Source organism: Pantoea agglomerans NBRC 102470, from assembly GCF_001598475.1.
GTDB lineage: Bacteria > Pseudomonadota > Gammaproteobacteria > Enterobacterales > Enterobacteriaceae > Pantoea > Pantoea agglomerans.
The window spans coordinates 227,422-284,618 of the sequence record NZ_BCZA01000002.1 but is presented as its reverse complement, the minus strand read 5'-3'; the positions used below and the strand labels follow the sequence as shown (position 1 = coordinate 284,618).

The following is a 57,197-nucleotide window of genomic DNA, read 5'->3' as shown; positions in this document are numbered from 1 at the left end:
GTATCGTTCATGTCCATTCAGGCAATAGACGGCGTACTGCAGCAGCTTCAGGCGACCTCACTGCAGGCCAGCAACCGCAGCAGTGAAGCCCCTAATCAGATCGATTTCGGTGCGACTATGAAAGCGGCGCTGGATAAGATCAGCGAGACGCAGACCACCGCCCGCACCCAGGCGCAGGATTTTGAGATGGGGAAACCCGGTATCGCGCTTAATGATGTGATGGTCGATCTGCAGAAATCGTCGATCTCAATGCAGATGGGTATTCAGGTCAGGAACAAGCTGGTGTCGGCGTATAGCGAAATTATGAATATGCAGGTTTAGTGAGCTGATTCCGCTGAACAAGGCACGCCTGCGTGGAAGTGGATTAGGGTAGTGGGTTGCCAGCATCAAGGCCGATCCCTTTGCTGAGTCTATGACCCTGTACTGGCGATAATACAGGTGTCATTGACTATACTGCTCTTTATTACGAGCCGTGCAGCAGGGAACTCACTCTTCGGTGCAGACGACCCGACCCCTCATCACCTATCAGCAGGACGCCAGCCCAATGCTAAAAAAACTTATCCTTATCGCATCGTTAATCAGCTTATCTCTTCCAGCCTTTGCTACCACGCAGTGCGGGCCGTTCTATCTTAAACCTGACAAGAGCGGCTGGTTCTCGGTGAATGGAGAACGCGCAAAAACGCAGAAAGTCACCTTTGCGAAAGAGAAGGGCGATTACGACAACGCGACCGTCAAACTGCTGGTGAAAAACAGCAAAGCGCCGGGGATGGTGGATATGGAGCTGACGAACCGTGAGGGCAAAGGGCTATTAAGAGCTGAAATCGTCCGCACCAGCCAGAGTCAGATCCGCATACGAGGTGCCTATGATTGCGAACCGGCTAAATAGGCTGACCTTCGACTGCCCACTCCTGAACATGGCATAGCCCTGAAGCGGGCGTGATAAAAGCCTTTGAGTAGAAGAGTGCGAAAGATTGTCAGGCAAGCGCTTGCGTTCTGGCTGGCCTGACAACTTATGTCATCTCCTGATCATCCATCCGGCATCCTGCATCACGCACATGGCGACGATGCCTCTAACTCAATGTTTTGCACCGCGCGATCATCCCTGAAACTGCTGTGCTGATATCTGATGCTTTTGGAGCATAGTAAAATGTCGCACTGGTCTGATGAGGGCTGAACTTGGCAATTTCAACCCAGGCCACGGTTTCATCATCCTGCTCAAGATTATATCGCTTCGTGCCATCCGGCAGAGGTTCATCCTGCTCCAGATAGAGTCTTTGATCCTGTGCCGCTACGCTAAGGCAGGATTCAACCTGAAAAGGATGACCGTCGAAATAAGCGGTTTTTGTTGTTGGATGTAATCCAACCCGTCCCATATCTACGCATCCGCCCATCAGACTTATGCTCAGGGCAATAATGATCTTCTTCATTAACTAAACCATCATAGTTATTTTGTTGACCAATAATATCCGGATATTGATCGTATCGCTCATTTTAATCAAAAATCTGCGCTTAATATTGCTGGCGTTACGGACTATATGTAACATTCTGCGCAACGCATTATGATGTAAGCAACGGACAGGAACTCAGTAGCCCGCATCAGGTGACTCATGCTGTCTGCTGGTGTTAACCGTTGTCAGGTGAATGTCAGGTAAATATCACTCTGAATGGTTGCTCATCATATCGTTAGTCTGCTTTGAGGTGGATGCCCGAAAATCATTGCCTGCAGCCTTTGTTAGCCAGTTTATTATAAACATGGATAGTTTTACGCAGTACATTACACACACATCAGGTTCACTAAAAAACGACCCAGTAAAAGGCGTTATACCTCTGTTGTGTTACGCATGTTGAGGTGTCCTGATGAAAATCCTTACTACTTAAGTGCCTCTGAATATTATGATTTATGACTGTTTTTTGTACTACGATGAAGATATCTTGCTTGAGATGCGTCTGAACACGCTTGAGCATGTTGTTGATCGGTTTGTCATTGTGGAATCGCGCTATACCTTTACCGGAAAACGCCGGGAAAAGCTTCATTTTGATATTGAGAAGTTCGATCGTTTCCGCGATAAAATTATTTATATTGTTAACGATATTGCGCCCAGATTTTATCAGGAAGCCTTTAAATCGAATAGTTCTGTGGTTAATGCGGGTGAGACAGATCCCTGGGAAAATGAAGCCACTGCACGTAATCAGATTATGCAGGGGCTGGCCGGCGCGCAGGATGATGATATTGTTATTGTGTCAGACGTCGATGAAATTCCCCGACCCGAGGCGATAAAAGCATTCAGTCATCAGCATCTTTGCACGACGCTGCATCAGCAATATTTCAATTTTAAATTTAATGTCCGGGTTTTAAATGACGACGGCACACCGCGCTGTGCCACCCTGGCGAAAATGGTGACCTGTAAAACGCTGCGAGACTTTTTTATGGGGCAACCGGAATTGCTTCGCAATGTTAAGCGTCGTGGAACACCGATACGCGAGAACTGGTTGCGCTGGAAGTGGCTAAATTTCCGGACGAAAACCATTAAGAACGCAGGGTGGCATTTTTCCTGGGTAATGAGCGATGAGCGCATCAGTGAAAAAATGTCTTCGATTTCTCATACCGAACGTAACTGTCCCGAATTTAATAATCCGGATCACATACGGCGCTGCGTTGAGAACAATATTGATATCTGGAATCGTCCGCGAAGGATGGAGATAGTGCCGGTAACATCCGAACATTTTCCAGCTGGCTGGTTGAAAATCAGTACCAGCTTGCCGATCTCATTAAATCTTAACGCTGACCAGCGCGCCCAGCGGGCGCGCCTCTCGCACATCAGCTTGCCTTGTAAGGATCTTTTTTGTCATCCTGGCTGTCATCATTTTTGCGCGGCACTTCGCCATGATCTTTCGGCGCATCAGTGGCAGGATGATCATCTTCCTCGTAAGCATTACCAGCGTTTGGCGCGGCTTCCGGCAGGCTTTTGCTGACATCACCTTCTTTCTTACGTTCTTCATTCGTATTGTGCTTAAACATAACTCTCTCCTTTTATTCCAGTCTCTTAAGTTTAGACCAGCACTGACATCCCGCATGCGCAGCGGATTAATGAAGAAAAAAAAGCCCGCCAGCGGCGGGCTAATCGGAGTTTCTCTCATACTGAACACGTCATTTTTCGATGTTTGGGTGTGTACAGCAGGTTCATGCTAACCGGGAATCCCTGATGCAGTAATGGACAAACCTGTCATGTCGCTTGCGGCAGGTCACATTCCCGTGGATAAAAAGATCGATAAATAAATTCGATTGAACGGATTAGCAAAAGGCATATAGTGGCCTGCGTTACCAGGAGATAGAAATTATGTTAAGAGACTATTTAAAGATTGAAGCTGAAGATCAGTTAATCGAACAACGCTCGCTGAGCCTGAAAAATCGTGGTCAGGAAGAGGTCACCGAATGGATTATTGTAAATAGCCAGGGAGTTAAAAAAGGCGGCGTAACCCTGTTCGATAAACTCAGTACCCGCCGCTCATGGCCCGTCAATTATCGCATTATGCAGACCGATCTGCAGGGCAAAGTGGTAGTAGATCAACTGACCGATGCCCTGTAACTGTCCGGTTATAAACTCAGCCACTGTTGTACGATGAAAAGTGAACCCGCGCACGGCGGGTTTTTTTATGGCTGGCGGTAGCGTCGCAGTTCCACCAGCGTACCAATCAGCTTCAGGCTGTCCCGGCTGGATTGCAGCTCAGGGAAGTTGATATTGACCGGTGCCAGTTCAAACTGCATGACGCCATTATCACTGCCGCGCTGACGCCAGGTGCGTAGCAGCACGACCTGTTGCTGCAATGCCAGCACGCAGTCGCCGGGCTGAGGTGACTGCGTGGGATCGATGATCACCACATCATTCCGCAGAATCGCGGGCGTCATCGCCTGTTCTTCCACCCGGAAGGCAAAGCTCTGCTGTGAAAGCGCCATGTCGTTGTGCATCAGCAGTTCATGCCGGACGGAACCGGCCTCGCTCAGCCATCGCGGCACGTCGCGCTGTGCAAGCAGTGGGATCTGGTGCAGACCACTCCAGGCGCTTTCGCTGAAAACAGGACCATCCCCATCTATCAGAAAAGCCGGTGCGCAGCCCAGCGCTTCGGCGAGCCGCAGCAGGTTCTCACCGCGCGGCAGCGTCTCCTCTTTTTCCCATTGCGAAATCGCCACATGGGACACTTTTACCTGTTGCGCCAATTGCTTCTGCGTTAACTGCAGCGATTTACGTCGGAGTCGGATGCGGTCACCCAGCGTTTCGTTTTTCATAAGCTTGACTTTTTGGTTGAGAGTGACTTAAGTATACTTAAGCCTGGTATTTAAGCAATCTTAAATTTCATGCGGGGGACGTGGCTAAGCAGCACGCAGTAAGTTCCAGAGACCTTACCGTACAAAGGGGTGTGGCATGGAAAGTAGTCTGATTACCAGTATGGGTGCGTTAGTTCTGGGTGGGGGGGCAGCAGCACTGTTCTGGAAACCGTTATTGGCGGGAATTGCGTCAATCGTAACCAGTAATCGAGCCGGCGGCGAAATTATTACCAGCTACAAAGAGCAGGTGGTGTTGCTGAAAGAGAGCAACCTGCTGATACGGGAGGAGAACGATGAATTACGCGAACGGCACGACAGGAATCTGCGGCGTATCTCGACACTCGAAACCGATCTTCGGTTAATCAAGAATGCGGTAGGGATTTTACTGGCAATGACCGAAACCGATCAGAACGATAAATTTCGTAATGAGATTGATCGGCTTATCTCAACTCTGGAGGATCGCAGTGATGGCCACGATTAATAGCACTAAGGCACCTATGTCTTACCGGCGCAAAGTTATCCTCGGCTGCGTATTGCTGAGCTGTTCGATGATTTGCATCCTGATGACGATCATTTTTCTCTACGTCAGTAACACCGCAAACAAGCGTGTCGAGGAGATTCGGGCGGATTACCGCTTAATTGCGGCGCGGCGTGATGACAGAGTGGAGCTGCTGACCGATCAGGTTGCAGCAATACAGCATAAGCTGGATGCAATACCGGATCGCATAGCCGACAAAACGGTCATAAAAGTCAAAGAGGTCGTCACTGAGAGTGAGGTGCCAGCCGTGAAATCCGGTCATAAACCATAACTTCCGATTATTCTTAATGCGGCTTCGCTATTATCGACTAGTTTTAAATATCCGGGCAACATTTTGTACCTGAATGCAGGCCCGCTGATTGGCCGGTTGATGAACCGCTAAGCCTACTCACTTTGGATAGATGACCAGAAGGAAATTTAGCATGAGCGATTCAACAGAAACCAAGACCAAAACTGAATATCTGCGTGACGTGACTTCTCAGCTAAAAGAGATGCGTCACTATGCTCAGACCAACACCGAAACCCTTTCCAGCCAATGGTTAGCGTTTGATGCGGGTGAGTATAAAGACAAGACCAACGCCGACCGAATCGATGCGTTGCTGAATAAGCAGGGTAAACTGCTGGAAGATCTGGATGCCGCGATTCAGGACATCGAGATTGAAGTTAATCACAGCGAGCAGGAGAGCTAAGTCATCTCCCGCTAACTGATGTGGTGGCCGTTAAGGGATTAATCGGCCACCAGCCACATTTCCGCTTCGTCGAACATCTCTTCAACAATCCGCGCAACCGTCGCTTTATCGTTCTTACTCAAATCAGTATCAATCGCGTTACGTTCCATCGGCTTGACCTTAACTTCAATGTCAGGGAACACCCGATGCACCCGCTTTTCCAGCTCCTCACGAATCATCTCGCGAGCACCCGGTAAACCGGCAACGTTGCGCTTGTCGTAAATCAACTCAACAAACATGATGGCAATCCATTCAGGGCAAAATCGCTGACATATAATACTGTAAATAAAAACAGTAGCAAGGCAGCGCGCCTGATTTCGTGTAAATTTTTATCTCGCATAAACCTCAATCTTCGACTAGCAAAATGCGCACGCATCGCGACATAATGGCGGCTTACTTTTAGGAGGTCCGCGATGCGACAACTGGTAATTGATATTCTGCTAAAACTGGCAAAGATGGACGTCGATGCAAAAGAGTTGACGGCGCAGCTTGAAGCGCAGTCCCTGCTGGTTGCGGCGCTGCTGGTGCAGGCGAAACAGGACAACTCGCTGACTATTTCAGAAACGGTGCAGGATGCCATTGTTACCGCTTCGCAATCTTCGACCGAGTTTCTGCAGTCTGATGTGGATCTGCTGCTGACGCATATTAATCGTCTGCTGGCGGTAGCGAGTTATGTTGAAGTAAAGGGTAAAGCGACGGAAGGTGAAGGGTAGGGGCGGATAAAAAAATTCGCCTCTGGAGGTGGAATTGAGACAACACCTGCAGAGGCAGTGCATCAGCACTATTCGTTAAAGGACAATCACGACCTGAGTCGCACGCCGAAGTTATACACTTTCTCCCGGTTAGTACAATTTTATCTGCAGTGCCGGAACTGGTTGGAGGTGTTTGCAATATACAACTTCAGCGCGGCCCTGATTAAAGCTCGTTTTTGATGCAAAACTCTTCCCAGCTCATCCCCAGCGACTCAGCATGAGATTTGAGATAAGTCTCGATAGCTTCAGCCGCCACCGCTTTATCCGGCTCAGCGAGCTGAATAGAAAAGATCATTCCATCCAGATTCTTCTGCCGCAAAAAGGCCGCATAGATGCGTTCGGCATGCCATTCGCGCAGCTGTCGCAGTGATAGGTTAGCTGCACGGGCGTCGCTCTCCGTTAATTCATCAAGTGCAGACTGAAAGTCGGGATGCGCGGTAAAAAACATCTCGCGCGCCTGGGCATAGTAGGCTTCTGGCGTTTTCATATTCATATTCCTGAAAGTCTGTTGCAGCGCGTCAGTGTAGCGGGTTGTCTTCCGCTTGTCAGGCGTGACAAAGGCGGGGCTTTGCATCAGTTCAGCCTCTGAACTTCCGGTCAAAAACCTGACCGTGGAGCTCACTGCGGGATAAATTCTGGCGCAATCAGGGTCTGCGTGGTGTTTGAACACCCAGATACCTTGCGCAACGCGGTGGAAAAATTATAACGTAGCCGCCATTGATGGGATCTTAGGGATTAAACATGAAAAAGTGGATGCTGATTGCCGCGCTGGCACTGAGTGGCTGTGCACAAATCAACGATTATGAGAATGCGGTGCAAACACCGGCGCCCGCTGAACTGCAGGGAACCTGGCAAACCGTCGGCCCACAGAGCAGCCTGATCAGCGATAAGGCGATAGCCAGTGTGATCATCAATGCGGATGGCAGCACGCTGGACTGCCGTCAGTGGATGCGGGTGATTGCGAAGCCGGGCAAACTGACCCGGTTAAGCGGCGATTATGTCAATGTAACGCGTCAGGTGCGGGTGATGCCGCTGGTCGTGGAGAATGGCGAGCTGAGCTATGACAGGATGACCCTGCGTAAAGTGGCGCGTCCGACCGTTGAGTGTCAGCAGGCGCTGGAAGAGGTGGCGAAACAGCCGAAAGCCGCCGTGATTCAGAACATCGAACCGCAACTGCTGCGCACACCGATTACAGAAAACAACGCGAAGTCATAACAGCCGGACCATAACAAAACCGCCCCGACGGGCAGAGCGCACTTCACGCTTCTGCCTGCCGGGGCGGGTTTAGTTTTGAGTCATTTCTTCGGCAACGACCTTATTCTGCAACCACCCAGACGCTGACACTGCCACCGTTACAGACAAAGACCGCCGTGCCGTGCTCGTCGGCAGTAATGGTCTCTTCCCGATTCCCCAGATGATCGCGCCAGACCTTACCGGCAAAACCTTCACCCATCGGCACGCTTTTCTCACCGGCATCGCCGTTCGACATGATCACCACACAGCCTGGCTGTGTTTCGGTGCCGCTGCGGCTGAAGGCCACGCAGTTTGGGTGATCAAAATAGTCGGTCTGCACACCCCAGCCATACTGCTGGCGCGCCCGGATCAATCCTTCCAGTTCAGGGATTACCGGCATCTCAATTTTGTGCTTCTCGCCGTCGCCGCCTTCATCTTCATAGGTCGCCCCAAACAGGTCGGGATAGAAGATGGTGGGCACACCCTGTTCACGTAACAGGATCAGCGCATAGGCCAGTGGTTTAAACCAGGCTTCTACCGGCGCTTCCAGCGACTGCAGCGGCTGGGTGTCGTGGTTAGCCACGATCGTCACGGCATGCCACGGATCAGCAACCACCAGCGAGTTAGCAAAAATCTGGCTCATGTCGTAGGCGCTGCCCGCGGTTGAGGCCTGGTGGAAGTTCATGTGCAGTGGCGCATCAAACAGCATGGTTTTGCCTTCTACCTGATGCACATACTCCTGCAGCTTCTCCGTTTCAAACGACCAGTATTCCGCGACGATAAACATCGGCTCCTCAGCAACCTCCTGAATATGGTCAATCCACTCTTTGTAGAACCAGGCCGGGATATGTTTTACCGCATCCAGACGAAAGCCGGTGCAGGGCACCTGTTCCATCACCCAGCGCGCCCAGTATTTGAGCTCTTCCCTGACCGCGTTGTTGCGGAAATCGATGTTGGCGCCCATCAGATAGTCGAAATTACCCAGCTCGTTATCAACCTGGTCGTTCCAGCCTTCGGCGGTGTAGTCATTGATGATTTTGAATACGCCGTTTTCGTCCGGATTTTCGATGTGGTCTACGCCGCTAAAGCATTTGTGGTCCCAGACAAATTTCGAAAATTCCCCGGCGCGTGCCGGAAACGTAAATTTCGTCCAGGCCTCGCACCCGACCACTTCGTCGTAGATTTCATCGCGGTTATCGGGATTGACGCGGTTAACGCTGATCGCCTCTTTTTCGTCGGCGCCCATTTTGTGGTTCAGCACCACATCCAGCAGCACCCCAACGTTGTGACTACGCAGGGCTTCTGTTGCCGCCAGTAACTGCTGTTTGTCGCCATATTTGGTGGCAACGCTGCCTTTCTGATCAAATTCACCCAGGTCAAACAGATCGTAGCTGTCGTAACCGACAGAATAGCCTCCCGAATCCCCTTTGTAGCACGGTGGCAACCACGCCATGGTGATACCTATTTCGCTGAGCCAGGCCGCACGATCGGCGACTTCCGGCCACAGTTTGCTGCCATCCGGGTAATACCAATGGAAAAACTGTAATAACGTTGGGTTTTGCATGTACCGCACTCCAGGGGATGATGAAAATCAAGTATGGAGTAAGCGGCAAAAAAGAGACGCCGCGCAGAAAAATAAATCTGGCGGCGTGACAGAGCAGGGGATCAGGAGAGGGTTTCGTGCGGCACCATAACAACGCCGCCTTGATTGCTATAAGCGGACATCACCGATTTCTGGCGACTATTCTGACCCACCAGTGAGGCCAGCTCATCCATCCGCGCCTGCAGCAGACGTTTCACTTCACATTCGTTATCGAGAATACGGCGCAGCACCGGACGTAACTGCTCCTGAGTCTGTGCCGACGGCGACACGGCTTCTGTCGATTGGGCTAAGTTCTGCACCGCACTGACATACTCCATCTCCCTGCTGATCAATTCATCCCATTCGCCTTGTGCTGCATGACGCAGCATTCCCTGGCTGAGATCGAGTAACTGTTGGTAAACGGTAATCAGATGCGGTGCAGTAGTCATTAAACGGCGTCCTGAATCAGGTTAGGTTGAACCACTTCTTTCCACGCGTCAGCAATGTTGCGCAGCAGGCCTTCGACCTCCTCGACTGCTGCAACATCATTGTTCAGGTTGGCATGCAACAGGCGACGCGTCATGTAGTTGTAAAGATCCAGCAGATTGTCTGCCAGCTCATCACCACGGTTTTCAGTCAGGCCCTCTTTCAGGCCGGCTTCGATAATATTGATCGCTTTGGAGATCGAGTTGCCTTTGCCTGCAATATTGCCATCCTGCATAAACAGACGAGCGCGGATTAACGCGCTCAGTGCACCGTCGAACAGCATCACAACCAGCTGCTGCTGGCTGGCGCTCATCACGGCGCTTTCTACGCCAATTTTTGCATAGGCTTTGGTGCCTGTAGCGCTGTACATGGTCACTCCTGTTATTTTTTAGACGAATCGGACGTGTCGAACTGCTGCGTCAGATAGGTGCTGGTCGAGTTGAGTTTACTGATGGCCATATCCAGCTGAGTAAATTGCGTTTTATAGCGTGCGATATCCGCATCAATGCGATCGCTGGTGGTGTTATAGAGGGTGGTTAACCTATTCAGTGTTTTACTCACGCCATCGGTGGCGGACTGAATAATCCCTTTAGTAGCCAGCCAGTCAGTCAGCTTGCTGTCGATTTTAGCGGCGATACCGGTTTTACCGTCACCTACGATCATCGCTTTCACACCTGCAGCATCTTTATCCAGTGCGCTGTTCAGCTTGGTCGAATCCAGTTTTAATGAACCGGTGGTGGGATCGGTGGTGACACCAATCTGACTCAGTGATTTAAAGGTAGATGTGCTCTGCGAATTAGTGAGCATGCTTTTCAGCTGCGTCTCAATCGTCCGTAACGTACTGTCACCCAGCAGGGCACCATTACTGGAGTCCTGTGCATCGCTGTTGGTATCGACTTTGGTGAATTTGGTCAGGGTATTGAACTGATCCAGCAACGTATTGTAGGCATCCACCCAGGCACTGATGGCGCTGGAGGATTTTGAGGTGTCTTTGGTAATCGTCAGCGTCTGATCGCCAACCGTCTGCGCGGTCAGATTTAAGGTAATCCCTTCCAGCGCATCGCTAATCTGATTGCTGCTGTTTTCAATCGCAACATTGTTGACCGTCAGTTTGGCATTCTGCGCAGCGACGCTCTGGGTCATCACGTTGCTGCTGGCGCTGGCGTCAAAGCCCACAATCCCCTGTAGCGTGCTGTCACCAGTGACGGCGATGGTTGCCACCGCATTGTCGCTGCCGGTTTTATTGGCGCTCATTGAGAGGCGGAAGCTGCCGTCTGATACCTTAATGATGCTGGCGGTGACGCCGGCATTGGCGCCGTTGATGGCGTCACGCATGCCGGTCAGCGAGGTCTGATCGCTGGAGAGCGTGATGCTTTTGCTGGTGCCATCTTTTAAGGTAATCGCGATGCTGCGGCTGGCCACGGAGCTGTCGCCCAGCGCGGCGGTGTTGCTACTCTGTACTCCTGAGGTCAGTACCTGCGCCTGTGCCAGCTGCGTGACGTTAATGGCATATTTACCGGCCACGGTGCTGCCAGAAGTGGTCGCGCTGAACGCTGTGGAGCTACTGGCCGCAGTCGTAGCGGTAAACAGGTCAGCACTGTTCAGCTTGGTATTAGCAGCCTGGAAAGTTGTCAGTGAACTTTTCAGGGTGGCGTAAGCACTGAGCTTGGCCGTATAAGCTGTCTGCTGAGTAGAAATAGGTTTGAGTGAAGCTTTTTCAGCGGTGGTCAAACTGTCAAGCATGGTACTGAGTGGCAGGCCGGAACCCACACCGAGGTTGCTTATACTAGCCATATTAATTCCTTTATAAGGTCGACAGAAAATTGATACCTGGGTTATCGGCCTTGAATAAGGAAAGTTTAAGGTTATTTGCCTTAGGGTAATGAGGTAAATAAGCACTATAGAGAAGGGTAATTCAGCGGCTAGAAAATTAATGAATTAAGCCTAAAGAAGTTCGGGCGGGTGGCGATAACTTAAAACGTGACAGGTTGAAGCAGAAAAATTCGCCTGGTACTAAAAAAATTCTAAAGGTTGTTAAACGGCAGACGATAACAACTTTGACGGCGCTGAAGCCGGCGGGTTGAAGCCCACACCTTAACCGAAAGACTTGATTAACAGGAAAATTCATCATGGCCCAAGTCATTAATACCAACAGCCTCTCGCTGATCACTCAGAACAACATCAACAAGAACCAGTCAGCTCTGTCTACTTCAATGGAGCGTCTGTCTTCTGGTTTACGTATCAACAGCGCGAAAGATGACGCTGCTGGTCAGGCAATTGCCAACCGTTTCACCTCTAACATCAAGGGCCTGACTCAGGCTGCTCGTAACGCCAACGACGGTATCTCTGCTGCGCAGACTACTGAAGGCGCACTGTCAGAAATCAACAACAACTTACAGCGTGTTCGTGAACTGACTGTACAGGCTAGCAGCGGTACCAACTCAGCTTCTGACAAATCTTCAATCCAGGACGAAATCAAATCCCGTCTGAGCGAAATCGACCGCGTATCTGGTCAGACTCAGTTCAACGGCGTGAACGTGCTGGCTAAAGATGGCTCAATGAAAATTCAGGTTGGCGCTAACGATGGCGAAACTATCACCATCGACCTGAAGAAAATTGACTCTTCTACGCTGAAACTGAACACTTTCAACGTGAATGGTCCACAGGGTACACCTACTGCTGCTGCAGCTGCTGACTTCCAGAGCGTTTACGGTTCTACCAGTAACGTATCTAAAGCCACTGTTGCTGAAGGCACAGCTGATAGCCTGGCGACTCGCCTGGGTGTTGCAGCCGCTAACGTCACTGTTACTGCAGATAAAGTGTATAAAGATGACAACGGCAACCTGTTCGCTAAAGTTAACGTGAAATCAGCCAGCGATGCAGAAACCAACAGCCTGAAAGCGAACGGTTTTGACATTGCTAACGGTGCAAACCAGGACTTCTACGTTGCAGTTGATGCGAAGGCTGCAGTAACGACTGCTGGTGGCGATACCGCTGCGTTCACACTGGATACGGCTAACATGAGCCTGTCTAACGTGACCTCAGGTTCAACTTCTGATCCACTGAAAAAGCTGGACGAAGCGATTGCCAGCGTTGATAAGTTCCGTTCTTCACTGGGTGCGATTCAGAACCGTCTGAACTCAGCCGTGACTAACCTGAACAACACCACCACTAACCTGTCTGCAGCACAGTCTCGTATTCAGGATGCTGACTACGCAACTGAAGTTTCAAACATGTCTAAAGCGCAGATCGTACAGCAGGCTGGTAACTCAGTGTTGGCTAAAGCTAACCAGGTTCCACAGCAGGTTCTGTCTCTGCTGCAGGGCTAATCACCCAACTTATAAAAGACAAACCCCGCTTCGGCGGGGTTTTTTTATGCCTGCGATTAGCCTGTTTTTGCCCTGTTTCTCTGCCAATCAATCTCCCCGCGTTCCTTTATCCTCACAGTAAGACTCTTTTTTAAATGCCTTTGTTGAGCAGGTAAATAATGAAAAATATTACTGTCGTGGAACCGCTCTTTGTCAGCGCCTTCAAATGTATTGGTAGTGAGTGTCGCGATCACTGCTGTAAGGGCTGGGATATCCACCTGGATAAGCCCACGGTCAATCGCTATTTAAAATCCTCGCTGATTGAAATCAAAACGCTGGCAGTTGAAAACATCACCACCACCCGCAAAAGCTTTGCCAGTTGGGGAACTATGAAGCTTAATGCTTCTGGCAACTGTGCATTTATGGATGAAAATCGCCTGTGCAAAGTGCATTCCCGGCTGGGTGCTGCCGCACTGAGCAACACCTGTGCGACCTATCCCCGAGCGGCGAACACCTTTAAATATGAACAGCAAAAAACGTTGGCGCTCTCCTGTCCGGAGGCGACCCGGCAATTATTAGCCTCACCTGACGCGATGCTGTTCGGGGAGAGCATCAGGCAACAACCTTATGGCAATAAAGCTAAAGATCTCGATCAGCAAAAGAAACTACTGAATCTGATGTGTCTTAACATCATTAAATTCAGCGGCATTCATCTTGATGAAGGGTTTTACGCGCTGGCCAGCTTTCTGCTGGGCGCGGAAAGAGTAAGCCCTGAAGAAGACTGGCTGGTCCAGATGGAGCATCATTTTTCTGATGTACTCAACAACCTGACACAGGGTGAAATCAGGCTACAGCTTGACCAGGTTAAACCTGACTATAACCTGCAATGGTCTTTACTGTTGAGATTGCAAAGCTGGTTCAGCACCATGGCCGATAAGCGCGCCTTTCCTACCCTGAATCACTACGTTAATAAGCTGATTTACATTCAGGCCGAAGGGGCCAAAACCGATGACGTCAGTCAGCCAATGATCCGGCTGGACAACGTCTGGCAGAAGCAGGTTATGCCCTGGCTTGCTGAACGGCCGTGGATAATGAATAACTATATTCAGTACCGCATTTATGATGATTTCTTCCCTAATAACGAAAATCGCAGCCCGTTACTGAGCTTATATCTTCTGACGGCAGAATGGTTCCTGCTTAAATCACTGATTGCGGCCAATGTTGAGTTAGTCGGAACCGTCAGTGAAGAGGATATTATTAATATCATCTACAGCTACCACTCAATAACAAAACATACGCCACAATCGGTGATGGCGTTTCTGGCCGAGATTGATAAGGTCAAGGTCAATGACGATTTGTCGCTGATTTATCTGCTTAAATGATCTGAGGCGATGCAGTTTCGCATCATCGGCATCGCCTGTTTTTCCCTGATAGACAGGTGCGGGCATTAGCTAATCGCTGAAAGAATTGCGGCTGGTGTGCTGGCTTATTTTTATGCCAGCAGCTCCAGGCAATGCAACGCAATTTAACACCCGCTTCCTTCAAACCGGTTTCCTGACCACAACCTTGCAGGCTGCCTGTCTCTCAATCCCAGGCAATCCCCCCAGCCCGTTACAGTTCCCCTCCAGACTGCCGATAACTCCTCACAGAACAACATCATTTTTGATTTTAACTTTGTGGAGTGTCTATGCGCTTCAATTATGACCTGTTACCGGGTGAGCGGCTGACCTTTGAAGAGATCGCCCGGCGTTATGCTCTGCAATACCCTGATGATAAAGAGCTGACGGCGCGCGCCTTGCTGAGTCCGTCAACCGGGCTGCGCACGCTGAAAATCCGCGCGGTGTTCGCGCAGGAAGAGAGCAACAGCCCGCTGGAGGATCTGCTGTTCATCTCCCATGACAACGAACGTAAAAATTACCTGCGTCGCTTTGAGCACTACCTTAAGCAGAATCTCTCCTTCCTCTATTTCCGTCGCAGCGATAGCGAGAAGCGCGACAACCTGTGGAAAGTGATGGGCAGCAGCCAGGTCTTCGCGATGATCGATCCCCAATCCGCCACGGCACAGAATCTGCTTAACAGCCGCGGCTATAAACTGGTGCTGATGCATCAGGATGATGAAGACGCTTACTGGCAGCTTTTCAATCCACAGGCGGATCCCTGTTTTCCGCAGTCGCAGCGCATTCAGTTCATCGTGGTGCTGAGTACGCCACAGCACAAAGTCCCGGCGGCGGTGATGCCGGGAACTGAGGTCGGGCGTCGTGTCAAAGCCCGGGTGCTGCAGCGCGCCAGCCAGGCGGAATTCAGCGCCGGTGTCAAAGCCCGCTACGGCGCCTGTGTGATGACCGGCACCGAGCTGACCGAACGGCATAACTGGCCATGGGTGGAAGCCTGCCATATCGACACGCAGGAAGGGGATGACGGTGTACTGGCAGATAACAGCATCGATAACGGCCTGTTTTTACGCAGTGATTTGCAGCGGCTGTTTATTAACCGACTGATTAGCATTGATGGTGAATCGGGCGAGATTCTGGTGCATCCTGGCGAAGAGGCGCAACAGCATCTGGCGCCCTGGTATCAGGAACTGGAAGGTCGCGTCTGCAGCCTGTGGGCGGCAGTGCCGCCCGCCACCCGGCAACGGCTGCGCGCCCGTCGTTAATCTCCGCTGAAGAGTGCAGAAGGATCTGCACTCTGAGGTAACAAAAATGAAATAGCCTCGTTTTACCCCGCCTATTCAGCCAATCGAAAACGCTACAGAATTGGATAATCATGCCGATAACTTCATTAACGCAGGGTAGTCAACGTGAACGATTTCTATACCGCCGAAGGCGTGATGGACAAGCATTCGCTCTGGCAGCGCTACGTGCCGCTGGTGCGCCATGAAGCGTTGCGTCTGCAGGTTCGCCTGCCGGCCAGTGTTGAGCTTGACGACTTGCTGCAGGCGGGTGGGATAGGGCTGTTAAATGCCGTAGAGCGTTATGACGCGCTCCAGGGTACAGCCTTTACCACCTATGCCGTGCAGCGTATTCGTGGCGCCATGCTCGACGAGCTTCGTAGTCGGGACTGGGCACCGCGCAGTGTGCGTCGTAATGCACGCGAGGTGGCCGGAGCAATGCACAGAGTGGAACAGTCGCTGGGGCGTTCTGCCTCTGAGCAGGAAGTGGCGCAGCAGCTGAATGTTTCCATGGAGGAGTACCGGCAGATCCTGCTGGACACCAACAACAGTCAACTTTTCTCCTACGACGAGTATCGGGAAGAGCACGGCGACAGCGCGGAGCTGGTGACGGAAGGCCATGAAGAGGCTAATCCGCTTCATCAGTTGCTTGAAGGGAGTCTGCGTGAGCGCGTCATTGAAGCGATCGAAGCGTTACCCGATCGTGAAAAGATGGTGCTGACACTGTACTACCAGGAAGAACTGAACCTGAAAGAGATTGGGGCGGTGCTTGATGTGGGTGAATCCCGTGTCAGCCAGCTGCACAGTCAGGCGATTAAACGCCTGCGTGCCCGACTTGCGGGAGCGCGCTAGCAGTATCAGTTCCTGGCGATTCAAAATTATAAAAAACCGGGGACTCAGTAATGGGAGCCAAGACCAAGGCCAGACCGTTAAGTCGTTATCTTAAAGACTATAAACACAGCCAGAGCAACTGTTCACACTGTGGCAAGGTATTAGATCGAATGGCGCTCGTTTTTCGTGGCCAGATCATCAATAAAGAGGCCATCGCTCGGATGGACCAGATGATTGATGAGCAGCTGTGGCTGAAACTTCAGCCCGAACTGACCGCGCTTTGTCGTTTTTGCAGTGATATTTTTTGTAATACCCATCCTAATTACTTCGACATAATGGCGTTTAAACAGTATCTGTTTGAACAGACAGAGATGAGCCCCAGCACGATTCGTGAATATGTGGTGCGGCTGCGTCGTCTGGATGAGATGCTGAAAGCCAGAAATTTCCCGGCCGACAGGCTTCAGGGAAATAGCTGGCATCAGTGTCTGGAAAGCGATCTGCCCGATGCCGGTAATAACAATTACCGCATCGCGCTGCGCAAGTACGATCAGTTCTTAGGCTGGCAGCAGGGTTAACCCTGATCTGCACCGATTGCTCCTCCGCGTGCCTGCGGCACGTTCCCCTTTTGCCCGCCAGCCGGGTAGAAGGGAAGGGGGAGCACGGCGCTTCTTTCTCCTGCAACTTTCACTACGCATCTGTCTCACCGCATCTGCTGACACCTGAATCAGGGTGATCCTTTTCGCATCTTCTGCAACACTGTAAGGATAAATTGAATGCCCGAACGGAGGCAGCATTGTCTTTACATCTGTTACACCAATTCCCGCGTCTTGAACTGCTGGGCGCACCCACGCCGTTAGAACATCTGCCTCGGCTCTCTGACTATCTGGGTCGCGATATTTTCATTAAACGCGATGATTTCACGCCGGTGGCGATGGGCGGCAATAAGCTGCGCAAGCTGGAATTTCTGGCGGCGGACGCGCTGCGTGAAGGCGCCGATGTGCTGCTGACCGCGGGCGCAATCCAGTCCAATCATGTGCGTCAGACGGCGGCAGTCGCGGCCCGGCTTGGCCTGAAGTGCGTGGCATTGCTGGAAAACCCGATTGGCACCCACGCAGAAAACTACCTGAGCAACGGCAACCGTCTGTTACTGGATCTGATGGACGCTGAAGTGATCATGGTGGATGCGCTGAATAACCCTGCGGAACAGCTGGCTGAACAGGCCACGCGTCTGGAAGCCCAGGGTTATCGTCCTTACATCGTGCCGGTCGGCGGCTCAAATGCGCTGGGTGCACTAGGCTATGTAGAGTGCGCGCAGGAGATTGCTCATCAGAGCGAAGGCGTGGTCGATTTCGCCGCCGTGGTCGTGGCCTCGGGCAGTGCCGGCACCCATGCCGGTCTGGCGGTGGGTCTGGAGCATCTGCTGCCGGAGGCCGAGCTGGTGGGCGTCACCGTTTCACGCCAGGTTGAGGCGCAGTTGCCGCTGGTGGAGCGGCTGCGTCAGTCGCTGGCGGAGACGCTGGAAGTGCAGGCTAAGGCACCGATTACCCTGTGGGATGACTACTTTGCGCCGCGCTACGGCGAACCCAATGGTGAAGGCATGGCTGCGGTGAAACTGCTGGCGCGGCTGGAAGGGATCCTGCTGGACCCGGTCTACACCGGCAAGGCGATGGCCGGACTGCTGGATGGCGTCAGCCAGAATCGTTTCCGCCGTGAAGGTCCGCTGCTGTTTATTCATACGGGCGGCGCACCGGCGTTATTTGCTTATCATCCTTCGGTCTGAGACAAGCGAATAAAACAGTTTATACTCCGTGGGTTATCCTACTGGACTGGCAGCGACAAGCCGTGCTGCCCTTATAAGAACACACACACAATACTGTCAATAATGGGGTGAATATGTCCTTTTCTCGTGCAGGTCGTCAGATGATGATGGGCGTCATGGCCGTGGCGCTGATTGCTGGCGTCAACGTTAAAACCTTTGCAGCGGAAAATCTGCTGAACAAAATTAAAGAGCGCGGCACGCTGCTGGTGGGTCTGGAAGGCACCTATCCGCCATTCAGCTTCCAGGATGAAAAGGGCAAGCTGACCGGCTTTGAAGTGGAATTCGCGGAACAGCTGGCACAGCACATGGGCGTCAAGGCGAGCCTGAAACCGACCAAGTGGGACGGCATGCTGGCCTCACTCGACGCGAAGCGCATCGATGTGGTCATCAACCAGGTCACCATCTCTGATGAGCGTAAGAAGAAGTATGACTTCTCCACGCCATACACGGTCTCCGGCATTCAGGCGCTGACCATGAAAGCCAATGCGAACACCATCACCAAACCTGCGGACCTGGCCGGTAAAAAAGTGGGCGTCGGTCTGGGCACCAACTACGAGCAGTGGCTGCGTGAGAATGTGAAGGGCGTGGACATCCGTACCTATGATGATGACCCGACGAAATATCAGGATCTGCGCTCTGGCCGTCTGAATGCCATTCTGGTTGACCGTCTGGCCGCGCTGGATCTGGTGAAGAAAACGGGCAATACCATGGCGGTCGCGGGTGATGCGTTCTCCCGTCAGGAATCGGGCGTGGCGGTACGTAAAGGCAACGACGACCTGCTGAAAGCGATCGACCAGGCCATTGCTGACATGCAGAAAGATGGCTCGCTGAGCAAGCTGTCTCAGAAATGGTTTGGCGCGGACGTGACGAAATAATGCAGGAAAGTCTTCAACTGGTGCTGGATTCAGCACCTTTTTTATTAAAAGGCGCGCTGTTTACGCTGCAGCTCAGCATCGGCGGCATGTTCTTTGGCCTGCTGCTGGGCTTTATTCTGGCGCTGATGCGTCTGTCGCGCTTCTGGCCGGTTCGCTGGCTGGCACGAATCTATGTCTCGATCTTTCGTGGCACGCCGCTGATAGCCCAGCTGTTTATGATCTATTACGGCCTGCCGCAGTTTGGCATTGAACTGGATCCGATCCCCTCCGCGATGATTGGTCTTTCCCTGAATACCGCAGCCTATGCCTCAGAGTCACTGCGTGGCGCGATTTCATCGATTGAGCGCGGGCAGTGGGAAGCGGCGGCAAGTATCGGCATGACGCGCTGGCAAACCCTGCGCCGGGTGATCCTGCCACAGGCAGCCCGCACCGCGCTGCCCCCGCTGGGCAACAGCTTTATCAGCCTGGTAAAAGATACCTCGCTGGCGGCGACCATTCAGGTGCCGGAGCTGTTCCGTCAGGCGCAGTTGATCACCTCACGCACGCTGGAAGTCTTTACCATGTATCTGGCAGCCTCGCTGATCTACTGGGTGATGGCAACGGTGTTATCTGCGTTGCAGAACCGGCTGGAACAGCATGTTAATCGTCAGGATTCGGAGTCGAAATGAGCGCCATCGAAGTCAGAAAGCTGGTGAAGTCTTTTAACGGCCAGACGGTGCTGCACGACATCGACCTTGATGTGGCCGCCGGTGAAGTGGTGGCCATCATCGGCCCCAGCGGATCAGGTAAAACCACGCTGCTGCGCAGTATCAATCTGCTGGAAGTGCCGGATAGCGGCACCATCCGCGTTGGAGAGATTACCGTTGATGCGGCGCTGGCACAGAGTAAGCAGAAAGAGCAGGTGCGTCGCCTGCGTCAGCAGGTCGGGTTTGTCTTCCAGAACTTCAATCTGTTTCCGCATCGTTCAGTGATGGAGAACATTATTGAAGGGCCGGTTATCGTCAAAGGCGAAGCGAAAGCGGATGCGGTAGCCCGCGCCCGCACGCTGCTGGAGAAGGTCGGGCTGCACGGCAAAGAAGAGAGCTATCCGCGCCGTCTGTCGGGCGGGCAGCAACAGCGCGTGGCGATTGCGCGTGCGCTGGCGATGCGGCCGGAAGTGATCCTGTTTGATGAACCGACCTCGGCGCTGGATCCGGAGCTGGTGGGCGAGGTGCTCAGCACCATTCGCGCGCTGGCCGAAGAGAAACGCACCATGGTCATCGTCACGCATGAGATGAGCTTTGCCCGCGATGTGGCTGACCGCGCCATTTTTATGGATCAGGGGCGGATTGTGGAGCAGGGCGAAGCGAAAGCGTTGTTCAGTAACCCTCAACAGCCGCGCACCCGTCAGTTCCTTGATAAATTTCTGAATCAGTAATCCACACTGCCTTCCCCGGAAGGCAGTTTTAACCCGTTTAAAACCCTCATTTTTTTAGCTGCCACTGGCTATGGTCACGCTATTAGCAGGCGCAGTATCATAAATAACTCTGCCGCTGTTAAACCTTTTGGCACATCTGACAAATCTTTTCTTTTCATCGGGAATATATTGGCTTTTCCCGTTGCCACTTTCTCTTAATTATATTTTCTGGATTATGAAGCAATATTATCCTTTAAGCTGGCTGCGGCACTGCTAATTAGTGTGTTGCGTCGATATTAATAAGTGTAAGGAAACGTTCTACTAAGTAAATAACTGTGGTAACAGGGCCACGCAGCGGCTTTTAAGAGTTTCGCTACATTCATCACCGGTTCAATGGCGAATAATTGCCGGATAATCATAAAAGCAATACTGATTTCCTCGCTTTTACTTTCCAGCATTCTGACCTACACAGCAGGAGTCATTGAATGAACCAGACTAAGTCAGATCAGATATTGTGGGTCGATACCCTGAAGGGCGCCTGCATATTATTGGTGGTCCTGTACCACACGGTTTTACCCGGCTTTGAAGGGACGATGAAATATCTCTCTGCCGGATGGATCCCCGCCGAAATATGGATACAGTTTAATACGGTACTGTCGCCGCTGCGTATGCCCGCCTTCTTCTTTGTCTCGGGATTACTGGCGACCAATGGCATTCTGAACCGGCCCTGGAAGCAGGTATTTACCAGTCGCATCACCAATCTTTTTTATCTCTATATTCTGTGGGGGTTTATTCAGTGGTGGTCAATTATCGGTATCTCCACTGAAATTACCGGCCAGCGTATTTCGCAGAACCTTAATGCCGCCTATGCGGGTTCGCTATTCGAGTTTCTCAAACTGACCTTTATGGCCATGAGTACCTCGTGGTATCTGTATGGGCTGGGACTCTATTTCCTCTGTGCCAAAGTTTTCCGTCAATATAAGCTGGCCCTGGTGGCGGTGGCGATCCTGCTGAATTATCTGGCGGCAGAAAAAGTGATCCCGTTCTGGGGACCACAGAGCCTGGCCCAATATTTTGTGTTCTTCCTGTTAGGGGCATTCTGGAGCCAGACGATGCTGCGCCTGAGTGAATGGCGGCGTGAGAATCTGATGCCCTGGGCGCTACTGGCGGCAGCCGCCGGGATTCATGTGCTATTCGGGCTGGATAAGAGTCTGTTCCTGTGTGTACTGGCGGTGTTATTCAGTATCGCGGCCTGTCGCTGGCTGAATCAGCACTTCAGCATGCGCTATCTCAACTGGGTTGGGCGCAATACGCTGCAGATTTACGTCATCCACCGTATTTTTATCGAGTTCTTTGGTATGTCTGCGATTCTGTTCGCGCAGCGGCATCATCTGTTCGAGCAGGCGTGGTTTTCGTTTCTCTGGGCCTGTTTCTATCCGGTGGCCATTGTGGGGCTTTGCTCGCTCTGTTCAGTTGCCATCTGGTCGCTGACCAATCGCGGAGTCGGGCAGTCGCTGTTTGTGTTCCCGACGTTAATGAAAAGGGCGCCTGGCGGCGCGAGCGGTGGGTAAGTTACGCTTTGCAGCGAGCTTGCACTGAGCGGGTTTCGCCCGCCAGGCGATGGGGAGTTTCAGGTCATTTAGCCGCACGTTAGCACTGAGCGGGTTTCGCCCGCCAGTCGTTCGGGAGTTTCAGGTTGCCTGTGCAGGCGGACGCGTTAAGGGGCGTACGCCCGCCCCTTAACAATCCCGGCGTCCGGCTGCCTGCGCGCCCCGCGTAGCGGGGTGCCTTCGTCACGCCCTGCGGCCGACGGACCGTCCGGACTCGCCATCCCTGGCTCGTGCCGTCCTTTCGCCGACGTCCTGTCGGCTCCCGGCTTCCGGTTGTTCCTCAGCGCTCCGGACGCCTCTGGCAAACCCCTGCCGGTGGGTTTGTTACCCGGATGGGCGGGGCTCAAGTTACTGAAAGCGGGGAAAGATTCATAAGGTTTCGCTTTGTAGCAGGCTGACACTGAGCGGGTTTCGCCTGCCAGGCGATGGAACGTTTTAGATCACTTAGCCGCGCGTTAGCGCTGAGAGGGTTACGCCCGCCAGGCGATGAGGAGTTTCAGGTTGCCCGTGCAGGCGGACGCGTTAAGGGGCGTACGCCCGCCCCTTAACAATCCCGGCGTCCGGCTGCCTGCGCGCCCCGCTACGCGGGGTGCCCTCGTCACGTCCTGCGGCCGACGGACCGTCCGGACTCGCCATCCCTGGCTCGTACCGTCCTTTCGCCGACGTCCTGTCGGCTCATCCTGGCCTCTGGTTGTTCCTCAGCGCTGCGGACGCCTCTCACAAACCCCCGCCTGCGATTTCTTTGTGTTTTCTTTAGTGCACAGTTGTCTGGTGGTCTGAAAGCCAATCTCAATTCCTGAAGTTCACCGCAACAATCTTTGTTATCTGAAAACGAGATAACTGCGGGTAGGGTTGAATGCCATTCTGTGTGCTGAGCCGAAAGTCAGAGGCAATCCCAAACTCACAGCGACAGCGAACCCAACATAAAAAGAGAAGATAACAGCGAGGGGGTGGGGAGGCCGTCAGAACCGCTGAGCGGATGAGGGATTTCAGGACGAGCGACAGGGATGTCGCGAAGAGGCGGGTTCGCGCCATGGATGGCGCGTCCCGCCGTTCCGTGAGAAATCCTGAAGTAGCGAAGGAACCGCGAAGCGGCGGTGAAGCAGGCCGGAGCCCGGGGTCAAGGGGGCGCGGCGACTGGCGCCCCCTTGTCGGTCGCCTGCAGAGGCGAATCTGAAACTGCCTGGCTTACCAGGCGAACGAAACCTTCTCATAGCCCGTTCGCGCAGCGAACAACTCCAGCTCCAGCTCCGGACCTCAGCCCGTTCGCGCAGCGAACAATCCCGAGAACGCCCCTTACCCTATGGTCATCAGGCTCGCATTACCGCCTGCCGCAGCGGTATTCACACTCAGCGAACGCTCAATCAGCAGACGTTCCAGCAGCAGATTGGTCTCGCCGCGGGCAAAGCCCTGCACCGACACAATCGCGCCTTCACGTGCGGCAATCTGTTCACACAGGGTACGCAGCTGATCGGCATCACCGTGATAGATCACTGCATCAAACTCTGCCGCTAACGGGTCACGCGCCAGCGTGATGCGTGCTTTCACTGCATCCGGCAGCGAGGCCAGCAGGGCGCGATGCAGCTCATCATCCTGCCACAATGCTTTACTGCCGACGCTGGTCACCGCGGCCAGCTGGATTAACGCATCCTGCTCGTTATCAGCCAGACAGAGCACCTGATCACGCGGCAACAGTGAGAAGGTATTGCGCTCGCCTGTCGGGCCAGGCAGCAGCCGGACCACGCCCGCCTGCGCCAGATCGCCATAGTGCTGGCAGAGTTCAGCCAGTTCAGGCTTATCCTTAGCCCAGTTGCTGAGTGCCAGATGCGGTGCCAGCAGTGACTGACGCAGCGTGCTGTCCGCCGGACGTTCTGCATCCTGACGATCAAAAGTCAGACGCAGCGCACTATCCGGACGATGCGCCAGCAAGCGGTAAAGATAGAGTGGACCGCCGGCTTTCGGACCGGTACCGGATAAGCCCTCGCCACCAAACGGCTGTACGCCGACCACCGCGCCCACCATATTGCGGTTGACGTAGAGATTGCCGACTCGGGCGTTCGCCGTGACCTGTGCAATCGTTTCGTCGATGCGGGTATGTACGCCCAGCGTCAGGCCATAGCCAGACGCATTGATCTGCTCAACCAGCTGCGGCAGGTTATTGCGAGTGAAACGCACCACGTGCAGCACCGGGCCAAAAATCTCTTTATCCAGATCGCTGACCTGACCCAGCTCAATCAGTGTCGGTTTAACAAAGGTACCGCTATTCCACTCTTTGCTGTCCTGCGGGTTTTCCTGCACCGCCTGATAGACCGTGAAGCCTTTATTACGCATCGCCTGAATATGGCGATCGATATTGGCTTTCGCTTCGGCATCAATGACTGGGCCGATGTCGGTCGAGAAGCGTTCCGGATTGCCCATGCGGCACTCGGCCATCGCGCCGCGCAGCATCTTCAGGGTATGGTCGGCGACATCTTCCTGAATGCAGAGCAGGCGCAGGGCAGAACAGCGCTGTCCGGCACTGTCGAAGGCAGAGGCGACGATATCGATCACCACCTGCTCAGTCAGCGCGGAAGAGTCGACGATCATCGCATTCATCCCGCCGGTCTCAGCAATCAACGGCACAGGACGACCGTGCTGGTCAAGGCGACCCGCCAGATTACGCTGTAGCAGTGTCGCCACCGCAGTTGAACCGGTAAACATCACGCCACGTACCCGAACGTCACCGGTCAGCTGTGCACCAACGGTTTCACCCTGACCTGGCAGCAGTTGCAGCACGCCTGGTGGCACACCCGCATCCAGCAGGATCTGAACCGCCTGTGCGGCAATCAGCGGTGTCTGCTCGGCCGGTTTGGCCAGCACGCTGTTACCCGCTGCCAGTGCAGCCGCAATCTGACCGGTAAAGATCGCCAGCGGGAAGTTCCATGGACTGATGCAGACCACCGGGCCCAGCGGACGATGGGTTTCGTTGTCGAAATCGTCACGCACCATTCCGGCGTAGTAATAGAGGAAATCAACCGCTTCGCGCACTTCCGCGATGGCGTTGTTGTAGGTTTTGCCCGCTTCACGCACCAGGATGCCGAGCAGCTGCTGCATCTGGCCTTCCATGATCTGTGCGGCGCGTTCCAGAATGGCGGCACGCTCCTGCGGCGGTGTGGCAAACCAGATTGGCCCGCTGTTTACCGCGGCATCCAGCGCCACAGAAACTTCCTGCTCTGTGGCTTCACGGACCTGACCTACACGGTCGCCAGGCGCTGCCGGGTTCAGAATGTCGCGCAACTCGCCGGCACCCGCTTCACCGTCGATCATCGGCTCGGCCAGGCAGGGCTGTGCGGCGCTGCTCAGCAGGGCGCTGGAGAGTGAGGCAAGACGGTGTTCGTTGGCCATATCCAGACCCGCAGAGTTAACACGGTTATCGCCATACAGATCGCGCGGCAGGGGGATTTTCGGATGTGGCAGACCAATGGCGCCTTCGCTGGCACCCAGCTTCTCCACCGCGCTCACCGGATCGGCCACCAGTTCATCAATCGGCAGCGAGGTATCGGCAATACGGTTAACAAAGGAGGTGTTGGCCCCGTTTTCTAACAGGCGGCGCACCAGATAGGCCAGCAGGGTTTCATGGGTACCGACCGGCGCATAGATACGGCAGGGACGGTTAAGTTTGCCGTCCGCCACTTTGCCGACCACCTGCTCATAGAGCGGTTCGCCCATGCCGTGCAGGCACTGGAACTCATACTGACCGGGATAGTAGTTGTTGCCCGCCAGCTGATAAATCGCCGCCAGGGTGTGGGCATTATGGGTAGCGAACTGCGGATAGATCAGGCTTGGCACGGCCAGCAGTTTGCGGGCACAGGCCAGATAAGAGATATCGGTGTAAACCTTGCGGGTGTAGACCGGATAGCCTTCCAGTCCTTCCATCTGGGCGCGCTTGATTTCGCTGTCCCAGTACGCGCCTTTCACCAGACGAATCATCAGGCGGCGGCGGCTGCGCTGCGCCAGATCGATCAGCTCATCAATCACAAACGGACAGCGTTTCATGTAGGCCTGAATAACGAAACCGATGCCGTTCCAGCCTTCCAGCTCTGGCTCGAAACAGAGTTTCTCCAGTAAATCCAGCGACAGTTCCAGCCGGTCCGCCTCTTCTGCATCGATGTTGATGCCGATGTCATAGGAGCGGGCCAGCAGCGTCAGCGATTTCAGAATAGGGTAGAGCTCTTCCATCACGCGCTCATACTGCGCACGGCTGTAGCGGGGATGCAGTGCTGAGAGCTTGATAGAGATGCCGGGACCTTCATAGATGCCACGACCATTCGACGCTTTACCAATGGCATGGATCGCCTGCTGATAAGAGAGCAGATAGGCTTTGGCATCGCCTGCCGTCAGGGCCGCTTCGCCCAGCATGTCATAGGAGTAGCGGAAGCCTTTCTCTTCCAGCTTGCGGGCGTTAGCCAGCGCTTCGGCAATGGTTTCACCGGTGACGAACTGCTCGCCCATCAGACGCATCGCCATATCCACGCCTTTGCGGATCAGCGGTTCGCCACCCTTACCGATAATGCGGTTAAGCGAGCTTGAGAGATTCGACTCGTTGTGGGTCGAGACCAGACGGCCGGTGAACAGCAGGCCCCAGGTCGCCGCGTTGACAAACAGTGACGGGCTGCGTCCCAGATGTGACTGCCAGTTGCCGTTGCTGATCTTGTCGCGGATTAGCGCATCACGCGTTGGCTTGTCGGGAATACGCAGTAGCGCTTCAGCCAGACACATTAGCGCCACACCTTCATGGGAGGAGAGTGAGAACTCCTGCAGCAGGCTCTGCACCATGCCAGCGCGTCCGGTTGCCCCTTTCTGGTGCCGCAGCTTGTCGGCGAGCTGGTAAGCCAGCTGATGGGTTTTCTCTGCCAGCGCCGCCGGTAAACGTGCCTGTTCCAGCATCATTGGCACCGCATCAGTCTCCGGACGACGCCATGCGGCGGTCACCGCTGAACGGGTCACGGACTGAGGTAAAATCTGCTCTGCGAAATCAAGGAACGGCTGGTGCGTCTCCTCTGGCTGGGTGTCGTCGGACTCCGCGGCCGCCTGGGCAGAAAGCGGGATCTCCGGCACGGTATCGCCGGTTTCCAGCTGGCCCAGGTAGTTAAAGATCGCCTGTTTAATCAGCCAGTGTGGCGTGCGATCGATGCGCTGCGCAGCCAGTTTGATGCGCTCGCGTGTCGCGTCATCCAGTTTTACACCCATGGTGGTTGTAGCCATGACTCCAGAGCTCCTTGATAGTGGTTCGATACGGCGTTGGCTGCACTATCACTTAAGTTGCAACTTTGTGCAACCGTGTTAAATGTGAGCCAGTTAACACCCTTTTAACGTCGACGATTGTTAAATCCCGCAATGCGGCACGGATATTGCTGCAAGATCCTCGCCAGTCTGGCAGACCCGATGAAAAGCGGGTTTCAGGCAGGTAATACGATGGTGCAACCGGATAACTGTGAGCGAGTGCAACCTATGAGCACGTTTTCACAAACGGTTAGTGAAATCACTGTAACGCCTGTGTTAAATCCATTGTGCGCACAACGCCTTTCCGGCAGGATACCGCGCCGCTGGGAAATGAGTGACGCCCTGACGAAGAAAATCGGCCCGCTTTGCCCCGTTCCGGCAGGCGGGTAGCTGGTGATTTCTCTGGGATATCAAATAATAAGTGGAGAGACAGATGAGTGTAAGTACACCTTTGCTGGTGACCTTTTTGGTTTATATTCTTGGGATGGTATTAATCGGGTTTGTGGCTTATCGCTCAACCAAAAACTTTGATGATTACATCCTCGGTGGCCGCAGTCTGGGTAGCGTGGTTACGGCACTCTCTGCCGGTGCATCCGATATGAGCGGCTGGCTGCTGATGGGCTTACCGGGTGCGATCTTCATCTCCGGTATCTCTGAAAGCTGGATTGCGATTGGCCTGATTATTGGTGCCTGGCTCAACTGGAAAATTGTGGCAGGACGTCTGCGGGTTCAGACCGAGCATCACAACAACGCGCTGACGCTGCCGGACTTCTTCACCAGCCGTTTTGAAGATCACAGTAAAATCCTGCGCGTGATCTCCGCCATTGTCATCCTGGTGTTCTTTACCATCTATTGCGCCTCGGGCGTGGTGGCCGGTGCGCGTCTGTTTGAAAGCACCTTTGGTATGAGTTACCAGACCGCTCTGTGGGCGGGCGCAGCGGCGACCATTCTCTATACGCTGGTGGGTGGTTTCCTGGCGGTGAGCTGGACCGATACCGTTCAGGCGAGCCTGATGTTTTTTGCGCTGATTCTGACGCCGGTGTTTGTGATTATCGCGGTCGGCGGCTGGTCTGATTCGCTGGCGGTGATTGAAGCGAAGAGCCTGGAAAACCTCGACATGCTGAAGGGACTGAACTTTGTAGCGGTGATCTCCCTGCTCGGCTGGGGCCTGGGCTACTTCGGGCAGCCCCATATTCTGGCGCGCTTTATGGCGGCAGATTCGCATCGTTCAATCCGTACCGCTCGCCGTATCGGTATGACCTGGATGGTGCTCTGTCTGGCCGGTGCCGTGGCGGTGGGCTTCTTCGGTATCGCCTGGTTCCAGAACAACCCGACGCTGGCGGTTGGCGTTAACGCCAATGCGGAGCGGGTCTTTATTGAGCTGGCGCGTATCCTGTTCAACCCATGGATTGCCGGTATTCTGCTGTCAGCGATCCTGGCAGCCGTGATGTCAACGCTGAGCTGTCAGCTGCTGGTCTGCTCCAGCGCCCTGACCGAAGATCTCTACAAAGGCTTACTGCGTAAAAATGCCAGCCAGAAAGAGCTGGTATGGGTAGGGCGTCTGATGGTGCTGCTGGTGGCGCTGATTGCGATCGCGCTGGCGGCTAACCCGGAAAACCGCGTGCTGGGCCTGGTGAGCTACGCCTGGGCGGGCTTTGGTGCGGCGTTTGGTCCGGTGGTGCTGTTTGGTGTCTGCTGGAAGCGGATGAACCGCAACGGTGCGCTGGCGGGCATGATCGTCGGTGCGCTGACCGTGCTGGTGTGGAAACAGTATGGCTGGCTGGGGCTGTATGAAATCATCCCAGGCTTCATTTTCGCCAGCATCGCCATTGTGGTCTTCACGCTGATGGGCCGTGAGCCATCAGCAGAAGCGCAGCAGCGCTTTGCCGCTGCAGAGGCGGAGTTCCAGACAAAATAAGCGAGGCGTTAATCGCCTGGCCCGTCCCGAAAGGGGCGGGCTTTTTTGTTACAAAGATAAACCACTCAAAGATGAAATTATCTCCACCGGCAACTTGTTTTTTTCTCAGCGATAATGATAATCGGTATCGTTTACACTTTACCTTATTTTACTGTTTATTGACGCTGCTTAACATTCAAGAGGTTGGCGATGTTTGTTCCTTTTCTCATCATGCTGCGCGAAGGGCTTGAAGCCGCGCTGATAGTCAGCCTGATAGCCAGCTATCTCAAACGCACCCAGCGCACCCAATGGTTTCCCGCGATGTGGGCCGGCGTGTTTATTGCCGCCGGGCTCTGTCTGGGCCTGGGTCTGTTCATCAATGCCACCACCGGTGAGTTTCCGCAGAAAGAGCAGGAGCTGTTTGAAGGCATCGTGGCGCTGATTGCGGTGGTGATCCTCACCTCAATGGTTTTCTGGATGCGCAAAGTCGCCCGCAACATCAGGGTCGAGCTTGAACAGGCGGTCGATCAGGCGCTGCAACGCTCAGGTCGTGGCGGTCTGGCGCTGGTGCTGATGGTGTTTCTTGCCGTGGCGCGCGAAGGGCTGGAGTCAGTGTTCTTCCTGCTGGCGGCGTTTACCCAGGATGTCGGTTATGCGCCGCCGATTGGCGCGGTGCTGGGTCTGGCAACCGCGGTCGTGCTGGGAATGCTGCTCTACTGGGGCGGTATCCGTCTTAACATGGCCCATTTCTTCCGCTGGACCAGCGTATTCATCCTGTTTGTCGCCGCGGGTCTGGCAGCGGGCGCCATCCGCGCCTTCCACGAAGCGGGTTTATGGAATCGCTTTCAGGATGTCGCCTTCGATCTCAGCAATACCTTATCGACCCATTCGCTGTTCGGCACCCTGCTGGAAGGGGTGCTGGGTTATCAGGAGTCCCCAAGCGTCAGTGAAGTGACCGTTTACTTTGCCTACCTGATCCCGGCGCTGATTCTGTTCTTTATGCCTGCGCGTTCTGCTGCGTCGGCCACTGTGTAATTTGACATTTAACGGGCGCATCTTACGCCTGCAACATGATAGGGAAAGAGAGATGACAATGCGTTTCCGCCGCAAGGCACTGCTGCTTCCTCTGCTGGCAATCTCCGCAACGGCGGCCGCGGCGGTTCCTCAGGTTACCGTAAGCGTCACCGACAAGCAGTGCGAGCCGATGAGCTTAACGGTCAAGGCCGGTAAGACCCAGTTCCTGATTAAAAACAACAGCCAGAAAGCGCTGGAGTGGGAGATCCTCAAAGGCGTGATGGTGGTTGAAGAGCGTGAGAATATCGCGCCGGGCTTCAGTCAGAAACTGACCGCCAATCTGGAGGCGGGCGAATATGAGATGACCTGTGGGCTGCTGAGCAATCCAAAAGGCAAGCTGATTGTGCAGGCCGGTGAGGGCGCGGCAAAAAGTGGCACCTCAGCACGTATGCAGCTGGAAGGCCCGATCACCGAATATAAAGCCTATGTGACCGACCAGGTGAAACAGCTGGTGAGCAACACCCAGGCCTTTACTGACGCCGTTAAAGCGGGTGATGTGGAAAAAGCCAAAGCGCTGTTTGCTCCGACCCGTCAGTATTATGAGCGCATTGAGCCGATTGCTGAGCTCTTCTCCGATCTCGACGGCAGCATTGACGCCCGTGAAGATGACTATGAGAAGAAAGCGGCCGATCCAAAGTTCACCGGTTTCCACCGTCTGGAGAAAGCGCTGTTTGCTGATAACAGCACGAAAGGCATGGCGGACTACGCTGAGCAGCTGAATAAAGATGTGAAAGATTTGCAGGTGCGCATCAGCGAACTGGCCTTCCCGCCAGCCAAAGTGGTCGGCGGCGCAGCCGGCCTGATTGAAGAGGTCGCTTCCAGCAAAATTTCCGGTGAAGAAGATCGCTACAGCCGGACTGACCTGTGGGACTTCCAGGCGAACATTGATGGCGCGCAGAAAATCGTTGAGCTGCTGCGACCCATGGTAAGCAAAGCCAATCCGCAGTTGCTGGCCAAGGTTGACGCCAACTTCAAAAAAGTGGATGCGATCCTGAGTAAGTACCGCACCCAAACCGGTTTTGAATCCTATGAGAAACTGACCAGCGCCGACCGTAACGCGCTGAAAGGACCGATCACCGCACTGGCGGAAGATCTTTCATTACTTCGTGGCACCCTGGGTCTGGATTAATCATGAGTCGCAAGGAAGATGACGCGCAGCCTGCGCGTCGTCGGTTACTAAAAGGGCTGGGGCTGCTGGGTGGCGCGGCAGCGCTGGGCGGCGGCTGTCCGTTCCATGCAGTCGCCGCCGACAGCTTTTCGCCGGGGACGGTTACGCCGCAGGCCCGACAGCAGATGCAGCCGTTTTATGGTCAGCATCAGGCGGGTATCACGACGCCACAGCAGGCATCGATGATGCTGGTGGCGTTTGATCTGCTCAGCAGCGATAAAGCGGAGCTGGTGCGTCTGTTCCGGTTGCTGACCCAGCGTATCGCTTTCCTGACCACGGGCGGTCCGGCACCGGTAGTCACCAATCCGCGGTTGCCGCCAATGGATTCCGGCATTCTTGGGGCGACTATCGCGCCTGATAATCTGACGATTACCGTGTCGGTCGGCAATTCACTGTTTGATGAACGCTTTGGTCTGGCGCCGCACAAACCGAAAAAATTGCAGCCGATGACTCGCTTTCCCAATGATTCGCTGGATGCCAGTCAGTGTCATGGCGATCTGCTGTTGCAGCTCTGTGCCAACACCCAGGATACGGTGATTCATGCCCTGCGGGATATCATCAAGCATACGCCTGACCTGCTTGGCGTACGCTGGCGGCGTGAAGGCTTTATCTCCGATCACGCCGCGCGCAGTCAGGGGCAGGAGACTCCGATCAACCTGCTGGGTTTCAAAGATGGCACCGCCAATCCGGATACCCACAACCCTGCTCTGATGAATCAGCTGCTGTGGGTGACCGACGATCAGGACGAACCGGTCTGGGCGCGCAATGGCAGCTATCAGGCTGTACGGTTAATCCGCTTTCACGTCGAAATGTGGGATCGCACGCCGCTGGGCGAGCAACAGACTATCTTTGGTCGCGAGAAATTAAGTGGCGCGCCGCTGGGGATGCAGCATGAGCGCGACGTTCCGGATTACGCCCGTGATCCGGACGGCGAAGTGATTGCGCTGGATGCGCACATCCGTCTTGCCAATCCCCGCACGCCAGAGACGGCAAGCAGCCTGATGCTGCGGCGCGGCTACAGTTACTCCGCGGGTATCTCTGCATCGGGACAGCTGGAGATGGGGTTGCTGTTCGTCTGCTATCAGCACGATCTGGAACGCGGCTTTCTCACGGTGCAGCGGCGCCTGAACGGCGAAGCGCTGGAAGAATATATCCGGCCTTTTGGCGGCGGTTACTTTTTTGTTTTGCCCGGTGTACCAGACGCCAGCCATTATTTAGCGCAGTCGTTGCTGGAAGCCTGATTAAAATTCAACCACTGTGGGCGTCCCTTTTCTGGTCGCCCACGTTTTACGGTTTTCGTGCTTTGCTGACTGAGGTTAAACTGAGTTTTAGCGGTTGTCTGGCATATATAAAATAAGCTAATTCACTGTAATAAAACGCTTTTACATTTTGCCTTAAAAGAAATACATACACGTGATTAGCAATTCTTTTGCCAGCAGGTAAAATTACTATTGCAAAGGCCCAACAAAATGGTGCACTTTATTCAACAGGCGTAATCGGATGTGTTGATGTATCACACTGGAGTTCGCGCATGGGTCGAGTCTTTAATGGAAAGTCACTGTCAGTAAATAGATTGCGCCTGACCGCGAGGGCAATTCTGCCTCGTTATTTCTTCCTTCCTTCAACCATCTCTTTTGTCTTATCGCATCCTGTTTTATCCGGTGTTCAGCTACGCTATTGCGCTGCTGCATACCCACTATCCTGTCCTGTCATGGCTCAAAAGGAAGCCAACTGAAACCTCTAAAGCGTTCACGTTATCGCAACGGGCCACCGGCCTGACGCAGGAAATGAAACCAACTGAAAGGTGCCACTATGGGAAGACAGAAAGCAGTGATCAAAGCGCGTCGTGAAGCAAGAAGAGTGCTTCGTAGTGACTCAAGAAGTCATCGTCAGCGTGAAGAAGAGTCGGTCACTTCGCTGGTGCATATGAGTGGACTGGATGCCATTGGCATGGCGCGCGATACGCGTGACCGGTTGCCGATTGAAGCCCGTAATGAAGCTCAGGCGCACTATCTTAACGCCATAGAGAGAAAACAGCTGATCTTCGCAACCGGTGAAGCCGGGTGCGGTAAAACCTGGATCAGTGCCGCAAAAGCGGCTGAGGCCCTGATTAATAAGGATATCGACAGGATTATCGTTACGCGCCCGGTACTGCAGGCAGATGAGGATCTGGGATTCCTTCCCGGCGATATTTCTGAGAAATTCGCGCCTTATTTCCGCCCGGTTTATGACATTCTGGTTAAACGTCTTGGCGCATCCTTTATGCAATATTGTCTGCGTCCGGAAATTGCCAAGGTAGAGATTGCACCGTTCGCCTATATGCGTGGTCGCACTTTCGAAAATGCTGTGGTAATTCTGGACGAGGCGCAGAACGTCACCGCCGCGCAGATGAAAATGTTCCTGACCCGACTGGGCGAAAACGTCACGGTCATTGTTAACGGCGATATTACCCAGTGCGACTTGCCCGCTGGGGTGCCTTCCGGTCTCGCAGACGCGCTGGCGCGTTTCGAAGAGGACGAGATGGTTGGCATTGTACGCTTCGGCAAAGAAGATTGTGTGCGTTCTGCGCTGTGTCAGCGCACCCTGCACGCGTATAGCTAGCGTTTGATTGAGTAGAAGTGTAGCGCCCAAACCCGGCTCCGGCCGGGTTTTCTTATTGTGGGGCAGCGACTGCGCAACGTGGTCGTTCCCCGGCGGGAGTTATCACGCTCTTTCAGAGTGAAATATGCAAAAAAAAGAGCCTGAACAAAAGTTCAGGCTCTTCTTTGAATATGGCGGTGAGAGAGGGGTTCGAACCCTCGATACGTTGCCGTATACACACTTTCCAGGCGTGCTCCTTCAGCCACTCGGACACCTCACCAGATTTACTTCGCTGACCGCGATGGGTCAACGGGGCGGTACTATAGGGAGTCGGTTGAAAACGGTCAAGCACTATTTTTCTCTTTTGATCTATTCGCTTAAGCTCTGAACGAATCGATTTACTGCGGCATAAAACCCGCCGTTTTACCGGCCACATCCCGTCATCCTGATGAGCCCGGTCAGGTGAGTTTTATGGCAGCAAATAAACCGGGGCGGCGTTCTCACCCTCGTTACTGGTCAGACGCTGCCCTGACTGATGCCGGAATCAGCTCTTTACTCTGTTAGCGAAACTTTTACGCAGCTTCTGCAATTTCGGTGGAATGACCGCCATGCAGTAGCCGTTGCGCTGGCCCGCGCCTTCCCAGTAATCCTGATGATAAGCTTCAGCGGGATACCACTCTTTCAGCGGCTCAATGGTGGTCACCACCGGCACATCATGGTCAGCCTGAGCGCGGGCAATGGCGGCGCGTGCTTCCGCTTCCTGCTCTGCATTGGCCGGGAAAATGGCGGAACGATACTGGGTGCCAATATCATTACCCTGACGGTTAAGCTGGGTCGGATCATGCGTCACAAAGCTGATATCCAGCAGATCGCCAAAGCTGACTTTCTCCGGGTCGAAGCCAATGCGGATCGCTTCCGCATGACCGGTCGCACCGCTGCAGACCTGCTCATAAGTCGGATTCGGCCGGGCACCGCCGGTATAACCGCTTTCTACCGACTCTACGCCGATCACATCCTTAAATACCGCTTCGGTACACCAGAAACAGCCGCCAGCGATAACTGCGTATTCGATTGCCATAATAATTTACTCCTGTCAGGTCGAAAGAGGTGAATGGGGGCGCGGCAGAGCGCTTTCAACTAGATCAGCATCTCCGGTTTAAAATCGCCGCTCTTATCCAGTATTTTGTCGCTCATCACGCTGAACCGGCCTTCGCCAGTGTAGTGCAGGGTAGTGGGGTATTCCGGCTGCTCGGCAACGTGCGCTTTAACAATCTCAAAAATAAACAGGTTGTAGTTGGCGACCATCGAATCGTCATAAAGCTGACACTCAAAGCTGGCAAAACATTCGGCAATCATCGGCGCGCCAACCACCTGAGCGGGTTCCGGCGTCAGGCCAAATGCCTCAAACTTATCAATGCTGTCGCCGTGGCTGTTGCCGATTGCCACAACTTCATCAATCAGCGAGGCAGAAGGAATGTTCAGCACGCACTGACCGCTGTTGCGGATCAGCTCATGGCTGTGGTTCATACCGGCAATCATGCAGCCGACAAGTGACGGAGAAAACTCCAGCACCGTGTGCCAGCCGAGCGTCATGATGTCATGTTGATCTCCGTACTGCGAACTGAGCAGCAGCACCGGTCCGGGCTCAAGGTATTTGCGGGCTTTGCTGACCGGAAAAGCATATTTGTGCATGCGTTGGCTCATGGCGTAACTCCTGAAACGGAACGTAGCCATTAAGTGTAGAGCACCGGGCGGATGCAGCAGGCGTGTCAGCGGGCAGAAATGCGAGGTTGATGGCGGTGTCCGGCAGCGCAGACATTTTTAGCGGCAGTGTCGCGAGCTTAAGGTTTCCTTAATATGCAATCGCGATACTGCCTGCTTTAACTGAGGATGATGCTATGAAAACTGCTCCTGTTGCCCTGTCTGTGACTGCTCCGCGTCCGATGAGTGAATATGCTGCACTGCTGATTGCCGCAGCTACGGTCGTTCTGTTCCTCTCCGCCTGGTTCAGCGCTTAAAACTTCACCACGGCACGACAACCGCTTCGGTCGCGGCGGTTCTCTAAGAAAAACTGAAACCGGTGTAACTGGACGATGCGGCTGACGATGCTCAGCCCGAGTCCGATACCGCCGTAGCGACTGTCCATCCGGATAAACGCTTTACTCAGCTCGCCACTTTTACTCTCATCAATTCCCGGGCCCTGATCTTCCACCACCAGCATCAGCTGAGGAGTTAACACCAGCTGCACACTGATGGTGCTGTTATCCGGGCTGTAGCGATGGGCGTTCTCGACCAGGTTACGCAGCAACATCTTCAGCAGCGTGGCATCACCACGCACAAACTGCTCCTGCGGCAGATCGAGCACCAGCGTCTGCTGATGCGCCTCCAGCATAATACTCAGCTCTGCCTCCATTGGCAGGATCACATCTTCAATCAGCCCCACGTTCTGATAGGTGCCAGAGGTAAAGGACTGTCCGGCGCGCGCCAGATTCAGCAGCTGCGACACGCTGTGCGTCATCTGATCCAGGCGCTGCACCAGCGGCTGAACTTTGACATCGCTGTTACGTTCGATTAACTCCAGATGCAGCCGCAATCCCGCCAGCGGCGTGCGCAGCTCATGTGCCACGTCGGCAGTGAATAACCGTTCGCGCTCCAGACTGCTGTTCAGACGCGCGACCAGCTGGTTTATCGCCTGCGTCACCGCATCGATCTCCTGAACCTGACTGTGGCAGGCGACGGGATCAAGATTCTCTTCGCTGCGACTCTCCAGTTCACGCTGCAGCTGATAAAGCGGCCGGGTAATCCACTTCACCGCCTGATAGCAGAGCAGCAGCGTCAGGGTAATCATCACCAGACTCGGCACCGCCAGGCTGGCTACCGCTTCATGCACTTCACGCTTAACGTGACTGTCCATGTTGCGCTTCTGCAGCTGCGCTTCCACCAGAAACTGAATCTGCTCTTTGCTCTCATGCCACAGCCAGACCACGCTGATCACCTGGAAAACCAGCAGGATCAGACCGATGGTCAGGATGAGACGAAAGCGCATACTGCGATGATCGAAACGTCTTATCATGTTGCCTCACGAATGCCATCCTGCGTCACCAGCGCATAGCCAAAACCGCGCACGGTGCGGATAGCGCTTTTGCCGATTTTGTCGCGTAGATTATGGATATGCACTTCCAGGGTATTAGTAGAAGGCTCGGTCTCCCAGTTATAGATATCCTGGTAGAGAATTTCACGGTGAACCGGATTCCCGGCCTTGAGCATCAGCCGTGACAGAATCGCAAACTCTTTGGGTGTCAGATCCAGCAGTACGTCGCTGAGCGTAATCTGGCGATGGGTCATATCCAGCGCCAGCGCACCCACTCTGACATGACTGTCGCCCTGATTGACGTGGCGGCGGATCAGCGCGCGGATCCGCGCCAGCAACTCATCCAGCGAGAACGGTTTGATCAGATAGTCGTCCGCGCCAGCGTCGAGACCGGCAATGCGTTCGCTGATGGTGTCGCGTGCGGTCAGGATCAGCACCGGCGTCATCTTCTTCTGCCGCCGCAGTCGTATCAGAAAATGCAGTCCATCTTCATCCGGCAGGCCAAGATCCAGCACCACCAGGCTATACAGGCCGCTGGCGAAATGCGCTTCAGCATCCCGCACCCGCGTAACGCCATCACAGACATAGCCTTCGCCTTCCAGTGCCAGCATCAGACCCTGCAGCAGCAAGGCATCATCTTCAACAATCAGTATCTTCATTAAGGTTGGCTCCGACACGACGTCAAAATATCATCCGCAGGCACATATTCGTGGGTCGCGGTGCCGGTTAATCCCAGCATGGTTGAAAACAGATTATCCTGTGAAAAATCGTCTGTCGCCGCCAGTTTATTCAGACAGCCGCGATTAACCGCATAACGTTTCTGATAATCATCGGAAAGCCAGATCAGCAACGGCACATGTTTCTGGGTGTCCGGCGCGATAGCATAGGGCAGGCCATGCAGGTAAGCACCATTTTCACCCAGGGATTCGCCGTGGTCAGAAAGATAGACCAGGCTGGTGGTGAAACGATCCTGATGCGCACGCAGTACGTTAATGGCTTTATCGACGATGTGATCCACATTAACCAGCGTATTGTCATAGGTGTTGATCAGCTGTTGCTGCGAACAGTCCTGAATCTGATTAGTGTCACAGGTCGGTTCAAACTGACGAAACTGCGACGGGTAACGATGGCTATAAGTCGGACCATGACTGCCAATGGTGTGCAGCACAATCACTGCGTTGCCTTTTAACTGGCTGATATATTCATCCAGACCGTGGAACAGCACGTCGTCATAACACTCACCGTCAATACACATGCCGGGCAGGTTCAGGCTGGTCATGTCCTGATGCGGAACGCGATCGCAGGCACCTTTACAGCCTCCATCATTCTCATTCCACAACACGCTGATGCCGGCGCGCTGAATAATATCCAGCAACCCCTCCTGATGCGCGGCCAGCACATCATCATAGTGGGCGCGCGGCATGTTGGAGAACATGCAGGGCACGGAGACCGCCGTCGCCGTCCCGCACGAGGTGGTGTGCGGAAAATAGATCACATCATCTTTCGCCAGTAAGGGGTTGGTCAGACGACCGTAACCGCCCAGCGAGAAGTTTTGCGCGCGTGAGGTCTCTCCCAGCACCAGAATAGTCAGGTTAGGTTTGCCACTGCTGCGGCTGGGCTGCAGATGCGCATCTTCACCAATGCGTATCAGCGGCGCGTTCTGTAACTGCTCATGCTTATACCAGGAGAGCGTCGCCGCAATGCTGTTAGAGGGGCTAAGCGCCTTTACCAATTCACGGTTGTTGCGGAACAGCGAGGCGTAATCTTTATAGAAGAGCAGGGCGATCAGCACAATCAGCGCCGCTGACAGCAATACGCTGAGCAGTCGCGCCAGCACGCCACGCCACTGCTGTTTTTTGATTCGCGGCCAGAACAGCAGCAACGTCATCAGCACGCCCGAGGTGAGCAGGGTTACAAGCAGCTGTGGCGTAATCAGCGCAAAAGATTCCGAGGCGGTGGTATCCATCATGTTGGTGATCATCGAGCGATCGACCACGATGTTATAGGTGTGAATAAAGAACTGTGCCGAGGCGGAGAGCAGAATAAACAGCGCGGCCAGCAGCCGATCCAGCCAGATAAACGAGGCCAGCGTAATCACGATATTGATCACGCTAAAGGCGACCAGCGGCATCGATAAAAAGACCAGCGTGGTGTGCAGGTCGTTCAGCGGCATCACCGCCAGCACCTGACGGTAATAGGCAACGTTAAGGAAAACCGCGATGTAAACCGCAGCCAGAATCAGCAACGTAAGGCGGCTAATCAGCGGCCTCTTCAGGGTAAACGCCATGTGAGCAGGAACCAGAGTAATAAAAGTGTCACGAGAATGCGCTTTCAATATTAGGAATACCTTAAGAGCCTTAAGCTTTGGGGGGGCCGACTCTGCCGGGTGCGATACGTGCGTGACTCCAGTCAGCAGCGGATCGTGTCCGGCCTGAACATCAGAAGCGAAGCAGAATTGAATGGTGCTTTTATGCTGACTTAGCCGCAGCGGCTGGCATGAAACCTGCATCTTTCTGGCATAACCCCTGTTAATGACTACACTTACTGTGAAGATGTTCTCAGTTAGCCAGTATTGTCAGCAATGCGCTTGCAAGTTTGAGGAGAGTGACCTATCCCGTTACCGCGTTTTATCCCTCAATCACCGCTTTATCAGAATTTCCCGCTTGCTGACCTGACTGCGTCAGGACATTCTTGTTTTAACTCAATGTTTTATTAAAATTCGATTTTCAGGAGAAGTAACGTGACCCAAGCGGCAGACACCCATGCCAGGTACCCGACATTAAGCGGCGGGCAGTACGCCTTCTTTTTTGATGTCGACGGCACGCTGGCAGCGATTCAGTCCCGTCCCGAAGCGGTATTTATTCCTGAGCAGGTCATCGCGCAACTGCAGCAGCTCTCTGCACTCTCGCAGGGCGCGCTGGCGCTGGTCTCCGGCAGACCTATAGAACAACTCGATGCGCTGGCCGCTCCCTGGTACGGCCCGGCTGCGGGCGTACATGGTGCTGAGCGCCGTGATGCAGAGGGTAATCTGCAACGCATCAGCCTGCCGGTCGAGGTGGAGCAATCGCTCAGGGCGGAATTGCAGGATGCCATGGCATCCTGGCCTGGCACCCAGCTGGAGGTAAAAGGCATGGCTTTCGCACTTCACTACCGCCAGGCGATGCAGCATGAGCAGGATGTGATGCGACTGGCTGAACAGTCAGTGAAACGTTTTCCCGGACTGGCGCTTCAGCCGGGGAAATGTGTGGTTGAGATTAAACCGGCAGGTATCGATAAAGGCGCCGCAATCAGCGACTTTATGCAGCAGCCCCCTTTTGCCGGACGTACGCCGGTCTTTATTGGCGACGATCTGACGGATGAGAAGGGCTTTCTGGCCGTGAACGCACGGCAGGGCGTCTCGATCAAAGTCGGAGAAGGTTCCACCCAGGCCCATTATCGGCTTCATGATGTCGATGCGGTTTACGGCTGGCTGGAAAGAACATTATTACTATCAGATCAAGACAACGTCGGTAAGGAGTTTAGGTTATGAGTCGTTTAGTGGTTGTATCTAACCGTGTCGCCATGCCCGATGGGTCAAAAACCAGCGCTGGCGGTTTGGCCGTCGGTATTCTCGATGCACTGAAAAGCACCGGTGGACTGTGGTTTGGCTGGAACGGTGAAATCAGCGAGTACACAGGCGAAGAGGTGGAAGAAGTCACGGTTCAGGAACATGAAGGTATTGAGTATGCCTCGTTCCCGCTGAGCCAGAACGATTACGATCTCTACTATTGCCAGTTCTCAAACACTGTCATCTGGCCCGCATTCCATTATCGCCTTGACCTGGTTCAGTTCCAGCGGGAAGCCTGGGAAGGGTATTGCGACGTTAACGATGCGGTGGCACAGCGTTTAAAACCGCTGATCAAGCCGGATGATATTGTCTGGATCCACGATTATCACTTTTTACCGTTTGCAGCCGCGTTGCGTCGGGCGGGCATTAATAACCGTATCGGCTTCTTCCTGCATATTCCGTTCCCGACGCCTGAAATATTTAATGCGCTGCCGCCGCACAAAGAGCTTCTGGAAATGCTGTGCGAATATGACCTGCTGGGTTTCCAGACCGAATCGGATCGGGTGGCCTTCCTCGACAGCGTCAGCCAGCTTACACAGCTGCAGAATAAGGGCGACAAAAAACATCGCGCCTTTGGCAACACCTTTATGACTGAGGTTTATCCCATCGGGATTGAGCCAGACAGTATTAAAGAGATGGCCGAAGGGCCGCTGCCACCGAAAATGGCCGCCATGAAGAAAGAGCTGGGCGATGCACGCAATATTATTGCCTGCGAACGTCTCGACTATTCCAAAGGTCTGCCTGAGCGTTTTCTTGCCTATGAAGCGCTGCTGGAGAACTTCCCGCAGCATCGCGGCAAAATTCGCTACTCGCAGATTGCACCGACCTCGCGCGGCGATGTGCAGGCGTATCAGGATATCCGTCATCAGCTGGAGACCGAAGCAGGGCGCATCAACGGTAAATACGGTACGCTGGGCTGGACCCCGCTCTACTACCTTAACCAGCATTTTGACCGTCGACTGCTGATGAAAATCTTCCGTCTGACCGATGTCGGTCTGGTTACGCCGCTGCGTGACGGTATGAACCTGGTGGCGAAAGAGTACGTGGCTGCGCAGGACCCTGATGATCCCGGTGTACTGGTGCTGTCGCGCTTTGCGGGTGCGGCTAACGAGCTCACCTCCGCGCTGATTGTGAATCCGTATGACCGTGATGAAGTGGCCGCCGCGCTGGATAAGGCGATTACTATGCCGCGTACCGAAAGGATTTCACGCTACAACGACATGATGGCGGTATTGCGTAAAAATGATATTACCGCCTGGCGTGAAGGCTTCCTGAAAGACCTGGAACGCATTGAACCGCGCAGCGTTGACCACAACACGGTTAATAAAGTCGCGACCTTCCCAAAACTCGCCTGATATCTGTTCTGACTCAGGGTTATGAAAGCAGCGGCGCCTCTACGGCGTCGCTGCTTTTTTTTCGGCCCAGGTCACAGAAAACTCGCCTGCTATCTGTTAATGACCGTTTGCTACGATTCTACGCTGATAACGTCAGTGGCTGCCCGGAGTGGCCCGATAAATGCAGGTAAGCCCGGAAACCCCCGTCCTGTCAGCCCCTGCCGCTTTCTTTACCTTCTTTACTCAAGTTTCTCTTCAGGCTGCCGATAGTGATAGTGCCAACGCATAACCCTTCGTTAATTCATTCGACTTTCTTATATAACCCCTTGTTACAGTGGGAATCAGAGTCTGTACACCCGGTCACCACTGTTAACGTCAGGTTGCCAGAAATCTGACCTGCTGCCGTATAAACCTTAACGATTTCATTACTCACCCTCTGCGATACTCCCCTTAAGTAACTAATTTAAAAGCAAATACCTGAAGGTCGCAGCAGCATAATATGCTGATAACCTTTCTTTGGGTGGTTCTAAATAGGGTGTTAAAACGATTAACACCCGATATTCATTCCGGACTGCGCAAAGCGTCGAATAGCGATGCTTTTACCCCCTATTAAACCTTTCTCAGGACCAATTGGACTTAAAATCGGGCTTTTTTGCTCAAAAAATGACCAGTCGGTAAGTAATGGTAAAGGGTTGCTGAAGAAATTTGCGTTAAAAGTGTGATCTGCGTCACACTTTATCTAAAATTTCACATCACTGTCGTTGTATGTCGAAATCAGACGATATAGATTTGCGTTGTTTTCGGAATAGTCCTAAAAAATGTAAGAAGACGTCACGGAAGATGTCCAGAACTCGAAAATAAAATGGCATGGATTTTCGACCTTCGGTGGGTCTGAAACCCACACAAAAATGGAAGGCGAAAACGGTGACATTAACGTTACGTGAAGTTTTTTTTGCCATCTTTTGATTTAACAAACAGCAGCTCGAACCGCAGATTTATTCTGCGATACAGTTACGTCGCATCTCTCAGGATGGAAAAATAATGGGCAACTCTGAAGTACTGAAACATATTTACGATCTCAACTTGTCTTATTTACTGCTTGCGCAGCGTTTAATTAACCAGGATAAAGCTTCTGCAATGTTTCGCCTCGGAATTGACGAGAAAATGGCGAATGCATTATCTGAATTAACATTGCCTGAGATGGTAAAAATGGCGGAAACCAATCAACTGGTTTGCCAGTTTCGTTTTACCGATAGCAGCACCATTAATCGCCTGACGCAGGAATCACGCGTGGATGATTTACAACAAATCCACACCGGCATTTTATTATCGAGCCGTTTACTGCGTAATGCGTCTAAAGATGATGCACCTGCTAAAAAGAGAGCAATGTCATGAGTGAGAAAAGTATTGTTCAGGAAGCACGTGATATTCATCTCGCGATGGAGCTCATTACATTAGGTGCCCGCTTACAGATGCTTGAGAGCGAAACCCAGCTGAGCCGCGGTCGTCTCATCAAGCTCTATAAAGAATTACGTGGCAGTCCGCCACCGAAAGGTATGCTGCCGTTCTCTACGGACTGGTTTATGACGTGGGAGCAGAACATTCATGCTTCTATGTTCTGTAACGCCTGGAAGTTTTTGCTGAAAACCGGGTTGTGCAGCGGCGTCGATGCCGTGATTAAAGCTTACCGCCTGTATCTTGAACAGTGTCCTCAATCGGACGAGGGCCCGCTGTTGGCGCTGACTCGTGCCTGGACCCTGGTCCGATTCGTTGATAGCGGTATGCTGGAACTGGCAGATTGTAAAAGCTGCAACGGCAGCTTTATTAATCATGCGCATCAGCCGGTTGGCAGCTTTACCTGCAGCCTGTGCCAGCCACCATCACGGGCAGTAAAAAGACGTAAACTTTCTGCAGAACCTGCCGATATGTTTCCACAACTGCTGGATGAACAGGTTAAACACGCCGTTTAAGTTTGTTCGCACTGTGGAAGCCATCCAGCAGCGGTTAATACCGCTGCTTTTTTTTTGCTTGCGGTTCAGGAATAACATCTGCGGCTCTCTGGCTTAACTTCCACCAACACGTTACGGACGTAAGGATTTTTTTGTGCTGATAATTATAGGTTACCTGATTGTTTTAGGCTCCGTGTTGGGCGGATATGCGCTGGTAGGTGGCCATCTGGGCGCGCTTTATCAGCCAGCCGAATTATTAATGATCGGCGGTGCCGGTGCCGGTGCTTTTTTAGTCGGCAACAACGGTAAGTCGATTAAAAAAACGCTGAAGGCGCTGCCTAAGTTATTTCGCGGCTCCAAGTACAACAAAGCGGTTTACATGGATTTGATGGCGCTGCTTTATCGCCTGATGGCGAAGTCGCGTCAGCAGGGCATGTTATCGCTGGAACGCGATATTGAAGATCCCAGCCAGAGTGAAATTTTTGCTAATTATCCCCGCATTCTTGCCGATAAACAGTTAGTGGATTTTATTACTGACTATTTACGCCTGATGGTGAGCGGCAACATGAACGCTTTTGAAATCGAAGCGTTGATGGATGAAGAGATTGAGACCTACGAACACGAGTGTGACGTACCAGCGCAAAGTATTGCTGCAGTGGGTGATGGTCTTCCGGCATTCGGTATCGTCGCCGCGGTAATGGGCGTGGTCCATGCACTGGCTTCGGCCGATCGTCCAGCCGCTGAACTCGGTGCGCTGGTCGCGCATGCGATGGTGGGCACCTTCCTGGGCATCCTGCTGGCCTACGGGTTTGTCTCTCCACTCTCGTCAGTGCTGCGTCAGAAGTGTGCGGAAACCACCAAGATGATGCAGTGCATTAAGGTGACATTGCTGTCGAGCCTGAATGGTTACGCGCCGCAGATTGCGGTGGAATTTGGTCGTAAGACGCTCTATTCCGCCGAGCGTCCGTCGTTCAGCGAACTGGAAGAGCACGTACGTAACGCCAAGAACCCGGCTAAACAGACTTCAGACGAGGCTTCATGAAACACGGCAATCGCCCAATTGTGCTGATCAAAAAGCGCAAACATAAAGGCCATGAAGGCAGCCACGGATCGTGGAAGATTGCCTACGCCGACTTTATGACGGCGATGATGGCCTTTTTTATGGTGATGTGGCTGCTCTCAATCGCCAACCCGCAGGAGCTGGTGCAGATAGCAGACTACTTCAAAACACCGCTGAAGGTAGCGATTACCGGCGGGGCGCGCAGCAGCGACAGCGAGAGCCCGATCCCCGGCGGCGGTGATGATCCGACCAAAAAGATTGGCGAAGTGAACAAAGTCGTCGATATGGACGCCCAGAAACGCAAGCTGGATGAGATTCGTCTTAACCGGCTGCGTGAAAAGCTCGACCAGCTGATTGAAGCGGATCCGCGTCTGAAAGCGCTGCGCCCGCATCTGATCATCAACATGGTGGAAGAGGGGCTGCGTATTCAGATTATCGACAGCCAGAATCGCCCGATGTTTAAGACCGGTCGGGCCGAGGTTGAGCCCTATATGCGCGATATTCTGCGTGCGATAGCGCCAGTCCTTAACGACATTCCGAACCGCATCAGCCTGGCCGGACATACCGATGATTTTCAGTATGCCAGCGGTGACAAAGGCTACAGCAACTGGGAACTGTCGACAGACCGTGCTAACGCCTCACGCCGTGAACTGGTGATGGGCGGCTTAGACAGCGGAAAAATTTTACGGGTGTTGGGTATGGCCGACACCATGCGCCTGAAAAATCGTGGCGGTAATGACGCCGTTAACCGCCGCATCAGCCTGCTGGTGTTGAACCACGACACCGAAGCGGCAATAGAAAAAGAGAACGCAGAAAGTGATGCCGTCCAGATCAGCGATCCGGCGGCCATTGAACAGATTACCGCACCTGCAACACCAGGCGGCGCGGTGAATACAGCAGCCCCCTCACAGCCGAGGTGATTCCCGTGAGTATGGACATCAGCGATTTTTACCAGACGTTTTTTGATGAAGCCGATGAGCTATTAGCGGATATGGAACAACACCTGTTGGGCTTAGACCCGCAGGAGCCAGATTCGGAACAGCTTAACGCCATCTTCCGTGCCGCTCACTCCATTAAGGGTGGGGCCGGAACCTTTGGTTTTACGGTATTACAGGAAACGACTCATATCCTGGAAAACATTCTGGATGGTGCTCGTCGCGGCGAGATGCAGCTCAGCACCGACATCATCAACCTGTTTTTGGAAACCAAAGATATTATGCAGGAACAGCTCGATGCTTATAAAACCGCGCAGGAGCCTAACGCGGAGAGCTTCAAATATATCTGTGAAGCGCTGCGCCAGCTGGCGCTAGAGGCCAAAGGTCTGCCGGCTGATGTTCCGGCCAGTGTTGCCACTGCCAGCGCAGAATCGGCCAGCACCAGCGGCCTGCGTGTACAGCTGATCGATCTCAAAGAGAAAGAGGTCGATCTGATGCTGGAAGAGATGAGTAATCTCGGCACCCTGACAAACGTACAGAAAGGCAGCACCACGCTGGATGTCTGCATTGATGGCGTCGGTAAAGATGACATCGTGGCGGTGCTCTGCTTCGTCATCGACGAAGCACAGATCCGCTTCCCGGCAGCAGACGAAGCCGTTGCCGCGCCAGTTGCTGTTGCTGCCGAGGCCGAACCGGTGGTGGAAGACGTTCACACTGCCACCGTCACCGAACTGCCGGTGGCCGCAGTGAAGCGTGAAAGTAAGCGCGTCGCGGCCCCTGCCAAATCGAGCGAATCCACCAGCATCCGTGTTGCGGTGGAGAAGGTCGATCAGCTGATCAACCTGGTGGGCGAACTGGTGATTACCCAGTCAATGCTCGCTCAGCGTTCCGGCGAACTCGATCCGGTCGCGCACGGTGACCTGCTGAACAGCATGGGTCAGCTGGAGCGTAACGCCCGCGATCTGCAGGAATCGGTGATGTCGATTCGTATGATGCCAATGGAATATGTCTTCAGCCGCTTCCCGCGTCTGGTGCGTGACCTGGCCAGCAAACTCGGCAAAGAGGTCGAACTGACGCTGCTGGGCAGCTCAACCGAACTCGATAAGAGCCTGATTGAGCGCATCATCGATCCATTAACGCACCTGGTGCGTAACAGCCTTGACCACGGTATCGAAACGCCAGAGAAACGTCTGGTGGCCGGTAAAGTGGCAACCGGTAACCTGACGCTTTCAGCGGAACATCAGGGCGGCAACATCTGCATTGAAGTGTCTGATGATGGTGCCGGTCTGAACCGTGAACGTATTCTGGCTAAAGCCCTCTCATCGGGCCTGCCGGTTCACGAGAACATGAGCGACGAAGAGGTCGGCATGCTGATCTTCGCTCCGGGCTTCTCCACCGCAGAGCAGGTGACGGATGTTTCAGGACGCGGCGTCGGTATGGACGTGGTGAAACGAAATATTCAGGAGATGGGCGGTCACGTCGAAATCGCCTCGAAGCAGGGCAAAGGCACCACCATTCGTATCCTGCTGCCGCTGACCCTGGCCATCCTTGATGGGATGTCCGTTCGTGTGGCCGATGAAGTCTTTATTCTGCCGCTGAATGCGGTGATGGAGTCGCTGCAACCGCGCGCCGAAGAGCTGAAACCGCTGGCCGGTGGCGAGTGCGTGCTGGAAGTGCGTGGCGAATATCTGCCACTGGTCGAGCTGTGGAACGTCTTTGATGTGCAGGATGCCAAAACCGAGGCCACTCAGGGCATCGTGGTGATCCTGCAAAGCGCGGGCAAACGTTACGCGCTACTGGTCGATCAGCTGATTGGCCAGCATCAGGTGGTGGTGAAGAACCTGGAAAGTAACTATCGCAAAGTGCCGGGCATCTCCGCCGCCACCATTCTTGGCGATGGTAGCGTGGCGCTGATTGTTGATGTTTCAGCACTGCAATCACTTAACCGTGAAAAACGTGTGGCTGGCGCTGCCGCCTGATTGATAACGAAAGGGTAAATAACATGAATGGAATGGCAACCGTGACAAAAATCGCTGGCGAAACTGTGGGTCAGGAGTTTCTGGTCTTCACGCTGGGCGACGAAGAGTACGGCATCGATATCCTCAAAGTTCAGGAAATTCGCGGTTACGATCAGGTAACGCGTATCGCAAATACCCCTGAATTTATCCGCGGCGTCACTAACCTGCGCGGCGTTATCGTGCCGATTATCGATCTGCGCGTGAAGTTTGCGCAGCCCGATGTTGAGTACAATGAAAACACCGTGGTTATCGTGCTGAATCTGGAAAATCGCGTGGTCGGTATTGTGGTTGACGGCGTCTCTGATGTGCTGTCGCTGACCCAGGATCAGATCCGTCCTTCACCAGAGTTCGCTGTGACCATGTCCACCGAGTACCTGACCGGTCTGGGTGCGCTGGGCGATCGCATGCTGATTCTGGTCGACATTGAGAAGCTGCTGAGCAGCGACGAGATGGCGCTGGTGGATAACCTGCGTAGCGCGTAATTGAATCATCACGGGCCGGTTATGGCTGGCCCGTGATAGTTTCACTGAGCGATAATTCCTTTCTAATCATAGAATAAAGCCGCATTGCACTCTAATTTCCCGCTGTCACCTGCCGATAATCCCTCAGTCACTTTAATTACCTACTTTCTTCAGGGTTACTCATGTTAACGAAAATCCGTGTTGTCACCAGCCTGTTACTGGTGTTGCTGGTGTTTGGGCTGTTACAGGCCTTCTCCGGTTCTGTTTTCTACTCCGCATTAAGCCACGACAAGCAAAGCTTCGCCGTGTCGCAGCTGGCGATGCAAAATACGCAGTCGCTCAACGACGCCTATATGAGTCTTAACCAGAGCCGGGTGCTGCTGACCCGTATTCAGCTGCGTTTCGCCACCAGTAAGCTGGAAGGCAAAGCGGCCGATGTCGCCACACTGTTTGACGACAGCAAAAACTTCCAGCAGGCGGCCGCCGGTTTTTTCAAAGTCTTTAAAGAGACACCCGATACGCCGGGACAGAATAGTGAGTTAAACAACCAGCTGGAGCAGCGCTACAGCGACTATGGCGCTGCGCTGGATCAGTTGCAGACCGCGCTACAGGCAAACGATCTGATTGCGGCCGGTAAAGCCCCGGTGGCGCCAAGTCAGAGTGCGTTTCTGACGCTTTACCGTGAATGGCGAGCCGATCAGAATCGCCTGACTACGCTTGGTGTTGAAGAGAACAGTTCTGCTTACAGCCGTATGATGTGGATCCTCTCCACCATCATGGCCGTCGTGGTCGCCGTGATCGTGCTCTGCTGGTTTGGACTGCGCAAAATCGTGATGACACCCCTCAACAGCAGCATTAATCACATCCAGCATATCGCCCAGGGCGATTTAACCCAGCCGATTGTGGTGGAAGGGCGCAACGAGATGACTCAGCTCGCGGCCAGTCTGCATGACATGCAGCAGTCACTGGTGCGCACGGTGACCAATGTGCGTGACGGCTCGGATGCGATTTTCACCGGTGCCAGCGAGATCTCTGCCGGAAACAATGATCTTTCTGCCCGCACAGAACAGCAGGCTGCGTCACTGGAGCAGACGGCGGCCAGCATGGAGCAGCTCACTGCCACGGTGAAACAGAACGCCGAAAACGCCCGCCAGGCGTCACAGCTGGCACTCAGCGCCTCAGAAACCGCAGAAAAAGGCGGCAACGTGGTGGCGGGTGTCGTGAAAACCATGAGCGAAATCGCCGGCAGCTCGAAGAAGATTGCCGATATCACCAGCGTGATTGATGGCATTGCTTTCCAGACTAATATTCTGGCGCTTAACGCCGCCGTTGAAGCGGCGCGTGCCGGCGAGCAGGGTCGCGGTTTTGCCGTGGTCGCGGGCGAAGTGCGTAATCTGGCGCAGCGCAGCGCCCAGGCGGCAAAAGAGATCAAAGGGTTGATCGACGACTCAGTGAACCGGGTCAATGTCGGTTCGCAACTGGTCGGCACCGCCGGGGAAACCATGAGCGATATCGTCAGTGCGGTTACGCGCGTCACCGACATCATGGGTGAAATCGCCTCGGCGTCGGACGAGCAGAGTCGCGGTATCGATCAGGTCGGGCAGGCGGTCACTGAGATGGATCGCGTTACCCAGCAGAACGCCTCGCTGGTGGAAGAGTCCGCTGCGGCAGCCGCCTCGCTGGAAGATCAGGCCAGCCGGTTAAGTCAGTCAGTGTCGGTCTTCAAAATTAAACGCGGCGCGTTGCAGCAGACGCTGACAAAGCATCTGCCGATTGCCGCACCCGCTACGGCGGCGCTGGCACCACGCAAAGCCCTGACGGCGCCGGTCAGTGATACTCACTGGGAAACCTTCTGATGTCACGCTGCGCATCCTGCGGGATGCGCAGCAACCCCTCGCGATTCCTCTGCGTAAAGCCAAACTCAGCAGCTCATGCTGATAAAAATAATTACAAAAGCCACTTCTCTCCTGAAAGCGCTGAATAGCGTTAATTAATCCTGTTACATCGCCGATATAGCCGCTGCACCTAAATTAACCTGCAGGGGAACAAGATGTTAAAAAAAATAAAAGTGGTGACCAGTTTAATCGCAGTCCTGGTCATCTTTGGCGCGCTCCAGCTAGTCGCTGGCAGCCTTTTCTGGTCAGCCCTCAATAAAGACAAAGAGTCCTTTGCGCTGTCGCAGGTCTCTAATCGCAATGTCACCGAGATGACTGACGCCTATATTTCACTGAACAACAGCCGTACCACGCTGAACCGCGGCATGCTGCGCTTACAGACCAGCATGGCCTCGCAGATGAACGGCGGTCAGCTTGATGAGCTGATCAACAAAGCCAATACCCAGTTAGCGGAAGCCGATCGCCACTTTAAAATCTATTACCATCTGCCAACCACGTCAGGTCTTGACGAAACCATGGGCGACACGCTTGAAGCGGATTACGCTAACTACGAAAACGGCCTGAAGGCGATGGTAAAAAGTCTGCAGGCGCGTGACCTGGAAGGGATGTTTAAACAGAACATTGAGCAGAAACAGGTCGCGATGCAGGAGAGCTACAACAAATGGCGTGCGCGTCAGACTGAGCTTTCCGATCAGGGAATGGCGCAGAACCAGAAAGCCTTTAAACAGATGATGTGGCTGCTGGCCGCGATTGGTGTTGCGGTGCTTGCGGTGATTATTACCTGCTGGTTTGGCCTGCGTCAGGTGCTGATTCAGCCGCTGCAACAGCTGCTGGCACAGATACGCGCTATTGCCTCCGGCGATTTGACCCAGCCGATTGTGGTTGAGGGGCGTAACGAGATGAGCCAGCTGGCAGCAGGCATTCATGAGATGCAGCAGTCGCTGGTGATGACGGTGGGGAATGTGCGTGACGGCTCTGATGCCATCTTTACCGGTGCCAGCGAAATCGCCGCCGGTAACAACGACCTGTCGGCCCGCACCGAAGAGCAGGCCGCTTCGCTGGAGCAGACCGCCGCCAGCATGGAGCAGCTCACTGCCACGGTGAAGCAGAATGCTGACAACGCCCGTCAGGCATCCCAGCTGGCGCTGACCGCCTCCGAAACCGCGCAGCAGGGCGGTAAAGTGGTGAATGGCGTGGTCACAACCATGAAAGAGATCGCCGGCAGCTCGAAGAAGATCGCGGACATTATCAGCGTAATCGACGGCATCGCCTTCCAGACCAACATCCTGGCGCTGAATGCGGCGGTTGAAGCGGCACGTGCCGGTGAACAGGGTCGCGGTTTTGCGGTGGTGGCCGGTGAAGTGCGCAGTCTGGCCCAGCGCAGCGCTCAGGCCGCCAAAGAGATTAAAGGCCTGATTGAAGACTCGGTGTCACGCGTCAACAGCGGTTCACTGCAGGTTGAAAGCGCCGGCAGCACCATGAATGAGATTGTGGGTGCCGTGACCCGCGTTACCGACATCATGGGTGAGATCGCCTCGGCTTCCGATGAGCAGAGCCGCGGTATCGAGCAGGTCGGTCTGGCCGTTACCGAAATGGATCGCGTGACCCAGCAGAACGCCTCGCTGGTTGAGGAGTCTGCCGCCGCTGCGGCCGCACTGGAGCAGCAGGCCAGCGTCCTGACCCAGGCCGTCTCCGTTTTCAAAATTTCCCGCGCCTGATTTTTTCCTCTTTCAACATGGCGGCGGCGTAAAGCCGTCGCCATGCATAAAGTTCCCCCCGTCTCCGCCGATAAATACACACGAATCGCCAACCAATGAGGTGTTTATGTTTAGTCGAGTACGAGTCGTCTCCGGCCTGCTGTGTGTGCTGGCGCTGTTTGCGCTGCTGCAGCTGTTTTCCGGCGGAATGTTTTTCAAAACTGTCAGTTCAGATAAAGAGAATTTTGCCTACAACCAGCGCCTGAATACTCTGCAACAGGCGATGGGCACCTCATGGGTTTCGCTGGTTCAGGCGCGCAACACCCTTAACCGCGCCGGTATCCGTTTTCTGCAGGATGCACAGATGTCGGGCTCGGGTGCCAGCGTGAAAGAGCTGGTCGCCCTGGCGGGCGAGGAGCTGAAGCAGGCTGAAGTCAGCTATCAGATATTCAACGATAACCTGTCAGAAGAAGGCAAAACGGCCGAAAACGTCCGGGCGTTACAGGCGAACTACAAGGCCTATCACGATGCGCTGGCGGAGCTGATGGTCTTCTTCACCGCCGGCAATTTCAAAGGTTTTGTAGATCAGCCGACCCAGAGCTACCAGGACAAGTTCCAGAAAGATTACAGCGAGTGGCTTGAGCACAATAAAGCGCTGTCTCAGCAGGGTGTGGAAGCCAACCAGCACGCGTATACCCGCTCCATCACTATCGTTATCGCCACGCTGGCAGTGACCTTGCTGATGATTATCCTGGTGTGGAACGTGATGCGCTCGGTGCTGATCCGTCCGCTGCGTCAGAGCATTGAGCATATCCAGCACATCGCACGGGGCGACTTGACCCAGCCGGTTGAGATTAGCGTGCGTAACGAAATCGGGGAGTTACTGACTTCGCTGCAGCACATGCAGCAGGAGCTGGTCCGTACCGTGCGTACCGTACGAGACGGCTCTGATGCCATCTATACCGGTGCCAGCGAAATCTCCATCGGCAATAACGATCTCTCTTCGCGTACCGAACAGCAGGCCGCTTCGCTGGAGCAGACCGCTGCCAGCATGGAGCAGCTCACCGCGACCGTGAAGCAGAATGCCGAAAACGCCCGTCAGGCGTCCAAGCTGGCGCTGACCGCCTCTGAAACCGCGCAGCAGGGCGGCAAAGTGGTGGATGGCGTGGTCACCACCATGAAAGAAATTGCGGGCAGTTCCAAGAAGATTGCCGATATCACCAGTGTGATTGATGGCATCGCCTTCCAGACCAACATCCTGGCGCTGAATGCGGCCGTTGAAGCGGCGCGTGCCGGTGAACAGGGTCGCGGTTTTGCGGTCGTTGCCGGTGAAGTGCGCAGCCTGGCGCAGCGCAGCGCCCAGGCCGCCAAAGAGATTAAAGGTCTGATTGAAGATTCGGTTAGCCGCGTTAATACCGGCTCGGTGCTGGTAGAGAGCGCCGGTGACACCATGAGCAACATCGTCAGCGCGGTCACCCGCGTCACGGACATCATGGGTGAGATCGCATCAGCGTCAGACGAGCAGAGCCGTGGCATTGACCAGGTGGGCCTTGCCGTGACCGAGATGGATCGCGTCACCCAGCAGAACGCCTCACTGGTCGAAGAGTCAGCGGCAGCGGCTGCAGCGCTCGAAGATCAGGCAAGTCACTTAAAACAAGCGGTATCAGTGTTCAATATTGGTAAAGAATTTGTCGCTCAGGCCGTTAACAAGACAACGGCGATGAAAACTCTCCAGTCAGATGCACCGTTAGCCGTTGGTCGTTCGCCTGCTACCCGCAGCGACGACAACTGGGAAACCTTTTAAACGCCCGTGGCCCGGCCGCTATTGAGCCGCCGGGCATCGCAGCAGACAAATAATGTATTGAGTTCGGGCCAGGTGCAGAGATGAAAAAATCGACAATTTTAGATCAAAATGAGACGACAACGCTGCTGTCGCAAATGGTGCAGCGTTTACCGCTCTCCGATACGCATTTTCGTCGTATCAGCCAGCTGATCTATCAGCGTGCCGGTATCGTACTGGCCGATCACAAGCGCGAGATGGTTTACAACCGTCTGGTTCGTCGCCTGCGTACGCTGAATATCGATGATTTCGGTCGCTACCTGGCGCTGCTGGAGTCCGATCCGAACAGTGCCGAGTGGCAGGCGTTTATCAATGCCCTGACCACCAACCTGACCGCGTTCTTCCGCGAAGCGCATCACTTCCCGATTCTTGCGGAGCATGCACGTAAGCGACAGGGCAACTTCAGCGTCTGGAGTACCGCAGCGTCAACCGGCGAAGAGCCTTACTCCATCGCCATGACGCTGGCGGAAGCGCTGGGCACCGGACCGGGCAAGTTCCAGGTTCATGCCAGCGATATCGACACCCAGGTGCTGGAAAAAGCGGTGGCGGGTGTTTATCGCCAGGAGGAGCTGCGTACGCTGTCACCCGCGCAAATGCAGCGCTACTTCCTGCGCGGCACCGGTCCTCATGCCGGTATGGTGCGGGCGCGTCCCGAGCTGACCAATATGGTCACTTACGCGCAGCTTAACCTGCTGGCCAATGACTGGGCGCTGCCGGGTCAGTTCGACGCTATTTTCTGTCGCAACGTGATGATCTATTTCGATAAAGAGACGCAGGAGAAGATTCTGCGTCGGTTTGTCCCGCTCCTGAAGCCGGGCGGCATTCTGTTCGCCGGGCACTCAGAAAACTTCAGTCAGATCAGTAAAGAGTTCTGGCTGCGCGGGCAAACCGTCTATGGACTGACGAAGGAAAGATGATGAGCAAAATCACCGTGATGTGCGTAGATGACTCTGCGCTGATGCGGCAGTTGATGACTGAAATCATCAACAGCCATCCGGATATGGAGATGGTCGCTACGGCGCCCGATCCGCTGGTCGCCCGCGATTTGATTAAGCAGTTCAATCCGCAGGTGCTGACGCTGGATGTGGAAATGCCGCGCATGGATGGCCTCGATTTCCTGGAAAAACTGATGCGGTTACGGCCAATGCCGGTGGTGATGGTTTCATCGCTGACCGGGAAAGGCTCTGAAATTACCCTGCGCGCGCTGGAGCTGGGAGCGGTGGATTTCGTCACCAAGCCACAGCTCGGTATTCGCGAAGGAATGCTGTCTTACAGCCAGATGATTGGCGACAAAATTCGTGCAGCCTCCCGTGCCCGACTGCACAACCGTGCAGCGATGCCGGTGCCGGCGACGCTGAAAGCGGGCCCGCTGCTGAGTAGTGAGAAGCTGATTGCGATTGGCTCCTCAACCGGGGGTACCGAGGCGATTCGCCATGTGCTGCAGCCGTTACCGGCGACCAGCCCGGCACTGCTGATTACCCAGCATATGCCGCCAGGCTTTACCCGCTCTTTTGCCGAGCGTCTGAACAAGTTGTGTCAGATCACGGTGAAAGAAGCTGAAGATGGTGAGCGTATTCTGCCAGGCCATGCCTACATCGCGCCAGGCGCAATGCACATGGAGCTGGCCCGAAGTGGCGCCAACTATGTGGTGAAACTGAATGAAGGGCCACCGGTTAACCGGCACAAACCCTCTGTGGATGTGCTGTTTAAATCGGTGGCAACTTACGCCGGACGAAATGCGGTGGGGGTCATCCTCACCGGCATGGGCAACGACGGTGCCGCCGGGATGCTGGAAATGCATCGGGCAGGCGCCTGGACTATCGCCCAGAACGAAGCCAGCTGTGTGGTATTTGGCATGCCGCGTGAGGCCATTGCCACAGGCGGCGTGAGCGAAGTCGTGGATTTAAGCAACATCAGCCAGCACATGCTGGCGAAAATTAGCGCCGGACAGGCATTGCGTATTTAACAGGCCCGTCCCGCCGGGCGAGACAACTCAGGAGTAGATATGGCTGATAAAAACATGCGCTTTTTGGTAGTAGACGACTTCAATACGATGCGTCGTATTGTGCGTAACCTGCTGAAAGAGCTGGGCTTCAATAACGTAGAAGAAGCGGAAGATGGTGTGGACGCCCTCGGCAAACTGAAAGCGGGTGGTTTCGACTTCGTGATTTCCGACTGGAACATGCCAAACATGGATGGCCTGCAGCTGCTGCAGACCATTCGTGCCGACGCGGCAATGAGTTCGCTGCCGGTGTTGATGGTGACCGCGGAAGCGAAGAAAGAGAACATTATCGCCGCCGCCCAGGCCGGTGCCAGCGGATATGTCGTGAAGCCATTCACTGCGGCAACCCTGGAAGAAAAGCTGGGTAAAATTTTCGAAAAACTGGGCATGTAAGGGGATGTGATGAGCGACTTTCCGAAACCAACTGAGGATGCCGCGGCACACGACATCATTTCACGTATTGGCTCTCTGACGCGCATGCTGCGCGACAGCCTGCGCGAGCTGGGGCTGGATAAAGCCATAGCCGATGCGGCTGAAGCCATTCCTGATGCCCGCGACCGTCTGGATTATGTTGTGCAGATGACGGCGCAGGCCGCTGACCGTGCGCTGAACTGTGTTGAAGCAGCACAACCCCATCAGGATAAGATGGAAGCCGGGGCAACCCAGCTGAAAGGGCGTTGGGATGAGTGGTTTGAGAACCCGATTGAACTGGGTGATGCGCGGGAGTTGGTGACGGATACGCGCGCATTCCTCACCGCCGTGCCAGAGCATACCGCCTTTACCAACAAGCAGCTGCTTGAAATCATGATGGCGCAGGATTTCCAGGACCTGACCGGTCAGGTGATCAAGCGCATGATGGATGTGATCCAGGAAATTGAGCGCCAGCTGTTAATGGTGCTGCTGGAGAATATGCCAGAAGTCAGCGCTGAGAAGCGTCAGGAAGGCACCAGCCTGCTGAACGGTCCGCAGATTCACGCCGATGCACCGGGCGTGGTGGCGAACCAGGATCAGGTTGATGACCTGCTGGACAGCTTAGGGTTCTAGGTTTCGTCCGCCTGCGGGCGGGCAAAACAGCTGCAGGTTATAATAAACAGGGTCACCTTCGGGTGGCCCCGTTCCGCATTGTCAGACCCATCCCCGAAAGAACGCCTGTTTTCTTCATCTTATCTCCGCT

General features: G+C 54.2%; 53 protein-coding genes, 1 tRNA gene and 1 pseudogene. 39 read left to right on the top strand and 16 right to left on the bottom strand.

The genetic code is table 11. The features are described from left to right. Positions 1-9 precede the first annotated feature (9 nt). Positions 10-321, top strand: coding sequence for a flagellar hook-basal body complex protein FliE (gene fliE / locus PAG01S_RS04935; protein ID WP_003854485.1), 312 nt, complete (start codon positions 10-12; stop codon positions 319-321). A gap of 223 nt (positions 322-544) precedes the next feature. After that, positions 545-886 carry an STY1065/STY2022 family phage-derived protein gene (locus tag PAG01S_RS04930; protein ID WP_062757864.1) on the top strand — a complete coding sequence of 114 codons (342 nt, stop codon included), beginning with the start codon at positions 545-547 and terminating at the stop codon, positions 884-886. Between the two features lie 184 nt (positions 887-1,070). Here PAG01S_RS04930 and PAG01S_RS04925 read toward each other — a convergent pair whose 3' ends face one another. Beyond that, on the bottom strand, positions 1,071-1,427 hold the full coding sequence (locus PAG01S_RS04925; protein ID WP_062757862.1) for a hypothetical protein: 357 nt from the start codon (positions 1,425-1,427) through the stop codon (positions 1,071-1,073). 466 nt (positions 1,428-1,893) lie between these two features. Here PAG01S_RS04925 and PAG01S_RS22565 point away from each other — a divergent pair. Continuing rightward, a pseudogene (locus PAG01S_RS22565) lies at positions 1,894-2,286 on the top strand (glycosyltransferase family 17 protein); the annotation flags it as partial. A 532-nt stretch (positions 2,287-2,818) separates the two neighbouring features. Here PAG01S_RS22565 and PAG01S_RS04915 read toward each other — a convergent pair. Next, positions 2,819-3,019: a hypothetical protein gene (locus PAG01S_RS04915; protein WP_010247636.1), complete on the bottom strand. Its 201-nt coding sequence runs from the start codon at positions 3,017-3,019 to the stop codon at positions 2,819-2,821. A 319-nt stretch (positions 3,020-3,338) separates the two neighbouring features. Here PAG01S_RS04915 and PAG01S_RS04910 point away from each other — a divergent pair, with 319 nt between their 5' ends. After that, positions 3,339-3,587, top strand: coding sequence for a hypothetical protein (locus PAG01S_RS04910; RefSeq protein ID WP_010247633.1), 249 nt, complete (start codon positions 3,339-3,341; stop codon positions 3,585-3,587). A gap of 65 nt (positions 3,588-3,652) precedes the next feature. Here the strand turns inward: PAG01S_RS04910 and PAG01S_RS04905 are convergent, their stop codons facing one another. Next, positions 3,653-4,285: a helix-turn-helix domain-containing protein gene (locus tag PAG01S_RS04905; RefSeq protein WP_010670839.1), complete on the bottom strand. Its 633-nt coding sequence runs from the start codon at positions 4,283-4,285 to the stop codon at positions 3,653-3,655. 136 nt (positions 4,286-4,421) lie between these two features. Between PAG01S_RS04905 and PAG01S_RS04900 the strand changes: the two genes are divergently transcribed. The 3 genes from PAG01S_RS04900 to PAG01S_RS04890 all read left to right on the top strand — a co-directional run bounded on the left by PAG01S_RS04900 (position 4,422) and on the right by PAG01S_RS04890 (position 5,551). Next, positions 4,422-4,805: a hypothetical protein gene (locus PAG01S_RS04900; protein ID WP_010247627.1), complete on the top strand. Its 384-nt coding sequence runs from the start codon at positions 4,422-4,424 to the stop codon at positions 4,803-4,805. After that, positions 4,792-5,133 (top strand): hypothetical protein, encoded by a 342-nt coding sequence (locus PAG01S_RS04895; protein ID WP_010670838.1) that lies wholly within the window; start codon positions 4,792-4,794, stop codon positions 5,131-5,133. The genes PAG01S_RS04900 and PAG01S_RS04895 overlap by 14 nt, the downstream gene beginning before the upstream one ends. A gap of 151 nt (positions 5,134-5,284) precedes the next feature. Next, positions 5,285-5,551: a hypothetical protein gene (locus PAG01S_RS04890; RefSeq protein ID WP_010670837.1), complete on the top strand. Its 267-nt coding sequence runs from the start codon at positions 5,285-5,287 to the stop codon at positions 5,549-5,551. 38 nt (positions 5,552-5,589) lie between these two features. Here the strand turns inward: PAG01S_RS04890 and PAG01S_RS04885 are convergent, their stop codons facing one another. Beyond that, positions 5,590-5,829: a DinI-like family protein gene (locus tag PAG01S_RS04885; protein WP_003854508.1), complete on the bottom strand. Its 240-nt coding sequence runs from the start codon at positions 5,827-5,829 to the stop codon at positions 5,590-5,592. A gap of 174 nt (positions 5,830-6,003) precedes the next feature. Between PAG01S_RS04885 and iraP the strand changes: the two genes are divergently transcribed. Further along, positions 6,004-6,303: an anti-adapter protein IraP gene (iraP, locus tag PAG01S_RS04880; protein ID WP_010247621.1), complete on the top strand. Its 300-nt coding sequence runs from the start codon at positions 6,004-6,006 to the stop codon at positions 6,301-6,303. Positions 6,304-6,505: 202 nt separating this feature from the next. Here the strand turns inward: iraP and PAG01S_RS04875 are convergent, their stop codons facing one another. Beyond that, on the bottom strand, positions 6,506-6,829 hold the full coding sequence (locus tag PAG01S_RS04875) for a DUF6388 family protein (RefSeq protein ID WP_008926858.1): 324 nt from the start codon (positions 6,827-6,829) through the stop codon (positions 6,506-6,508). A gap of 254 nt (positions 6,830-7,083) precedes the next feature. On the opposite strand from PAG01S_RS04875, the gene yedD reads away from it, so the two are divergent. Then, a complete protein-coding gene (gene yedD, locus PAG01S_RS04870; protein ID WP_031593420.1) occupies positions 7,084-7,557 on the top strand; it encodes a lipoprotein YedD in 474 nt (157 codons plus the stop codon). A 100-nt stretch (positions 7,558-7,657) separates the two neighbouring features. On the opposite strand, the gene amyA is transcribed toward yedD, so the two are convergent. The 4 genes from amyA to fliD form a co-directional block, all read right to left on the bottom strand. Then, positions 7,658-9,139 carry an alpha-amylase gene (gene amyA, locus PAG01S_RS04865; protein WP_010247614.1) on the bottom strand — a complete coding sequence of 494 codons (1,482 nt, stop codon included), beginning with the start codon at positions 9,137-9,139 and terminating at the stop codon, positions 7,658-7,660. 101 nt (positions 9,140-9,240) lie between these two features. Continuing rightward, on the bottom strand, positions 9,241-9,606 hold the full coding sequence (gene fliT, locus PAG01S_RS04860; RefSeq protein ID WP_010247612.1) for a flagella biosynthesis regulatory protein FliT: 366 nt from the start codon (positions 9,604-9,606) through the stop codon (positions 9,241-9,243). After that, complete coding sequence (gene fliS, locus PAG01S_RS04855) at positions 9,606-10,013, bottom strand: flagellar export chaperone FliS (protein WP_010247609.1); 408 nt, start codon at positions 10,011-10,013, stop codon at positions 9,606-9,608. Before fliS ends, fliT begins: the two co-directional genes overlap by 1 nt. An 11-nt stretch (positions 10,014-10,024) precedes the next feature. Next, complete coding sequence (gene fliD / locus PAG01S_RS04850) at positions 10,025-11,437, bottom strand: flagellar filament capping protein FliD (RefSeq protein WP_062757860.1); 1,413 nt, start codon at positions 11,435-11,437, stop codon at positions 10,025-10,027. Between the two features lie 335 nt (positions 11,438-11,772). On the opposite strand from fliD, the gene PAG01S_RS04845 reads away from it, so the two are divergent. The 10 genes from PAG01S_RS04845 (at position 11,773) to PAG01S_RS04800 (ending at position 22,114) form a co-directional block, all read left to right on the top strand. Next, positions 11,773-12,972, top strand: coding sequence for a FliC/FljB family flagellin (locus PAG01S_RS04845; RefSeq protein ID WP_022625486.1), 1,200 nt, complete (start codon positions 11,773-11,775; stop codon positions 12,970-12,972). Positions 12,973-13,130: 158 nt separating this feature from the next. Next, positions 13,131-14,333, top strand: coding sequence for a flagellin lysine-N-methylase (gene fliB, locus PAG01S_RS04840; protein WP_022625487.1), 1,203 nt, complete (start codon positions 13,131-13,133; stop codon positions 14,331-14,333). 305 nt (positions 14,334-14,638) lie between these two features. Further along, positions 14,639-15,607: an HNH endonuclease signature motif containing protein gene (locus PAG01S_RS04835; RefSeq protein WP_010247595.1), complete on the top strand. Its 969-nt coding sequence runs from the start codon at positions 14,639-14,641 to the stop codon at positions 15,605-15,607. 144 nt (positions 15,608-15,751) lie between these two features. Next, a complete protein-coding gene (locus PAG01S_RS04830) occupies positions 15,752-16,474 on the top strand; it encodes an RNA polymerase sigma factor FliA (RefSeq protein WP_003854529.1) in 723 nt (240 codons plus the stop codon). A 50-nt stretch (positions 16,475-16,524) separates the two neighbouring features. Then, on the top strand, positions 16,525-17,028 hold the full coding sequence (fliZ, locus tag PAG01S_RS04825; protein WP_010247591.1) for a flagella biosynthesis regulatory protein FliZ: 504 nt from the start codon (positions 16,525-16,527) through the stop codon (positions 17,026-17,028). 218 nt (positions 17,029-17,246) lie between these two features. After that, entirely contained in the window at positions 17,247-18,233 is a 987-nt protein-coding gene (locus tag PAG01S_RS04820) for a D-cysteine desulfhydrase (RefSeq protein WP_062757858.1), read from the top strand. Between the two features lie 113 nt (positions 18,234-18,346). Further along, positions 18,347-19,147, top strand: a complete 801-nt coding sequence (gene tcyJ, locus PAG01S_RS04815; RefSeq protein WP_050680363.1) for a cystine ABC transporter substrate-binding protein — start codon at positions 18,347-18,349, stop codon at positions 19,145-19,147. Further along, positions 19,147-19,815 carry a cystine ABC transporter permease gene (tcyL, locus tag PAG01S_RS04810; RefSeq protein ID WP_003854540.1) on the top strand — a complete coding sequence of 223 codons (669 nt, stop codon included), beginning with the start codon at positions 19,147-19,149 and terminating at the stop codon, positions 19,813-19,815. The genes tcyJ and tcyL overlap by 1 nt, the downstream gene beginning before the upstream one ends. Next, positions 19,812-20,564 carry an L-cystine ABC transporter ATP-binding protein TcyN gene (tcyN, locus tag PAG01S_RS04805; protein ID WP_010247571.1) on the top strand — a complete coding sequence of 251 codons (753 nt, stop codon included), beginning with the start codon at positions 19,812-19,814 and terminating at the stop codon, positions 20,562-20,564. Before tcyL ends, tcyN begins: the two co-directional genes overlap by 4 nt. A 464-nt stretch (positions 20,565-21,028) precedes the next feature. Continuing rightward, a complete protein-coding gene (locus PAG01S_RS04800; RefSeq protein WP_010247569.1) occupies positions 21,029-22,114 on the top strand; it encodes an acyltransferase family protein in 1,086 nt (361 codons plus the stop codon). A 1,335-nt stretch (positions 22,115-23,449) separates the two neighbouring features. Here PAG01S_RS04800 and putA read toward each other — a convergent pair. After that, positions 23,450-27,397 (bottom strand): trifunctional transcriptional regulator/proline dehydrogenase/L-glutamate gamma-semialdehyde dehydrogenase, encoded by a 3,948-nt coding sequence (gene putA / locus PAG01S_RS04795; protein WP_033787604.1) that lies wholly within the window; start codon positions 27,395-27,397, stop codon positions 23,450-23,452. 451 nt (positions 27,398-27,848) lie between these two features. On the opposite strand from putA, the gene putP reads away from it, so the two are divergent. The 5 genes from putP to phoH all read left to right on the top strand — a co-directional run bounded on the left by putP (position 27,849) and on the right by phoH (position 34,155). Then, positions 27,849-29,333 (top strand): sodium/proline symporter PutP, encoded by a 1,485-nt coding sequence (gene putP, locus PAG01S_RS04790; RefSeq protein WP_045139875.1) that lies wholly within the window; start codon positions 27,849-27,851, stop codon positions 29,331-29,333. Positions 29,334-29,522: 189 nt separating this feature from the next. After that, positions 29,523-30,347 (top strand): iron uptake transporter permease EfeU, encoded by an 825-nt coding sequence (gene efeU / locus PAG01S_RS04785; protein ID WP_010258496.1) that lies wholly within the window; start codon positions 29,523-29,525, stop codon positions 30,345-30,347. A gap of 52 nt (positions 30,348-30,399) precedes the next feature. Further along, complete coding sequence (efeO, locus tag PAG01S_RS04780; protein ID WP_033772025.1) at positions 30,400-31,515, top strand: iron uptake system protein EfeO; 1,116 nt, start codon at positions 30,400-30,402, stop codon at positions 31,513-31,515. A 2-nt stretch (positions 31,516-31,517) separates the two neighbouring features. Continuing rightward, on the top strand, positions 31,518-32,795 hold the full coding sequence (gene efeB / locus PAG01S_RS04775; RefSeq protein ID WP_062757857.1) for an iron uptake transporter deferrochelatase/peroxidase subunit: 1,278 nt from the start codon (positions 31,518-31,520) through the stop codon (positions 32,793-32,795). 571 nt (positions 32,796-33,366) lie between these two features. Further along, a complete protein-coding gene (gene phoH / locus PAG01S_RS04770; protein ID WP_010258505.1) occupies positions 33,367-34,155 on the top strand; it encodes a phosphate starvation-inducible protein PhoH in 789 nt (262 codons plus the stop codon). A 171-nt stretch (positions 34,156-34,326) separates the two neighbouring features. Here the strand turns inward: phoH and PAG01S_RS04765 are convergent. From PAG01S_RS04765 to eptA, 6 genes are all read right to left on the bottom strand, one after another. Beyond that, positions 34,327-34,414 (bottom strand) — tRNA-Ser (locus tag PAG01S_RS04765). Positions 34,415-34,678: 264 nt separating this feature from the next. Beyond that, positions 34,679-35,212, bottom strand: a complete 534-nt coding sequence (gene msrA / locus PAG01S_RS04760; protein ID WP_031594591.1) for a peptide-methionine (S)-S-oxide reductase MsrA — start codon at positions 35,210-35,212, stop codon at positions 34,679-34,681. Positions 35,213-35,271: 59 nt separating this feature from the next. Beyond that, entirely contained in the window at positions 35,272-35,838 is a 567-nt protein-coding gene (locus tag PAG01S_RS04755; protein WP_031594590.1) for a flavin reductase family protein, read from the bottom strand. Between the two features lie 310 nt (positions 35,839-36,148). Next, positions 36,149-37,207, bottom strand: a complete 1,059-nt coding sequence (pmrB, locus tag PAG01S_RS04750) for a two-component system sensor histidine kinase PmrB (RefSeq protein ID WP_022625496.1) — start codon at positions 37,205-37,207, stop codon at positions 36,149-36,151. Further along, a complete protein-coding gene (gene pmrA, locus PAG01S_RS04745; protein ID WP_010258520.1) occupies positions 37,204-37,884 on the bottom strand; it encodes a two-component system response regulator PmrA in 681 nt (226 codons plus the stop codon). The genes pmrB and pmrA overlap by 4 nt, the downstream gene beginning before the upstream one ends. Further along, complete coding sequence (eptA, locus tag PAG01S_RS04740; RefSeq protein ID WP_062757855.1) at positions 37,884-39,512, bottom strand: phosphoethanolamine transferase EptA; 1,629 nt, start codon at positions 39,510-39,512, stop codon at positions 37,884-37,886. The genes pmrA and eptA overlap by 1 nt, the downstream gene beginning before the upstream one ends. 453 nt (positions 39,513-39,965) lie before the next feature. On the opposite strand from eptA, the gene otsB reads away from it, so the two are divergent. The 15 genes from otsB to cheZ all read left to right on the top strand — a co-directional run bounded on the left by otsB (position 39,966) and on the right by cheZ (position 57,067). Next, positions 39,966-40,754 (top strand): trehalose-phosphatase, encoded by a 789-nt coding sequence (gene otsB / locus PAG01S_RS04735; protein ID WP_022625498.1) that lies wholly within the window; start codon positions 39,966-39,968, stop codon positions 40,752-40,754. Next, entirely contained in the window at positions 40,751-42,187 is a 1,437-nt protein-coding gene (gene otsA, locus PAG01S_RS04730; RefSeq protein WP_010258527.1) for an alpha,alpha-trehalose-phosphate synthase, read from the top strand. The genes otsB and otsA overlap by 4 nt, the downstream gene beginning before the upstream one ends. Positions 42,188-43,207: 1,020 nt before the next feature. Further along, a complete protein-coding gene (gene flhD / locus PAG01S_RS04725; RefSeq protein WP_062757853.1) occupies positions 43,208-43,561 on the top strand; it encodes a flagellar transcriptional regulator FlhD in 354 nt (117 codons plus the stop codon). After that, the gene (gene flhC, locus PAG01S_RS04720) at positions 43,558-44,136 is read left to right on the top strand and encodes a flagellar transcriptional regulator FlhC (protein ID WP_010258532.1); all 579 of its coding nucleotides are present in this window, start codon (positions 43,558-43,560) and stop codon (positions 44,134-44,136) included. The genes flhD and flhC overlap by 4 nt, the downstream gene beginning before the upstream one ends. Positions 44,137-44,269: 133 nt before the next feature. After that, a complete protein-coding gene (gene motA, locus PAG01S_RS04715; RefSeq protein ID WP_003849139.1) occupies positions 44,270-45,157 on the top strand; it encodes a flagellar motor stator protein MotA in 888 nt (295 codons plus the stop codon). After that, entirely contained in the window at positions 45,154-46,095 is a 942-nt protein-coding gene (gene motB / locus PAG01S_RS04710; protein WP_010258536.1) for a flagellar motor protein MotB, read from the top strand. The genes motA and motB overlap by 4 nt, the downstream gene beginning before the upstream one ends. A gap of 11 nt (positions 46,096-46,106) precedes the next feature. Beyond that, positions 46,107-48,089 carry a chemotaxis protein CheA gene (gene cheA, locus PAG01S_RS04705; protein WP_170933477.1) on the top strand — a complete coding sequence of 661 codons (1,983 nt, stop codon included), beginning with the start codon at positions 46,107-46,109 and terminating at the stop codon, positions 48,087-48,089. A 23-nt stretch (positions 48,090-48,112) separates the two neighbouring features. Next, positions 48,113-48,610, top strand: a complete 498-nt coding sequence (cheW, locus tag PAG01S_RS04700) for a chemotaxis protein CheW (protein WP_010258541.1) — start codon at positions 48,113-48,115, stop codon at positions 48,608-48,610. 161 nt (positions 48,611-48,771) lie between these two features. Next, positions 48,772-50,445 (top strand): methyl-accepting chemotaxis protein, encoded by a 1,674-nt coding sequence (locus PAG01S_RS04695; RefSeq protein WP_062757849.1) that lies wholly within the window; start codon positions 48,772-48,774, stop codon positions 50,443-50,445. A 194-nt stretch (positions 50,446-50,639) separates the two neighbouring features. Continuing rightward, the gene (locus PAG01S_RS04690; protein ID WP_022625501.1) at positions 50,640-52,202 is read left to right on the top strand and encodes a methyl-accepting chemotaxis protein; all 1,563 of its coding nucleotides are present in this window, start codon (positions 50,640-50,642) and stop codon (positions 52,200-52,202) included. 106 nt (positions 52,203-52,308) lie between these two features. Further along, positions 52,309-53,985, top strand: a complete 1,677-nt coding sequence (locus tag PAG01S_RS04685) for a methyl-accepting chemotaxis protein (RefSeq protein WP_010258548.1) — start codon at positions 52,309-52,311, stop codon at positions 53,983-53,985. 80 nt (positions 53,986-54,065) lie between these two features. Next, positions 54,066-54,938, top strand: coding sequence for a protein-glutamate O-methyltransferase CheR (cheR, locus tag PAG01S_RS04680; protein WP_010258551.1), 873 nt, complete (start codon positions 54,066-54,068; stop codon positions 54,936-54,938). Next, positions 54,938-55,987 (top strand): protein-glutamate methylesterase/protein-glutamine glutaminase, encoded by a 1,050-nt coding sequence (locus PAG01S_RS04675; protein ID WP_010258555.1) that lies wholly within the window; start codon positions 54,938-54,940, stop codon positions 55,985-55,987. Before cheR ends, PAG01S_RS04675 begins: the two co-directional genes overlap by 1 nt. A 39-nt stretch (positions 55,988-56,026) precedes the next feature. Further along, complete coding sequence (cheY, locus tag PAG01S_RS04670) at positions 56,027-56,416, top strand: chemotaxis response regulator CheY (protein WP_010258559.1); 390 nt, start codon at positions 56,027-56,029, stop codon at positions 56,414-56,416. Positions 56,417-56,425: 9 nt separating this feature from the next. Continuing rightward, positions 56,426-57,067 carry a protein phosphatase CheZ gene (gene cheZ, locus PAG01S_RS04665; protein WP_003849160.1) on the top strand — a complete coding sequence of 214 codons (642 nt, stop codon included), beginning with the start codon at positions 56,426-56,428 and terminating at the stop codon, positions 57,065-57,067. The last annotated feature ends 130 nt before the right edge of the window (positions 57,068-57,197 follow it).

Coding starts and splice junctions, on each gene's coding strand:
- fliE (WP_003854485.1), top strand. CDS start 10: ATGTCCATTCAGGCAATAGACGGCGTACTGCAGCAGCTTCAGGCGACC.
- PAG01S_RS04930 (WP_062757864.1), top strand. CDS start 545: ATGCTAAAAAAACTTATCCTTATCGCATCGTTAATCAGCTTATCTCTT.
- PAG01S_RS04925 (WP_062757862.1), bottom strand. CDS start 1,427: ATGAAGAAGATCATTATTGCCCTGAGCATAAGTCTGATGGGCGGATGC.
- PAG01S_RS04915 (WP_010247636.1), bottom strand. CDS start 3,019: ATGTTTAAGCACAATACGAATGAAGAACGTAAGAAAGAAGGTGATGTC.
- PAG01S_RS04910 (WP_010247633.1), top strand. CDS start 3,339: ATGTTAAGAGACTATTTAAAGATTGAAGCTGAAGATCAGTTAATCGAA.
- PAG01S_RS04905 (WP_010670839.1), bottom strand. CDS start 4,285: ATGAAAAACGAAACGCTGGGTGACCGCATCCGACTCCGACGTAAATCG.
- PAG01S_RS04900 (WP_010247627.1), top strand. CDS start 4,422: ATGGAAAGTAGTCTGATTACCAGTATGGGTGCGTTAGTTCTGGGTGGG.
- PAG01S_RS04895 (WP_010670838.1), top strand. CDS start 4,792: ATGGCCACGATTAATAGCACTAAGGCACCTATGTCTTACCGGCGCAAA.
- PAG01S_RS04890 (WP_010670837.1), top strand. CDS start 5,285: ATGAGCGATTCAACAGAAACCAAGACCAAAACTGAATATCTGCGTGAC.
- PAG01S_RS04885 (WP_003854508.1), bottom strand. CDS start 5,829: ATGTTTGTTGAGTTGATTTACGACAAGCGCAACGTTGCCGGTTTACCG.
- iraP (WP_010247621.1), top strand. CDS start 6,004: ATGCGACAACTGGTAATTGATATTCTGCTAAAACTGGCAAAGATGGAC.
- PAG01S_RS04875 (WP_008926858.1), bottom strand. CDS start 6,829: ATGAAAACGCCAGAAGCCTACTATGCCCAGGCGCGCGAGATGTTTTTT.
- yedD (WP_031593420.1), top strand. CDS start 7,084: ATGAAAAAGTGGATGCTGATTGCCGCGCTGGCACTGAGTGGCTGTGCA.
- amyA (WP_010247614.1), bottom strand. CDS start 9,139: ATGCAAAACCCAACGTTATTACAGTTTTTCCATTGGTATTACCCGGAT.
- fliT (WP_010247612.1), bottom strand. CDS start 9,606: ATGACTACTGCACCGCATCTGATTACCGTTTACCAACAGTTACTCGAT.
- fliS (WP_010247609.1), bottom strand. CDS start 10,013: ATGTACAGCGCTACAGGCACCAAAGCCTATGCAAAAATTGGCGTAGAA.
- fliD (WP_062757860.1), bottom strand. CDS start 11,437: ATGGCTAGTATAAGCAACCTCGGTGTGGGTTCCGGCCTGCCACTCAGT.
- PAG01S_RS04845 (WP_022625486.1), top strand. CDS start 11,773: ATGGCCCAAGTCATTAATACCAACAGCCTCTCGCTGATCACTCAGAAC.
- fliB (WP_022625487.1), top strand. CDS start 13,131: ATGAAAAATATTACTGTCGTGGAACCGCTCTTTGTCAGCGCCTTCAAA.
- PAG01S_RS04835 (WP_010247595.1), top strand. CDS start 14,639: ATGCGCTTCAATTATGACCTGTTACCGGGTGAGCGGCTGACCTTTGAA.
- fliZ (WP_010247591.1), top strand. CDS start 16,525: ATGGGAGCCAAGACCAAGGCCAGACCGTTAAGTCGTTATCTTAAAGAC.
- tcyJ (WP_050680363.1), top strand. CDS start 18,347: ATGTCCTTTTCTCGTGCAGGTCGTCAGATGATGATGGGCGTCATGGCC.
- tcyL (WP_003854540.1), top strand. CDS start 19,147: ATGCAGGAAAGTCTTCAACTGGTGCTGGATTCAGCACCTTTTTTATTA.
- tcyN (WP_010247571.1), top strand. CDS start 19,812: ATGAGCGCCATCGAAGTCAGAAAGCTGGTGAAGTCTTTTAACGGCCAG.
- PAG01S_RS04800 (WP_010247569.1), top strand. CDS start 21,029: ATGAACCAGACTAAGTCAGATCAGATATTGTGGGTCGATACCCTGAAG.
- putA (WP_033787604.1), bottom strand. CDS start 27,397: ATGGCTACAACCACCATGGGTGTAAAACTGGATGACGCGACACGCGAG.
- putP (WP_045139875.1), top strand. CDS start 27,849: ATGAGTGTAAGTACACCTTTGCTGGTGACCTTTTTGGTTTATATTCTT.
- efeU (WP_010258496.1), top strand. CDS start 29,523: ATGTTTGTTCCTTTTCTCATCATGCTGCGCGAAGGGCTTGAAGCCGCG.
- efeO (WP_033772025.1), top strand. CDS start 30,400: ATGACAATGCGTTTCCGCCGCAAGGCACTGCTGCTTCCTCTGCTGGCA.
- efeB (WP_062757857.1), top strand. CDS start 31,518: ATGAGTCGCAAGGAAGATGACGCGCAGCCTGCGCGTCGTCGGTTACTA.
- phoH (WP_010258505.1), top strand. CDS start 33,367: ATGGGAAGACAGAAAGCAGTGATCAAAGCGCGTCGTGAAGCAAGAAGA.
- msrA (WP_031594591.1), bottom strand. CDS start 35,212: ATGGCAATCGAATACGCAGTTATCGCTGGCGGCTGTTTCTGGTGTACC.
- PAG01S_RS04755 (WP_031594590.1), bottom strand. CDS start 35,838: ATGAGCCAACGCATGCACAAATATGCTTTTCCGGTCAGCAAAGCCCGC.
- pmrB (WP_022625496.1), bottom strand. CDS start 37,207: ATGATAAGACGTTTCGATCATCGCAGTATGCGCTTTCGTCTCATCCTG.
- pmrA (WP_010258520.1), bottom strand. CDS start 37,884: ATGAAGATACTGATTGTTGAAGATGATGCCTTGCTGCTGCAGGGTCTG.
- eptA (WP_062757855.1), bottom strand. CDS start 39,512: ATGGCGTTTACCCTGAAGAGGCCGCTGATTAGCCGCCTTACGTTGCTG.
- otsA (WP_010258527.1), top strand. CDS start 40,751: ATGAGTCGTTTAGTGGTTGTATCTAACCGTGTCGCCATGCCCGATGGG.
- flhD (WP_062757853.1), top strand. CDS start 43,208: ATGGGCAACTCTGAAGTACTGAAACATATTTACGATCTCAACTTGTCT.
- flhC (WP_010258532.1), top strand. CDS start 43,558: ATGAGTGAGAAAAGTATTGTTCAGGAAGCACGTGATATTCATCTCGCG.
- motB (WP_010258536.1), top strand. CDS start 45,154: ATGAAACACGGCAATCGCCCAATTGTGCTGATCAAAAAGCGCAAACAT.
- cheA (WP_170933477.1), top strand. CDS start 46,107: ATGGACATCAGCGATTTTTACCAGACGTTTTTTGATGAAGCCGATGAG.
- cheW (WP_010258541.1), top strand. CDS start 48,113: ATGAATGGAATGGCAACCGTGACAAAAATCGCTGGCGAAACTGTGGGT.
- PAG01S_RS04695 (WP_062757849.1), top strand. CDS start 48,772: ATGTTAACGAAAATCCGTGTTGTCACCAGCCTGTTACTGGTGTTGCTG.
- PAG01S_RS04690 (WP_022625501.1), top strand. CDS start 50,640: ATGTTAAAAAAAATAAAAGTGGTGACCAGTTTAATCGCAGTCCTGGTC.
- PAG01S_RS04685 (WP_010258548.1), top strand. CDS start 52,309: ATGTTTAGTCGAGTACGAGTCGTCTCCGGCCTGCTGTGTGTGCTGGCG.
- cheR (WP_010258551.1), top strand. CDS start 54,066: ATGAAAAAATCGACAATTTTAGATCAAAATGAGACGACAACGCTGCTG.
- PAG01S_RS04675 (WP_010258555.1), top strand. CDS start 54,938: ATGAGCAAAATCACCGTGATGTGCGTAGATGACTCTGCGCTGATGCGG.
- cheY (WP_010258559.1), top strand. CDS start 56,027: ATGGCTGATAAAAACATGCGCTTTTTGGTAGTAGACGACTTCAATACG.
- cheZ (WP_003849160.1), top strand. CDS start 56,426: ATGAGCGACTTTCCGAAACCAACTGAGGATGCCGCGGCACACGACATC.